The 56,453-nt window shown below is 66.6% G+C and carries 55 protein-coding genes (2 of these 55 cut by a window edge); 19 read left to right on the forward strand and 36 right to left on the reverse strand.

Features of this window, described 5'->3' with window-relative positions; genetic code table 11:
- Positions 1 to 287 carry the 3' portion of an ATP F0F1 synthase subunit B gene (locus QW868_RS21985; RefSeq protein WP_315735906.1) on the forward strand. 205 nt of this gene lie to the left of the window's left edge, so the window shows 287 of its 492 coding nt (coding positions 206–492); its start codon lies beyond the left edge, outside the window; the stop codon is at positions 285 to 287.
- Positions 288 to 409: 122 nt separating this feature from the next.
- Here the strand turns inward: QW868_RS21985 and QW868_RS21990 are convergent, their stop codons facing one another.
- The 15 genes from QW868_RS21990 to coxB all read right to left on the reverse strand — a co-directional run bounded on the left by QW868_RS21990 (position 410) and on the right by coxB (position 12,968).
- On the reverse strand, positions 410 to 1,027 hold the full coding sequence (locus QW868_RS21990) for a hypothetical protein (RefSeq protein WP_315778388.1): 618 nt from the start codon (positions 1,025 to 1,027) through the stop codon (positions 410 to 412).
- 142 nt (positions 1,028 to 1,169) lie between these two features.
- Positions 1,170 to 1,757 carry a GNAT family protein gene (locus QW868_RS21995; protein ID WP_315735904.1) on the reverse strand — a complete coding sequence of 196 codons (588 nt, stop codon included), beginning with the start codon at positions 1,755 to 1,757 and terminating at the stop codon, positions 1,170 to 1,172.
- A gap of 114 nt (positions 1,758 to 1,871) precedes the next feature.
- A complete protein-coding gene (locus QW868_RS22000) occupies positions 1,872 to 3,161 on the reverse strand; it encodes a pitrilysin family protein (protein ID WP_315735902.1) in 1,290 nt (429 codons plus the stop codon).
- Entirely contained in the window at positions 3,161 to 4,576 is a 1,416-nt protein-coding gene (gene thrC, locus QW868_RS22005; protein WP_316231499.1) for a threonine synthase, read from the reverse strand. The genes QW868_RS22000 and thrC overlap by 1 nt, the downstream gene beginning before the upstream one ends.
- A gap of 277 nt (positions 4,577 to 4,853) precedes the next feature.
- Positions 4,854 to 5,048, reverse strand: a complete 195-nt coding sequence (locus QW868_RS22010; protein WP_316231500.1) for a hypothetical protein — start codon at positions 5,046 to 5,048, stop codon at positions 4,854 to 4,856.
- Positions 5,049 to 5,112: 64 nt separating this feature from the next.
- Positions 5,113 to 5,544 carry a carboxymuconolactone decarboxylase family protein gene (locus QW868_RS22015; protein ID WP_316231501.1) on the reverse strand — a complete coding sequence of 144 codons (432 nt, stop codon included), beginning with the start codon at positions 5,542 to 5,544 and terminating at the stop codon, positions 5,113 to 5,115.
- Entirely contained in the window at positions 5,471 to 5,950 is a 480-nt protein-coding gene (locus QW868_RS22020) for a MerR family transcriptional regulator (protein WP_316231502.1), read from the reverse strand. The genes QW868_RS22015 and QW868_RS22020 overlap by 74 nt, the downstream gene beginning before the upstream one ends.
- An 84-nt stretch (positions 5,951 to 6,034) precedes the next feature.
- The gene (locus QW868_RS22025; RefSeq protein ID WP_316231503.1) at positions 6,035 to 6,796 is read right to left on the reverse strand and encodes an SURF1 family protein; all 762 of its coding nucleotides are present in this window, start codon (positions 6,794 to 6,796) and stop codon (positions 6,035 to 6,037) included.
- A gap of 187 nt (positions 6,797 to 6,983) precedes the next feature.
- Positions 6,984 to 7,373 (reverse strand): DUF983 domain-containing protein, encoded by a 390-nt coding sequence (locus QW868_RS22030; protein WP_315735883.1) that lies wholly within the window; start codon positions 7,371 to 7,373, stop codon positions 6,984 to 6,986.
- A gap of 166 nt (positions 7,374 to 7,539) precedes the next feature.
- A complete protein-coding gene (locus tag QW868_RS22035; protein WP_315757594.1) occupies positions 7,540 to 8,397 on the reverse strand; it encodes a cytochrome c oxidase subunit 3 in 858 nt (285 codons plus the stop codon).
- A gap of 87 nt (positions 8,398 to 8,484) precedes the next feature.
- The gene (locus QW868_RS22040; protein WP_315735879.1) at positions 8,485 to 9,120 is read right to left on the reverse strand and encodes a cytochrome c oxidase assembly protein; all 636 of its coding nucleotides are present in this window, start codon (positions 9,118 to 9,120) and stop codon (positions 8,485 to 8,487) included.
- A 34-nt stretch (positions 9,121 to 9,154) separates the two neighbouring features.
- On the reverse strand, positions 9,155 to 9,331 hold the full coding sequence (locus QW868_RS22045; RefSeq protein WP_315735877.1) for a CoxF protein: 177 nt from the start codon (positions 9,329 to 9,331) through the stop codon (positions 9,155 to 9,157).
- Positions 9,332 to 9,351: 20 nt separating this feature from the next.
- Positions 9,352 to 10,290, reverse strand: a complete 939-nt coding sequence (locus QW868_RS22050) for a heme o synthase (RefSeq protein ID WP_315778353.1) — start codon at positions 10,288 to 10,290, stop codon at positions 9,352 to 9,354.
- Positions 10,291 to 10,448: 158 nt separating this feature from the next.
- On the reverse strand, positions 10,449 to 12,062 hold the full coding sequence (gene ctaD, locus QW868_RS22055; protein WP_315735873.1) for a cytochrome c oxidase subunit I: 1,614 nt from the start codon (positions 12,060 to 12,062) through the stop codon (positions 10,449 to 10,451).
- Between the two features lie 69 nt (positions 12,063 to 12,131).
- On the reverse strand, positions 12,132 to 12,968 hold the full coding sequence (gene coxB, locus QW868_RS22060; RefSeq protein WP_315784764.1) for a cytochrome c oxidase subunit II: 837 nt from the start codon (positions 12,966 to 12,968) through the stop codon (positions 12,132 to 12,134).
- Positions 12,969 to 13,448: 480 nt separating this feature from the next.
- On the opposite strand from coxB, the gene QW868_RS22065 reads away from it, so the two are divergent.
- A complete protein-coding gene (locus QW868_RS22065; protein ID WP_315735869.1) occupies positions 13,449 to 14,078 on the forward strand; it encodes an invasion associated locus B family protein in 630 nt (209 codons plus the stop codon).
- A gap of 86 nt (positions 14,079 to 14,164) precedes the next feature.
- Here QW868_RS22065 and QW868_RS22070 read toward each other — a convergent pair whose 3' ends face one another.
- On the reverse strand, positions 14,165 to 14,665 hold the full coding sequence (locus tag QW868_RS22070; RefSeq protein ID WP_315735867.1) for a GNAT family N-acetyltransferase: 501 nt from the start codon (positions 14,663 to 14,665) through the stop codon (positions 14,165 to 14,167).
- An 84-nt stretch (positions 14,666 to 14,749) separates the two neighbouring features.
- Between QW868_RS22070 and tldD the strand changes: the two genes are divergently transcribed.
- The 4 genes from tldD (at position 14,750) to QW868_RS22090 (ending at position 17,960) form a co-directional block, all read left to right on the forward strand.
- The gene (gene tldD, locus QW868_RS22075) at positions 14,750 to 16,174 is read left to right on the forward strand and encodes a metalloprotease TldD (protein ID WP_315735865.1); all 1,425 of its coding nucleotides are present in this window, start codon (positions 14,750 to 14,752) and stop codon (positions 16,172 to 16,174) included.
- Positions 16,171 to 16,962, forward strand: coding sequence for a signal peptidase I (gene lepB / locus QW868_RS22080; RefSeq protein ID WP_315757600.1), 792 nt, complete (start codon positions 16,171 to 16,173; stop codon positions 16,960 to 16,962). Before tldD ends, lepB begins: the two co-directional genes overlap by 4 nt.
- A gap of 13 nt (positions 16,963 to 16,975) precedes the next feature.
- Positions 16,976 to 17,314: an MmcQ/YjbR family DNA-binding protein gene (locus QW868_RS22085; RefSeq protein WP_315778356.1), complete on the forward strand. Its 339-nt coding sequence runs from the start codon at positions 16,976 to 16,978 to the stop codon at positions 17,312 to 17,314.
- Between the two features lie 76 nt (positions 17,315 to 17,390).
- On the forward strand, positions 17,391 to 17,960 hold the full coding sequence (locus QW868_RS22090; protein WP_315735859.1) for a nucleotidyltransferase family protein: 570 nt from the start codon (positions 17,391 to 17,393) through the stop codon (positions 17,958 to 17,960).
- 96 nt (positions 17,961 to 18,056) lie between these two features.
- Here the strand turns inward: QW868_RS22090 and QW868_RS22095 are convergent, their stop codons facing one another.
- From QW868_RS22095 to QW868_RS22105, 3 genes are all read right to left on the reverse strand, one after another.
- Entirely contained in the window at positions 18,057 to 18,719 is a 663-nt protein-coding gene (locus tag QW868_RS22095; protein WP_315784842.1) for a PAN domain-containing protein, read from the reverse strand.
- A 250-nt stretch (positions 18,720 to 18,969) separates the two neighbouring features.
- Positions 18,970 to 20,340 carry a glutamate--cysteine ligase gene (locus QW868_RS22100; protein WP_315778358.1) on the reverse strand — a complete coding sequence of 457 codons (1,371 nt, stop codon included), beginning with the start codon at positions 20,338 to 20,340 and terminating at the stop codon, positions 18,970 to 18,972.
- 96 nt (positions 20,341 to 20,436) lie between these two features.
- Positions 20,437 to 20,925, reverse strand: coding sequence for a helix-turn-helix domain-containing protein (locus QW868_RS22105; protein WP_315735855.1), 489 nt, complete (start codon positions 20,923 to 20,925; stop codon positions 20,437 to 20,439).
- A gap of 148 nt (positions 20,926 to 21,073) precedes the next feature.
- On the opposite strand from QW868_RS22105, the gene gstA reads away from it, so the two are divergent.
- Positions 21,074 to 21,688 (forward strand): glutathione transferase GstA, encoded by a 615-nt coding sequence (gene gstA / locus QW868_RS22110; protein ID WP_316231504.1) that lies wholly within the window; start codon positions 21,074 to 21,076, stop codon positions 21,686 to 21,688.
- 188 nt (positions 21,689 to 21,876) lie between these two features.
- Here the strand turns inward: gstA and QW868_RS22115 are convergent, their stop codons facing one another.
- The 4 genes from QW868_RS22115 to QW868_RS22130 form a co-directional block, all read right to left on the reverse strand.
- A complete protein-coding gene (locus QW868_RS22115; protein ID WP_316231505.1) occupies positions 21,877 to 24,090 on the reverse strand; it encodes a 3-hydroxyacyl-CoA dehydrogenase NAD-binding domain-containing protein in 2,214 nt (737 codons plus the stop codon).
- Between the two features lie 153 nt (positions 24,091 to 24,243).
- A complete protein-coding gene (locus QW868_RS22120) occupies positions 24,244 to 25,452 on the reverse strand; it encodes an acetyl-CoA C-acetyltransferase (protein WP_315757606.1) in 1,209 nt (402 codons plus the stop codon).
- A gap of 87 nt (positions 25,453 to 25,539) precedes the next feature.
- Entirely contained in the window at positions 25,540 to 27,330 is a 1,791-nt protein-coding gene (locus QW868_RS22125; protein WP_316231506.1) for an acyl-CoA dehydrogenase C-terminal domain-containing protein, read from the reverse strand.
- A 128-nt stretch (positions 27,331 to 27,458) separates the two neighbouring features.
- A complete protein-coding gene (locus QW868_RS22130) occupies positions 27,459 to 27,857 on the reverse strand; it encodes a nuclear transport factor 2 family protein (protein ID WP_316231507.1) in 399 nt (132 codons plus the stop codon).
- Between the two features lie 137 nt (positions 27,858 to 27,994).
- Between QW868_RS22130 and QW868_RS22135 the strand changes: the two genes are divergently transcribed.
- From QW868_RS22135 to QW868_RS22155, 5 genes are all read left to right on the forward strand, one after another.
- The gene (locus QW868_RS22135) at positions 27,995 to 28,582 is read left to right on the forward strand and encodes a PadR family transcriptional regulator (RefSeq protein ID WP_315757610.1); all 588 of its coding nucleotides are present in this window, start codon (positions 27,995 to 27,997) and stop codon (positions 28,580 to 28,582) included.
- A gap of 188 nt (positions 28,583 to 28,770) precedes the next feature.
- A complete protein-coding gene (locus tag QW868_RS22140) occupies positions 28,771 to 32,292 on the forward strand; it encodes a hypothetical protein (protein ID WP_316231508.1) in 3,522 nt (1,173 codons plus the stop codon).
- Positions 32,293 to 32,443: 151 nt separating this feature from the next.
- A complete protein-coding gene (locus QW868_RS22145; RefSeq protein WP_316231509.1) occupies positions 32,444 to 33,277 on the forward strand; it encodes a hypothetical protein in 834 nt (277 codons plus the stop codon).
- 153 nt (positions 33,278 to 33,430) lie between these two features.
- Positions 33,431 to 34,357: a sulfite exporter TauE/SafE family protein gene (locus QW868_RS22150; RefSeq protein WP_315773984.1), complete on the forward strand. Its 927-nt coding sequence runs from the start codon at positions 33,431 to 33,433 to the stop codon at positions 34,355 to 34,357.
- Complete coding sequence (locus QW868_RS22155; protein ID WP_315735834.1) at positions 34,354 to 35,133, forward strand: TIGR02186 family protein; 780 nt, start codon at positions 34,354 to 34,356, stop codon at positions 35,131 to 35,133. The genes QW868_RS22150 and QW868_RS22155 overlap by 4 nt, the downstream gene beginning before the upstream one ends.
- Positions 35,134 to 35,144: 11 nt before the next feature.
- On the opposite strand, the gene QW868_RS22160 is transcribed toward QW868_RS22155, so the two are convergent.
- The gene (locus QW868_RS22160) at positions 35,145 to 35,924 is read right to left on the reverse strand and encodes an MBL fold metallo-hydrolase (RefSeq protein ID WP_316231510.1); all 780 of its coding nucleotides are present in this window, start codon (positions 35,922 to 35,924) and stop codon (positions 35,145 to 35,147) included.
- Positions 35,921 to 36,841 (reverse strand): DMT family transporter, encoded by a 921-nt coding sequence (locus QW868_RS22165; RefSeq protein WP_316231511.1) that lies wholly within the window; start codon positions 36,839 to 36,841, stop codon positions 35,921 to 35,923. The genes QW868_RS22160 and QW868_RS22165 overlap by 4 nt, the downstream gene beginning before the upstream one ends.
- Positions 36,842 to 36,938: 97 nt before the next feature.
- On the opposite strand from QW868_RS22165, the gene QW868_RS22170 reads away from it, so the two are divergent.
- Positions 36,939 to 37,805: a LysR family transcriptional regulator gene (locus tag QW868_RS22170; RefSeq protein ID WP_316231512.1), complete on the forward strand. Its 867-nt coding sequence runs from the start codon at positions 36,939 to 36,941 to the stop codon at positions 37,803 to 37,805.
- A 247-nt stretch (positions 37,806 to 38,052) separates the two neighbouring features.
- On the opposite strand, the gene pdeM is transcribed toward QW868_RS22170, so the two are convergent.
- The 4 genes from pdeM to QW868_RS22190 form a co-directional block, all read right to left on the reverse strand.
- The gene (pdeM, locus tag QW868_RS22175) at positions 38,053 to 38,706 is read right to left on the reverse strand and encodes a ligase-associated DNA damage response endonuclease PdeM (protein ID WP_316231542.1); all 654 of its coding nucleotides are present in this window, start codon (positions 38,704 to 38,706) and stop codon (positions 38,053 to 38,055) included.
- Positions 38,707 to 38,755: 49 nt separating this feature from the next.
- A complete protein-coding gene (locus QW868_RS22180) occupies positions 38,756 to 41,461 on the reverse strand; it encodes a ligase-associated DNA damage response DEXH box helicase (protein ID WP_316231513.1) in 2,706 nt (901 codons plus the stop codon).
- A 389-nt stretch (positions 41,462 to 41,850) separates the two neighbouring features.
- Positions 41,851 to 43,080 carry an ABC transporter substrate-binding protein gene (locus QW868_RS22185; protein ID WP_315757618.1) on the reverse strand — a complete coding sequence of 410 codons (1,230 nt, stop codon included), beginning with the start codon at positions 43,078 to 43,080 and terminating at the stop codon, positions 41,851 to 41,853.
- Between the two features lie 108 nt (positions 43,081 to 43,188).
- Positions 43,189 to 44,115, reverse strand: coding sequence for a methyltransferase domain-containing protein (locus QW868_RS22190; RefSeq protein ID WP_316231514.1), 927 nt, complete (start codon positions 44,113 to 44,115; stop codon positions 43,189 to 43,191).
- A gap of 115 nt (positions 44,116 to 44,230) precedes the next feature.
- Between QW868_RS22190 and QW868_RS22195 the strand changes: the two genes are divergently transcribed.
- The 5 genes from QW868_RS22195 (at position 44,231) to QW868_RS22215 (ending at position 49,732) form a co-directional block, all read left to right on the forward strand.
- Positions 44,231 to 45,277, forward strand: a complete 1,047-nt coding sequence (locus tag QW868_RS22195) for a ligase-associated DNA damage response exonuclease (RefSeq protein WP_315757682.1) — start codon at positions 44,231 to 44,233, stop codon at positions 45,275 to 45,277.
- Positions 45,274 to 47,160 (forward strand): ATP-dependent DNA ligase, encoded by a 1,887-nt coding sequence (locus QW868_RS22200; protein ID WP_316231515.1) that lies wholly within the window; start codon positions 45,274 to 45,276, stop codon positions 47,158 to 47,160. Before QW868_RS22195 ends, QW868_RS22200 begins: the two co-directional genes overlap by 4 nt.
- A gap of 103 nt (positions 47,161 to 47,263) precedes the next feature.
- The gene (locus QW868_RS22205; protein ID WP_315735819.1) at positions 47,264 to 47,572 is read left to right on the forward strand and encodes a DUF6460 domain-containing protein; all 309 of its coding nucleotides are present in this window, start codon (positions 47,264 to 47,266) and stop codon (positions 47,570 to 47,572) included.
- A 13-nt stretch (positions 47,573 to 47,585) separates the two neighbouring features.
- Complete coding sequence (locus tag QW868_RS22210) at positions 47,586 to 48,320, forward strand: MBL fold metallo-hydrolase (protein WP_316231516.1); 735 nt, start codon at positions 47,586 to 47,588, stop codon at positions 48,318 to 48,320.
- A gap of 107 nt (positions 48,321 to 48,427) precedes the next feature.
- On the forward strand, positions 48,428 to 49,732 hold the full coding sequence (locus tag QW868_RS22215; RefSeq protein ID WP_316231543.1) for an MATE family efflux transporter: 1,305 nt from the start codon (positions 48,428 to 48,430) through the stop codon (positions 49,730 to 49,732).
- Positions 49,733 to 49,796: 64 nt separating this feature from the next.
- Here QW868_RS22215 and QW868_RS22220 read toward each other — a convergent pair whose 3' ends face one another.
- Together QW868_RS22220 and QW868_RS22225 are read right to left on the reverse strand one after the other, a co-directional pair.
- Positions 49,797 to 50,891 carry a quinone-dependent dihydroorotate dehydrogenase gene (locus QW868_RS22220; protein ID WP_315735815.1) on the reverse strand — a complete coding sequence of 365 codons (1,095 nt, stop codon included), beginning with the start codon at positions 50,889 to 50,891 and terminating at the stop codon, positions 49,797 to 49,799.
- Entirely contained in the window at positions 50,888 to 51,232 is a 345-nt protein-coding gene (locus tag QW868_RS22225; RefSeq protein ID WP_315735813.1) for a DUF952 domain-containing protein, read from the reverse strand. Before QW868_RS22225 ends, QW868_RS22220 begins: the two co-directional genes overlap by 4 nt.
- 254 nt (positions 51,233 to 51,486) lie before the next feature.
- On the opposite strand from QW868_RS22225, the gene QW868_RS22230 reads away from it, so the two are divergent.
- Complete coding sequence (locus QW868_RS22230) at positions 51,487 to 52,248, forward strand: carbonic anhydrase family protein (RefSeq protein ID WP_315784809.1); 762 nt, start codon at positions 51,487 to 51,489, stop codon at positions 52,246 to 52,248.
- A gap of 193 nt (positions 52,249 to 52,441) precedes the next feature.
- Here QW868_RS22230 and QW868_RS22235 read toward each other — a convergent pair whose 3' ends face one another.
- From QW868_RS22235 to QW868_RS22255, 5 genes are all read right to left on the reverse strand, one after another.
- Positions 52,442 to 54,088: a lysine--tRNA ligase gene (locus QW868_RS22235; protein WP_316231517.1), complete on the reverse strand. Its 1,647-nt coding sequence runs from the start codon at positions 54,086 to 54,088 to the stop codon at positions 52,442 to 52,444.
- 140 nt (positions 54,089 to 54,228) lie between these two features.
- Positions 54,229 to 55,137, reverse strand: a complete 909-nt coding sequence (locus QW868_RS22240) for a transporter substrate-binding domain-containing protein (RefSeq protein WP_315813339.1) — start codon at positions 55,135 to 55,137, stop codon at positions 54,229 to 54,231.
- A gap of 98 nt (positions 55,138 to 55,235) precedes the next feature.
- Positions 55,236 to 55,829, reverse strand: coding sequence for an SCO family protein (locus QW868_RS22245; protein WP_316231518.1), 594 nt, complete (start codon positions 55,827 to 55,829; stop codon positions 55,236 to 55,238).
- Positions 55,830 to 55,848: 19 nt separating this feature from the next.
- The gene (locus QW868_RS22250; protein WP_315735804.1) at positions 55,849 to 56,037 is read right to left on the reverse strand and encodes a hypothetical protein; all 189 of its coding nucleotides are present in this window, start codon (positions 56,035 to 56,037) and stop codon (positions 55,849 to 55,851) included.
- A 132-nt stretch (positions 56,038 to 56,169) separates the two neighbouring features.
- Positions 56,170 to 56,453, reverse strand: the 3' portion of a protein-coding gene (locus QW868_RS22255; RefSeq protein ID WP_315778377.1) for a hypothetical protein. The gene runs 241 nt beyond the window's last position; the window shows 284 of its 525 coding nt (coding positions 242–525); its start codon lies beyond the right edge, outside the window — the gene reads right to left on this strand; the stop codon is at positions 56,170 to 56,172.

A 56,453-nucleotide genomic window follows, 5' to 3' on the forward strand; every position in this document is an offset into this window, starting at 1 on the left:
GTGCCGAACGTGAGGCCGAGGAGATCATCACCAGCGCCAAGGCGGAAGCCGAGCGCATCGCGGCGGAGGCCAAGGCCAAGATGGAAGACTTCGTCGCCCGTCGCACCAAGGCCGCCGAGAGCAAGATCGCCCTCGCCGAGGCCCAGGCTCTCGCCGACGTCAGGTCCGCTGCGGCGGATGCCGCCGTCCAGGCCGCCGCGACCGTGCTGTCGCAGTCGGTCAAGGGCGCTCTTGGCGAAGACCTCGTGGCCAAAGGCATCGCGGAAGTCGGCCGCAAGCTGAACTGAGCGGCAGTCCATCTGATCCAGTATCTTCAAAAGGCCGGGGCGATTTCATCGCGCCGGCCTTTTGCGTTGAAGGCCATCAGCCCCGAACATGCCGAGCGCGGCCTCGCCGTCGTTCACCCGCCTCATCTCCGCTTCTTGCCGTGCGGCCGCTCCGGGGTCAGGGCCTGCGGGTCGAAGCCGATGTAGAAGACGTAATTGTCGGCATTGGCGCCGGGCGGCGGCACCGGATAGACCATGTCCTCGGCGACGATCGTGAACGGCACGCTGCCGTCCTCGGTCATCTGCACCGTGGTGCGATACGACTTGGTCGCGATCACCTTCTCGCCGATGCCGCCCTGGACCACGGCGATGCGCATGGGAATGTCGACGCTCGCCGGCGCGCCCGCCGGTCCGGCAACGATGCGCCCCTGGATGCCGATCTTGGCGATGATTTCGGCCCCGTTGAGATTGCATTCGCGCGCGGTCTTCGTGATCGACGCCTGGAACCGGACGTCATTGCCGACCGCCTGCTTGCCGGGCGCGGCCACGGCGTAGGTCGAGGCGCCGGCGCGAATGCTGACCGGCGGACAGGTCAGGCCCTCGGTCGGATCGGCCGGCGGTCCGCCGCCGGCCGGCAAGTTCTCCTGTCCCTTGTTGTCGGAGCCGCCGCCGAACAGGCTCTTGAAGCGGTCAGTCAGCGATTGGGCGGCCGCCGGCGGCGCCGCGCCCGCGGCTCCCAAGGCCAGCAGCACGGCTGCCAACGTCCCAACCCTGATCACGCTCGTCTCTCGCATCGTCTGATATCCCCGGCAACTCGGTCGCCCAGCCCAGGCGTCTATACCCAATTCAGAGGCCGGAACCAGCCCCGATCGGCCTCTCCCGCGGCCATCCCGATCACGATTGCTACCCCCGGAAATCCTCGTGCAACAGGCCATAGAGGTAATGGTCCTGCCAGACCCCGTTGATGCACAGGTAGCGACGCGCCAGGCCCTCGCGGGTGAAGCCGCATTTCTCCAGCACGCGAATCGACGGCGTATTGGTCGGGATGCAGGCCGCCTCGACCCGGTGCAGATTGAGCTCGCCGAACAAGGTCGGCAGCAGCAGCCGCAGCGCCGCCGTCATGTAGCCATGATGCGCGAACGGCTGCCCCATCCAGTAGCCGATGGTGCCGGCCTGGACGATGCCGCGGCGGACATTGGCGAGCGTGATGCCGCCGAGCATGGCGCCGTCCTGCTCACGGAAGAGGATGAACGGATAGGAGCGGTCGGCCGAGATATCCTCGGCATAGCGGCGCAGCCGGCGGCGGAAGCCGGAGCGCGTCAGGTCGTCGGACGGCCAGATCGGCTCCCAGGGCGTGAGATAGTCGCGGCTGATCTCGCGCAGCCGCGCCCATTGCGCGTAATCGGCCATCTGCGGCGCGCGCAGCAGCAGGCCCTGGCCGCGCGGAGCCAGCGCAGCCGGTCCGTTGGATGGCAAGCGAAACAGGGCCATCTGTGATGCTCCCCCTGCTCTTTCCGGGTCGAAGCCTGCTCCGACCCACCCCAGATCTCCGGCGCCGAGTCCTGGCGGAATTCAATGCGAAGACCGCACCGAGCCGCACCACGTTCAGTGCAGTTGGGCCTTCGATCTCGAACCGGTCAGACCTTCGGCGAAAGTTACCGCTGTGTCCAGACCCCTGCCGGTGCCGAGCGCGACGACGGCCGGCTTGCTGCGTGCGAGCAGCGCCCGCGCCGCATCGCGCGTGCTCTCGACGCTGACCGCCTCGATCTTGGCGACCATCTCCTGCAAGGTCTGCGGCCGTCCATAGGCCAGGATATGCCGCGCCAATTGCTCGGCACGGGCACTGCAGCTCTCCAGCGCCATCAGCAGCCCGGCCTTCATCTGCGCCTTGGCGCGGGCGACCTCGGCCTCGCTCAAGGTCTCCACCGCATTGCCGATGATGTCGACCACGACCTCCATCATCTCGGGCGCGTCAGCCGGATCTGTCCCGGTGTAGAGGCCGAAGAAGCCGGTGTCGCTATAGGGCGCGTGGAACGTGTAGACGGAGTAGCAGAGCCCCCGGTTCTCGCGCACCTCCTGGAAGAGCCGGGACGACATGCCGCCGCCCAGGATGTTGGTGAACACCTGCAGCGAGAACAGCGACGGATCGGCCTGCGGCACGCCCTCGAGCGCGAGCGTCAGATGCGCCTGCTCGAGATCGCGGTGCACGACGCGTGAGCCGCCCTTGCCGAATGTCGCCGGCAGCGGCTTCGGCGCCGGGCCGCCATTGAAGCTGGCAAATCGCTTCGTCACATCCTCGACCACCCGCTGATGATCGACGGCGCCGGCGGCCGCGACCACCATGTCGGGTCCGCGATAATGCGTCGACAGATAGCCGTGCAGCTTGTCGCGATCGAACGCCTCCAGCGTCTTGGCGGTGCCGAGCAGCGAGCGGCCCATCGGCTGGTCCGGAAAGCACAGCTCGTTGAGATGCTCGAACACGACGTCATCGGGCGTGTCCTGTGCCGCGCCGATCTCCTGCACGATCACGTTCTTCTCGCGCTCCAGCTCCTCCGGCACGAATGACGGATTGGCCAGAATGTCCGAGAGCACATCGAGCGCCATCGGCACGTCCGCCTTCAGCACGCGGGCGTAATAGGCCGTGGTCTCGGTCGAGGTGCCGGCATTGAGATCGCCGCCGACCGCCTCGACCGTCTCGACGATCTCGCGGGCGCTGCGCGTCGTCGTGCCCTTGAACGCCATGTGCTCGAGCAGATGCGAGATGCCGTGCTCGTCCGGCTTCTCGTCGCGACCGCCGACGCCGGCCCAGACCCCGAGCGCCGCCGTCTCCAGATGCGGCATCGTGTCGGTGACGACCGTCAACCCCGTCGGCAGCTTGGTGACTTCCACACCCATCATGCAATTCCCTGCTTGGCGGCCCGGCTGACCGAGCGGATGAACTTCTCCACCTCGGCCTGGTCGTTCCGCATGATCCTGATGTCCTCGCGCTTGCTCATCAGCCCTTCGAGCCACACCGGCAGGTGCGGCCGCATCCCGCAGGCGGCCTCGACCGCATCGGGGAATTTGGCGGGATGGGCGGTCGACAGAACGATATTCGGCACCGACAGATCCGTACCGTCGCGATCGGCTACGGCCAGCGCCACGGCGGTGTGCGGATCGACGAGATCGCCGGCCTCGCGGAAGGCGGCACGGATCGCCGCCGCGGTCTCGGTTTCGTCGGCGCGGCCGGCATCGAAATCGGCGCGGATCGCCGCCAGCATGGCATCCGGCAGCACGAAGCGGCCGGACTGCTTGAGGCTGTCCATCAGCCGCCGCACGGTGCCGGCATCGCGGCCGCCGGCTTCGAACAGCAGCCGCTCGAAATTCGACGACACCTGGATGTCCATCGAGGGCGAAGCCGTCGCATGCACCTCGCGCACCTCGTAGATGCCGGTCGTCAGCGTCCGGGCGAGGATGTCGTTGACGTTGGTCGCGACGCGCAACGTGCGCACCGGCAGGCCCATGCGCTTGGCGACATAGCCGGCGAAGACGTCGCCGAAATTGCCGGTGGGCACGGTGAAGTCGACGGCGCGGTGGGGCGCGCCGATCGCGACCGCCGAGGTGAAGTAGTAGACCACCTGGGCGACGACGCGCGCCCAGTTGATCGAGTTGACGCCCGACAGCCTGACCGAATCGCGGAAGCCGTGATGGTTGAACAGGCCCTTCACGATCGCCTGGCAGTCGTCGAAATGACCTTCGATCGCCAGCGCATGCACGTTGGCTGCACCCGACGTCGTCATCATCCGCCGCTGCACCTCGGAGATGCGGCCATGCGGGAACAGCACGATCAGATCGGCATAGTCGCGGCCGGCGAAAGCCTCGACCGCCGCGCCACCGGTATCGCCTGATGTCGCCACGACAATGGTCGTGCGCTCGCCACGCTTGGCCAGCACGTGGTCCATCAGCCGCGAAATCAGCTGCATCGCCACGTCCTTGAACGCCAGCGTCGGGCCGTGGAACAGCTCCAGCACGAACTGATGCGGTGCGCTCTGGTCGAGCGGCACGACGGCGGGGTGGCGGAAGGTCGCATAGGCCTCGTTGGCCATGCGGCCGAGCTCGGCATCCGAGATCTCGCCGGCCACGAACGGCTTGATGACCTCGACCGCGACCTCCCAATAGGGCCGGCCGAAGAACGAAGCGATCGTCTCGGGCGTCAGCTGCGGCCAGGTCTCGGGCACGTACAGGCCGCCGTCGCGGGCGAGCCCGGTCAGCATCACATCGCAGAAAGTGAGCGCGGGGGCTTCCCCGCGGGTCGAAACATAGCGCGTCAAACCGCTCTCCTGACCTGCGTCACCAGGCCATAACCCGTTGATTGAATTCGAAATCGGAACCGCCTGGCGGCAACATGGTCCGGCACCATAATGGTTTTGGCCCGTGCGCGAAACCGGTTGTTGGCACAGCAATGGTCGCGGCTCCGGGTTACGGCGGCGTTACGGACGCCGGCGCGGGAGCGCAGCGCATGGTGGCGCTCTGAACCGGCCTCCCGCTCCGCCGTCATCGCGCGGTTCAATGCGTTCGGTAGAAATGTTGACGATCGTCGTCTGCCGGCTATCTGCGCGAGCTCGCCTGGGCGGCCGAGGGGCAGATCGTGATCCGCCAGGGCGAGGACATGGGCGTGCCCTGCTGCCTGCAGGTCGATCTCGACGGATCGGCCGGCGCGCCGGTGAAGGTCTCGGGGAGCGTGCGGTCGATCGAGGCCAAGCCGAAGCCCGCAACCGTAGCCCGCATGAGCGACAGCGACATGCGGGTCGGCACCGGTCCCGCATGTCGCGTTGCTCATTCCGGCTACGCGTTACAAGGAGACCGCTCAGACCCGTGCGGCCTCCGCGCCTTTCGCGTCCGCCTCGGCGAACACGGCCTTGGCCGCGAACAGGCCGTTGAGCGCGGCGGGAAAGCCGGCATAGACCGCCATCTGCATGATCACCTCGGTGATCTCGTCGCGGCTGAGGCCGACATTGAGGCCCGCATGGATATGAACCTTGAGCTGCGGGCTGGCATTGCCGAGCGCGGTCAAGGACGCGATGGTCGCGATCTCGCGGCTGCGCAGATCGAGGCCGGGGCGTGAATAGATGTCGCCGAACGGAAACTCGATCACGTAGGTCGCAAAATCCGGCGCGATGTCGGCGAGCGCCGCGATCACGTTGTGGCCGGCCTCGCCGTCGATGCTATCGAGCGCGCGCCGGCCTCGCGCCAGCCGATCCTGATCGTTGTCGGGGCCCGATTGCGTGCCGCCCGGCATCGGGCTCGTCGTCGTGGATTGGCTGGGCGTTGATTGCGTCATCATCGTTCGTCCTTTCGCTGTGGCCGGCATAGCCGGCGATCTTGGCGTCGAGAACGAGAAGACAATCCTGCAAGCTGGCGACGCGCGCCCGGACTGCGTCGCGATGGCGCTCCAGGAGCCGGCGTCGGCCCGGCTCCGTGGCAGCGCCGCCCGCGCGCAGCTCGGCATAGCGCAGCATGTCCCGGATCGGCATTCCCGTGGCCTTGAGACGGCCGAGGAATTCGATCCAGGTCAGGATCGATGCGTCGTAGTCCCGCTGGCGGGCATGATCGCGATCGGCCCTGGGCAGCAGCCCGATCCGCTCATAGTAGCGGATGGTATGGGGCGTGAGCCCCGACTGCCTCGCCAGCTCGCCGATCTTCATGCGCGCTCATCTCCATTCACGACGCCCGGCAGGCTACGGGTTCGAGCGCGCTCTAAGTCAAGCGCCGTTTCGCGGGCTACGGGCTCATCGGTTCGCTGCGCGCCGGCCGCGCGCCCACACCGCGAACGCGACGATCAACGCGGCGGCCAGAGAGAACCAGGTGATCGCGTATTGCATGTGCTCGTCGCGCAGATGCGGCGACAGCGGGCCGGGCTTGGGAATGCCATTGTCGGGCACCGGCGATTCCAGATCGATGTAGAACGGCGCGACCTCACCCCAGCCGAGGGCGTTTGCCATGGCCTGATGATCCCTGGTGAACCACAGGCGCTTGTCGTGATTTTCCGCCGCGGTGAGCAGGCCGGCGGCTTCCGGGAAACGCAGATAGCCGGTCAGGGTCACGGGGACGCCGGTGACGAGCTTGCCCACCTGTCGATCCTGGACGCTGCGTTCCTGCATCGTGTTGGCGACGAAGCCGGCGTCGATCACGACGGTCTCGCCAGACGGCAGGCGCGCGGGGAGGAACGCCCAGGTGCCCGGCCCGGAGACGTCCTCGCGCACGGCCGAGCCGGCGCTGTAGACCATCGCGTCCGGCAGTCTGGTGTAGGTGGCGGTGAAGCTGACGCGGCGAAATTCGTCGCGCTCCGGCGTCAGCGTGCGCCATTCCGTCTGTGGCGGCAGCGGCTCGGGCGCAGCGGCGACGCGATCGGTGAGCGCGGCGATCAGCGCATGCTTCGCTGCCCGGCGCTGCAACTGCCAGACGCCGAGGCCGATGAACAGTACGACCATGACGAGGGTGAAGGCGGCAAAGGCGCGAGATGAGGTCTTGCGACCGGGCGACGTCGTCATTGCGGAGTTGTCCGCGAATTGGTGAACGCGCGGCCGGCACGGACGGTGCGCTCCCCTCCCCCTTGCGGGGAGGGGTCGGGGGTGGGGGTGCCCCACGGAAGACTGCCGCTGGGGCTACCCCCCTCCCCAACCCTCCCCCACAAGGGGGGAGGGAGCGCACCACGCCGGCGGCGATCCGTTAAGTCCCTCATCGCGGCGTTTTGTCCACCAAACGGCCGGGCGCGGCCTTGTGGTGGAATTGCAGGGCGATCAGCAGCGACTTCATCGCGCGCAGCGGCAGCAGCGTCGTCACCAGGATCAGCGGTCCCCATAGTGCGGCATGGACCCAGAACGGCGGCTGATACTTCACCTCGACGATCAGGGCGGCGCCGACCACGATGGCGCCGGCGAGCATCATGATGAAGATCGCCGGACCGTCGCCGGTGTCGATGAAGGCGTAGTCGAGATCGCAGGCTTCGCAACGCTTGCGCAGGTTGAGGAAGCCGTCGAACAGCTTGCCCCGGCCGCAGCGCGGGCAGCGGCAGGCGAGCCCGCGCAGGACGGTCTGGGCCAAAGTGACGGGCGGATGGGTGGTCATGGTGTCTTGCCCCCTGGGCGGCCGGGCGACGCCTCATGGTGATACAACCGGAGGCGACGAGAGCGGATCACATTTCGATCAACCGCCGGGCGCCGCCGCAACGAGAAAGGGCGGCCCGAGGGCCGCCCCTTCTTAGCACGTTCGGCGGAAGCGGTGCGCGCCAGCTTCAGTGCGCGCCGTGGGCCATCGCCTCGGCGCCGTGGCCCCAGACGTAGATGCAGATGAACAGGAACAGCCAGACCACGTCGACGAAGTGCCAGTACCAGGCGGCGAACTCGAAGCCGAGATGCTGCTTGGGCGTGAAGTGGCCGGCATAGGCGCGCGCCAGGCAGACGATCAGGAAGATCGTGCCGACCAGGACGTGGAAGCCGTGGAAGCCGGTCGCCATGAAGAAGGTCGAGCCGTAGATGTGGCCGGCGAACGAGAACGTCGCGTGGCTGTACTCATAGGCCTGCACGCAGGTGAAGGTGGCGCCCAGGAGGATGGTGAGGATCAGGCCGTATTTCAGGCCCTTGCGGTCGCCCTCGAGCAGCGCGTGGTGTGCCCAGGTCACCGTGGTGCCCGAGGTCAGCAGGATCAGCGTATTGAGCAGCGGCAGATGCCAGGGATCGAAGGTCTCGATGCCCTTTGGCGGCCAGACGCCGCCGAACAGGGCGTCGCGGGTGGCCTGCACCTCGAAGTTCGGATACAGCGCGGCATTGAAATAAGCCCAGAACCAGGCGACGAAGAACATCACCTCGGAGGCGATGAACAGGATCATGCCGTAGCGGTGATGGAGCTGCACCACGCGGGTGTGATCGCCCTTGTACTGCGCTTCCTTGATGACGTCGCCCCACCAGCTCGCCATGGTGTAGAGCACGCCGATGGTGCCGATGCCGAACACGACCGGCGCGGCGCCGAACATCTTGTGCATCCAGCCGATCGCGCCGAACGCCATGATGAAGGCCGAGACCGAGCCGACGAACGGCCAGGGGCTCGGGTCGACGAGATGGTAGTCGTGATGCTTGGCGTGCGCCTCAGCCATGTCAGGTCTCTCCCCAGATCGCTGCCGGTCGCGCCGGCACGGTGTCGTTCAACAGCAATGGTCCCCGGATATCGGACGTCCGCGCGGTCACAGGTTGCCCCGCGGTTTGTCCGGCTCGCCCGCGGCGATCGGCTTGGGCTCGGCGTCGCGAACGGGATAGAAGGTGTAGGACAGCGTGATCGTCTTCAGCCCGTCATTCTCGTGATCGGCCGTGATCGCCGGATCGACGTAGAACACGACAGGCATCTCACGGGTCTCGCCCGGGGCCATGGTCTGTTCGGTGAAGCAGAAGCAGTTGATCTTCTGGAAATAGGCGCCCGACGTCAGCGGCGTCACGTTGTAGGCCGCTTGCGCCATGGTGGTGCGCGCCGCCTGGTTGGTGACCTTGTAGTAGACCGTGACCACCTCGCCGATCGCGACCTCGATCTCGGTCTTCTCCGGCTCGAACTTCCACGGCAGCCCGCCGGCGACATTGGCATCGAAACGGATGCCGATCCGGCGCGCCAGCGGCGCCGACGACGGCGCCGCGGTCGCGACCTGCGTGGTGCCGTTGAAGCCGGTGGCGCGGCAGAACCAGTTGTAGAACGGCACGGCGGCATAGGACGCGCCGACCATCAGCACCACGACGGCGCCGCAGATGCCGCCGACCAGCGCATCGCGGCCGAGGCCGCGGCGCGGCGCGGCCGGCGCTGTCGCCGGAACGATCTGGTCGGTTGTCTCCATTGCGGTCTGCTTCGCCCTGTCCTGCATCGCGTCTCTACATCGGCCGATTCAGCACCGCGGGACCCTTCACCATGGTCACCGCGAAGAACAGCACCACCAGCACGCCGAGCGCGAGCGCAATCGCGATCGAGCGGCGACGGCGGCTGCGCAGCTGCGCCTCGGTGAGGACGATGCCCTCTTGCTCGTTCGGATCTGCCATCGTGATCGCCATGTTTTCCAGTCTCGCGCCTCTTACCAGATCAGCGGCGCGATCATGCGCGCGACCGCTTCGAGCCCGAGCGTCGCGAACAGCGCGAACAGGTAAAGGATCGAGAAGGCGAACAGCCTGCGGTTGGCGCGCAGCGAGGTGCTGCGCTCGCGCTTGCGGAACACCTCGATCGCGAGCCATAGCATGCCGGCGCCGAGCGCCAGCGAGACGACGCCGTAGACGGCATCGAAATAGCCGAGCGGCCAGGGCGCCAGCGCGACCGCCACCAGCACGATCGTGTAGAGCAGGATCTGCAGCCGGGTCGCATCGGGGCCGGCGACCACCGGCAGCATCGGCACGCCGGCGCGGGCGTAATCGTCGCTGCGGAACAGCGCCAGCGCCCAGAAATGCGGCGGGGTCCAGAAGAAGATGATCAGGAACAGCCAGAGCGGCTCCGGCGCGATCGATCCGGTGGCCGAAACCCAGGCGACCACCGGCGGCAGGGCGCCGGCGGCGCCGCCAATGACGATGTTCTGCGCGGTCCAGCGCTTCAGCCACAGCGTGTAGATCACGACGTAGAAGAAGATGGTGAAGGCGAGCAGCGCGCCGGCGAACCAGTTGACGAGGATGCCCAGCGTCAGCACCGAGAAGAACGACAGCGTGATGCCGAAGGCGAGGGCCTCCTGGCGGGTGACGCGGCCGCGCGGGATCGGGCGGTTGGCGGTGCGCGACATCAGCGAGTCGATGTCGCCTTCCAGCGCCATGTTCAGCGCCCCGGAGGCCCCGGCCCCGACCGCGATGCACAGCAGCGAGGTGATGGCGAGCACCGGGTGGAAATGGCCCGGAGCGATCAGCAGGCCGATCAACGCCGTAAAGATCACGAGCGACATCACCCTCGGCTTCAGGAGCGCGAGATAATCGCCGACATCGGCCTCGGAAATCCGCGGGCCGACGGCAATGGCGTTCTGATCGATGACCGACACGACGAATCCAGACTTCAATTCACAGGCTTCAATTCAAACGGCTCTGACGCAGGGCGCGCCAGAACCTCGATTCAAGTCTCCATCCGGCAAACCATCGGGCGCACCACCGGCGGATATCGACGCGGCGCCGGATGGGCGCCGCGTCGGAGAGATCGGGCTCACTGCACCTTCGGCAGCACCTCGAACTGGTGGAACGGCGGCGGCGAGGACAGGGTCCATTCCAAGGTCGTCGCGCCCGGTCCCCACGGATTGTTCGCCGCCTGCTGCTTGCGCATGAAGGCGTCGACGACCCCGTAGATGAAGATCAGCACGCCAAAGGCCGAGATGTAGGAGCCGATCGACGACACCAGATTCCAGCCGGCATAGGCATCGGGATAGTCGATGTAGCGGCGCGGCATGCCCGACAGGCCGAGGAAGTGCTGCGGGAAGAACACCAGGTTCACGCCGACGAAGGTGACCCAGAAGTGCGCCTTGGCGATGGTCTCGTTGTACATGTAGCCGAACATCTTCGGGAACCAGTAGTACCAGCCCGCGAAGATGGCGAACACGGCGCCGAGCGACAGCACGTAGTGGAAGTGCGCGACGACGTAATAGGTGTCCTGCAGCACGCGGTCGACGCCGGCATTCGCCAGCACGACGCCGGTGACGCCGCCGACCGTGAACAGGAAGATGAAGCCCACCGCCCACAGCATCGGCGCGCGGAATTCGATCGAGCCGCCCCACATCGTGGCGATCCAGGAGAAGATCTTCACGCCGGTGGGCACCGCGATCACCATGGTGGCGGCGACGAAATAGGCCTGCGTCGCCGAGGACATGCCGACCGTGTACATGTGGTGCGCCCACACCACGAAGCCGATGCCGCCGATCGCGACCATGGCGTAGGCCATGCCGAGATAGCCGAACACGGGCTTGCGCGAGAAGGTCGACACGATCTGGCTGATCATGCCGAAGCCGGGCAGGATCAGGATGTACACTTCCGGATGGCCGAAGAACCAGAACAGATGCTGGAACAGCAGCGGGTCGCCGCCGCCGGCCGGATCGAAGAAGGTGGTGCCGAAATTGCGGTCGGTCAGCATCATGGTGATGGCGCCGGCGAGCACCGGCAGCGACAGCAGCAACAGGAACACCGTCACCAGGATCGACCACACGAACAGCGGCATCTTGTGCAGGGTCATGCCCGGCGCACGCATGTTGAAGATGGTGGTGATGAAGTTGATCGAGCCGAGGATCGACGACGCACCGGCGAGATGCAGCGACAGGATCGCGAAATCCACCGCTGGTCCCGGATGACCTGAGGTCGACAGCGGCACATACATCGTCCAGCCGGCGCCGACGCCGTTGGCGCCGGGCTCGCCCTCGACGAAGGTCGAGGTCAGCAGCAGCGCGAACGAGGCCGGCAGCAGCCAGAACGAGATGTTGTTCATGCGCGGGAACGCCATGTCCGGCGCGCCGATCATCAGCGGCACCATCCAGTTGCCGAAGCCGCCGATCATCGCCGGCATGACCATGAAGAAGATCATGATCAGGCCGTGCGAGGTCACGAACACGTTGTAGGTGTGGTTCTCGTGAAAGAACTGCACGCCCGGATACATCAGCTCGATGCGGATCGCGACCGACATGACGAGGCCGATGATGCCGGCGCACACCGCGAAGATCAGATACATCGTGCCGATGTCTTTGTGGTTGGTCGAATAGATCCAGCGGCGCCATCCGGTCGGATGGTCGTGCGCGTGATCGTCATGGCCGGTCAGGGTCGTCGCGTTCGTCGCCATTGTCCAATCCTCAGTGTCCCCGTAGGCCGCGCGAGGCGGCCCTCAATCCTAAGCGCTCGTCCCCGCGCGCTACTGCGATATGCCCGCAGCCGACGCGTAGGTGCTCGCGGGCGCGCTGGCGTACTTCTTCTTGGCGTCCTCGACCCAGGCGGTGAATTCCTGGTCGCTCACGACGCGCACCGCGATCGGCATGTAGGCGTGGTCCTTGCCGCACAGCTCGGAGCACTGGCCGTAATACATGCCGACCTTGGTCGCCTTGAACCAGGTCTCGTTGAGGCGGCCGGGAATGGCGTCGATCTTGATGCCGAAGGACGGCACGGCGAAGGAGTGGATGACGTCGGCGCCGGTGGTCTGGACGCGAATCACCTTGTTGACCGGCACGACCATCTCATTGTCGACCGCCAGCAGGCGCGGCTTCTTGTCCTGCGCCATCAGCGAGTCGAACTCGAACTTGCCGTTGTCGGGATAGGCGTAGCTCCAGTACCACTGCTTGCCGGTCGCCTTGATCGTGAGGTCCGCCTTCGGCACGTCGAGCTCGAGGAACAAGAGGCGGAACGACGGCACCGCAATGGTGACGAGGATCAGCACCGGGATCAGCGTCCACGCCACTTCGAGCAGCGTGTTGTGCGTGGTCCGCGACGGCACCGGATTGGCGCGCGCGTTGAACTTGACCACCACGGCGATCAGCAGCGCCAGCACGAACAGCGTGATGATGGTGATGATCGTCAGCAGCAGGCCGTGGAACCAGGTGATGTTCTCCATCACCGGTGTCGCAGCCTCCTGCAGCTTGACTTCCCATGGCGCCGGCTGCCCCGTTTCAGCAAACGCCGCTCCACCCGACACGAGCGTCATGCCCGTTACAGCCAACCCCAGCAAGGCGCTCAATTGGCCTTTCGACATCTTCATGCCGTCGCGCTCCCTTCAGAACTTTCCCCCTCAGCGCACCGCCCGCTTCACGCGGCGGCGCGCCGTTCGATCCGCTCTCCTGACAAATGGCCTTCGGGCGGATGCATAGAAAAGCACCTGGGCCAGTTCACTGGAATGACGAAATCTTTCTTCTCAAACCATAATTCTTGATCTATCGCAATGCAGTCTTGCGCCGGATATCGCGCGCCGCGATGTTCGTCGCGACAAGCGTATTTTCCGGGAGATTGCCGCATGCCGTGATTTCGCGGGCAACGGGCGCTTGACAGGCGTGCGGCGCGATGTAGGCAAACGGGACACGGCCGTTTGCGAGGCTGATTCGGCGAGGCGCTGCGGCAGCGCCCACCGGGGTGCGGCCATATTTGGTATCGTTTCGTGCCGTACGCCGGTGACGCTGTCCTCAAGACGCCATCATTGCCGTATCATGGCGTCGGACGCGCAGATCACCCACAGGAAATTGTCATGGCACCGACCCGGATCAGGGTTTCAACGGACAGGACAGCTGACATGCCGACCCCAGCTGCGAATGACTCGCGCCGTTTGTACCGATTCAGCGCGGTGCGTGCGCGACTCACGCATGTCGCCGCAATGACCTCCGCCGCAGCAACGGCGATCGCGCTGATGGCCGCGACGGTGGTCGGCGTGCCGCACGCGGCGTTGGCACAGGGCGCGGTGCGCTCGGTGCATGGCGACTGGCAGATCCGCTGCGACACGCCGCCGGGCGCGCAGAGCGAGCAGTGCGCGCTGATCCAGAGCGTCGTGGCCGAGGACCGCTCCAATGCCGGCCTCACCGTGATCATGCTCAAGACCGCCGACCAGAAGAGCCGGCTGATGCGCGTGGTGGCGCCGCTCGGCGTGCTGCTGCCCTCCGGCCTTGGCCTGAAGCTCGACAACCAGGACGTCGGCCGCGCCGGCTTCGTGCGCTGCCTGCCCAATGGCTGCGTCGCCGAGGTGGTGCTGGAGGACAAGCTGCTCGGCCAGCTCAAGACGGCCAAGACCGCGACCTTCATCATCTTCGAGACGCCGGAGGAAGGGATCGGCTTCCCGCTAAGCCTCAACGGACTCGCCGAAGGCTTCGACAAGCTGCCCTGACGTTGGCCACGATTGACAGGCCCCTCCCGCGCACGATGCCGTGATCGAGCCGTGAGTTCGCGCGTCTGAATGCGCGCGCCGCGCCCTCAGCGCGGGCCGTCGAGCGCCAGCGCCATCACCAGCAGGGTCTTGTCGAACCCGTCATCGCCAGGCTCCCGCGGCTGCACCGCCTTGAGCAGGAATCCGGCCTTCTGGTACAGCCGGATAGCGTTGGTGTTGCTGCGGTAAACCGTGAGCTCGACACGCGAGAAGCCGGCCGCCCGCGCGGCCTCGAGCGCCGCCGCCATCAGTCGCCTGCCGAGGCCCTGGTGCCGGAACTGCGGCATTAGGCCCATGCCGAGCACCCCGATCCGGGCATCGATTGGCCCCGATTTGGGCGTCACATCGCACCAGCCGACGACCTCCCCGGCCGAGAGAGCGACGAATTGCGGATATCCCTCGTGGATGTTGTTCAGAATGAAGGCGCGCGTGGACTCCAGCGGCGGCGCCTGCACGAACGACAAATAGCGCCGCTCGCGCGCGACATGATCGAGCGTGCGGTGGAAGCTCTCGATGTGAGCGGACGTGATGGGAACGATCTCAACCATGTCAGTTCGGTAATCATCCAGCCCCTCGCGCCCCGGCGTCAAAACAACTATCTTGGAATGAACGCTCCGACAACGGATTGAAACATGACTGCTCCCACCACTTCCCTGCTCGAGCGCGCCAATCTGGATCGCGATGCGGTCCGGAGCGAGGTCGCGCGCGGCCTGGCCGGCGCCGATGACGGCGAATTGTTCTTCGAATACAGCCAGACCGAGGCGCTGACCTTCGACAATGGCCGGCTGAAGCAGGCGACCTACGACACCAGCCAGGGCTTCGGCCTGCGCGCGGTGAAGGACGACGCGGTCGGCTATGCCCATTCCTCCGACGTGTCGCTGCCGGCCCTGATGCGCGCCGCCGATGCGGTGAGCGCGGTCAGGGGCGGCTATTCCGGCACGTTCGCGAGCGCACCGCCGCACACCAACGTCCGGCTCTATGGCGACGACAATCCGCTGGACGCCCCGGGCTTCGAAACCAAGGTCAAGCTGCTCGGCGAGATCGACGCGTATCTGCGCGACAAGGATCCGCGCGTGCGCCAGGTGACGGTGAGCCTGGGCGCGACCTGGCAGGTCGTGGAGATCCTGCGGCCCGACGGCGAGAGCTATCGCGACATCCGCCCGCTGGTGCGCGTGAACATCTCCGTCGTCGCCGGCCAGGGTGATCGCCAGGAGAGCGGCGGCAAGGGCTATGGCGGCCGCGAGGCCTATGCGCGCTTCATCGAGACCAAAGCCTGGCGCGAGGCCGCCGACGGCGCGCTACGCGAGGCGCTGGTCAACCTGGAGTCTGTCCCCGCCCCCGCCGGCGAGATGGACGTCGTGTTAGGGGCCGGCTGGCCCGGCGTGATGCTGCACGAGGCCGTCGGCCACGGCCTCGAGGGCGACTTCAACCGCAAGAAGACCTCGGCCTTTGCCGGACTGCTGGGCAAGCCGGTCGCCGCCAAGGGCGTCACCGTGGTCGATGACGGCACCATGGCCTCGCGCCGCGGCTCGCTGTCGATCGACGACGAGGGCACGCCGACCAGCCGTACCTTGCTGATCGAGGACGGCATTCTCGTCGGCTACATGCAGGACCGCCAGAACGCGCGGCTGATGAACATGGCGCCGACCGGCAACGGCCGCCGCCAGGGCTACGCACATGTGCCGATGCCGCGCATGACCAACACCTACATGCTGGCCGGCGAGCACGACCCGGCCGAGATCATCGCCTCGGTCAAGAACGGCATCTATGCCGTCAATTTCGGCGGCGGCCAGGTCGACATCACCTCGGGCAAATACGTCTTCCAGTGCACCGAGGCCTACAGGATCGAGAACGGCAAGGTCGGTGCGCCGGTGAAGGGCGCGATGCTGATCGGCAACGGCCCGACGGATTTGAACCGCATCAGCATGATCGGCAACGATCTGTCGCTCGATACCGGCATCGGCACCTGCGGCAAGAACGGCCAGGGCGTGCCGGTCGGCGTCGGTCAGCCGACGCTTCGCATGGATCGCATCACCGTTGGAGGCACGGGCCGATGAGCCTCGACAAGATGTCCACGAGCAAGATCGGAACCAAGGCCGTGCGTAAGGAAACCACTTGGGGCGGTCAGCTTGCGCAACTCGCCGCCGTGGTGATGGTGGTGTTCGTCGCCAAGGGCGCGATCGCCGAGCCGTTCTACGTGCCGTCCGGCTCGATGGAGCCGACCCTGATGATCGGCGACGCCCTGCTGGCGTCGAAATTCCCCTATGGGTACGGCACCTCGTCGCTGCCGATGCAGATCACGCTGCCCGAGACCGGCCGCCTGTTCGGCGAAACGCCGAAGCGGGGCGACGTCGTCGTGTTCCGCTGGCCCGGCGACACCTCACAGGCCTGGGTCAAGCGCGTCGTCGGCCTGCCCGGCGACCGCATCCAGATGCGCCAGGGCCAGCTCTACATCAACGGCCAGGCAGCCGCGCTGAAGCCGGACGGCATCGGCGATGCCGAGGACGACACCGGCCGCAACGAGCCGGCCTATCGTTACGTCGAGACGCTGCCGAACGGCGTGTCGCATTTGATCTTCAAGATGCGCGACAACGGCCGGCTCGACAACACCCCGGAGGTGACCGTTCCGCCCGGCAAGCTGTTCGTGCTCGGCGATAACCGCGACAACTCCGCCGACAGCCGCGTTGCCTTGCGCGACGGCGGCGTTGGCCTGCTGCCGATCGACAACCTCGTGGGCCGCGCCGATGCCGTGGTCGGCTCCTGGGACCTCGGCTTCAAGAACCAGCCGGTCTGGGCCTGGCTGTCGGGCTTCCGGCTGGATCGCTTCTTCACCGCGGTGCGCTGAGCGGATCGCGGCCGTGACCTTCGACGATGTCAGGGCGCTTGCGCTGACATGGCCGGAGGTCGAGGACGGCACGTCCTACGGGACGCCCGCGCTGAAGGTGCGCAAGAAGATGCTGGCGCGGCTGAAGGAGGACGGGGACAGCCTCGTCCTGCCCGGCGTACTGCTGGATGAACGCGCGATGCTGGTCGAGACGCGCCCAAAGCTGTTCTATTTCACCGATCACTACCGCGACTATCCGATCGTGTTGCTGCGCCTGTCGAAGGCGAAGCGCGCCGACGCAGAGCCGCTGTTGCGCCGGCAGTGGCGGGCCCTGGCGTCAAGGAGAGCCGTAGCCGTGTTCGATCGCGGCTGAAACGGGCTGCACGCCGTTCTCCATCTCGTGTATTGAACGTGCCGACGGCACCCATGTTCTGATGCCTTCGACCATCATGACCAAAGACGATTTCATCGCAGCCGCGCTGCGCAACCCCGTCAACACCGCGATCATGCGCGTGCTGCGTGAAACGGCCGTGCCCGATGCCTGGGTCGTCGCCGGCTGCCTGACTCAGAGCGTCTGGAACGTGCGGACCGGCCGTCCGATCGATCACGGCATCAACGACTACGACATCTTCTATTTCGATCCGGATACGTCGTGGGATGCTGAGGACGCCGTCATCCGGCGCATCACATCCTGCCTCCATGACATCGAAGCCAAGGTGGAGGTGCGCAACCAGGCCCGCGTCCATCTCTGGTATCCCGCCAAGCACGGTCGTCCCTACTCCGCCGTGTCGCGATCAACCGATGGAATCGACCGGTTTCTCACCGTCAACACGCAGGTCGGGCTCCGCCCCGTCGCCGATGGATATGAGCTCTATGCGCCCAAGGGCCTCGGTGACATCGCGCAGATGATCGTGCGGCCGAACCACACGGCCAATTTCTCGGCGACGAACTACATCGCCAAGGCGGAACGTTGGAAGGCACTGTGGCCTGAGATCACCGTGATCGTCGCGGAAGACTAACATTGTTGGACCAACACGTGAAACGACAGGGACGCAGGCATCTTCGTTTGCCGTCCCATAGCCGGCCCGCAAAATAGCGGCCCTCGTCGCCCCGCGCTATCGCACCACGCCTGACGTGAACCCCGCGCGGCGCCGCGGCGGCTTGATCTCCTTCTTCAGGAAGCAATGCGCCTCCTTGCCGGCATAGCCGGGCCGCGAGAAGGTCCAGGCCCGGCATTTGTTGTCGCCGGTGCAGGCGGCCTTGCAGATCTCCTCGGCGTCGGCGGCCTTCTCTTCCTTCTTGTCCGCCGCCTTGTCACCGCTGCTCTTGTCGCCCTTGTCGGCGGCCTTCTCGGCCTTGTCGCCGCCCTTCAGATCGGTGGTCTTGATGTCGAAGCTGCGGTAGTCGCCGCCGGGACGGTCGATCGACGTCTCGACCGCATCGTTGCGGATCTCGACGACGCCCGCGCCACGCACGCCGGAAACGCAGCAATTGTCCGGCACGCGCGCCGGCACGCTGTTCTTGAGCCAGCACACCGCACCCGCTTCCATCACGGTCGGATAGTTGAAGCTCCAGGCGCGGCACCGCCGGTCGTGCTCGCACAGCAGCGCGCAATCGGCCGGGTCGCCGGAGGTGATCGGCGCGCTCATATAGTCGCCGCCGGGGCGATCGGAATAGGTCTGGGCTGAAGCCGGCGTCAGGCACACAGCCGCGAACAGGCACGCCAGTGCCCTCAGCCATGCCCCGATGAAGCGCCCCACGCGCCGCCGCTGAACCATCCGACCCATTGTTAATGTTCGAGTTTTCTTGCGAGTTTTTAGGCAGTCATTTGATCGCCACGAACCTGTATGGCGGATGAACGGCTCGGACCGGTGGGAGCAGCGGAAGGCAACGCAGCGGCGCCCAGGCGCTGAATCGAACCTGGGACACAAATCGCAACAAAAAACAGCGGACCCAAGCCGCCAGCCGCCTCAACGTGGAGCAGGCGGCGCAGCGAACCTGCGACGGTCGCAGGCTCAGCCGTTCCGATCAGAACGCATATTCGTCGTAGGCCGGCTCGACCGAGCCACCCCACGGGCCGTCGAACTTCTCCAGCATCTCCTCGGCCGGCGAGCGGCCAGAATCGATGATCTGGTCGAGCGGCTCGAGATAGCGGCTCTCGTCGCGGCCGAGGTGGTCGATGCGGCCGCGCCGGCGCAGGCCGAGATGCGCCAGGGTGAGGCATTCCTTGGCGATCTCGAACACGTAGCGATTGCGAATACGCGCCTTGAAGCCGAGGCGCGGCACGTCGTCGCGCAGGTTCTGGCGCTCGAACGCGGTCCAGGTCTTGACCAGGTCCCAGGCCGCGTCGAGGCTGACGTCGTCGTAGAGCAGGCCGACCCAGAACGCCGGCAGCGCCGGCAGCCGGCCCCACGGCACACCGTCGGCACCGCGCATTTCCAGATAGCGCTTCAGGCGCACCTCCGGGAAGATCGTCGAGAGGTGATTGGCCCAATCCGACAGCGTCGGACGCTCGCCCGGCATCGCCGGGTTCTTGCCTTCGAAGAAGTCGCGGAACGAGGTGCCGGAGACGTCGATATAGGTCTCCTCGCGTTTCACGAAATACATGGGAACATCGAGCGCGTAGTCGACCCAGCGCTCGAAGCCCATGCCATCCTCGAACGCCCACGGGATCATGCCCGAGCGCTGATTGTCAGTGTCGCGCCAGATCTCGGAGCGGAACGACAGGAAGCCGTTCGGCTTGCCTTCGGTGAATGGCGAATTGGCGAACAGCGCGGTCGCGATCGGCTGCAGCGCCACCGAGACCCTGAGCTTCTTGACCATGTCGGCTTCGGAGGAGAAGTCGAGATTGGTCTGAACGGTGCAGGTCCGGTACATCATGTCGAGGCCGTAACGGCCGACCTTCGGCATGTAGCTGGTCATGATCTTGTAGCGGCCCTTGGGCATCACCGGAATTTCGGCGCGCGACCAGGACGGCGTCATGCCCAAGCCGAGAAAGCCGATGCCGAGCGGAGTTGCGATCTCGCGTACCTGCGCCAGATGCGCCATCAGCTCCGCATGCGTCTGGTGCACGGTCTCGACCGGCGCGCCCGACAGCTCGAACTGGCCGCCGGGCTCCAGCGAGATGGCGCCCCCGCCGGTGACATCATAGAGCCCGATGATGTTGCCGCGCTCCATGATCGGCTCCCAGCCGAGCAGGAGCTTCATGCCTTCGAGCAGCGCGCCGATGCCGCGCGCACCCTCGTAAGGGACCGGGCGGTGACCGTCGAGCGTGAACGGCGTCTTCTCGTGCTCGGTCCCGATGCGGAAGGCGGACGGCGGCTTCACGCCGGCCGCGAGCCACGCCACCAGCTCGTCGCGCGACTGCAGCGGGGTCATATCGATCTGGTCACGCGCCATGGGAGTCTCGGTTCAGAAGCGCTTCGAGGGTCGCGCGTGGTGACAGGAAAGGCCGCGGCCCCCAGGGGGCCGCGGATGTGAATGGGAACGGATGCTTCATCGGGTCGCCGCGCCCTCTCCAGCCGCCAACGGAGCGGCCTGACCACAGGAGCAGCCAAGCCGATCCAGCAGCATGCAAAGCTTGGCGGCGTCGGTATCCGACAGCTTGGAGCCGACATGCTTCTCGATCGCGGCGGAATAGGCCGACCACATCCGCTTCTGCAGTTCGCGTCCGGCCTCGGTGATCTCGACGAACTGGCCGCGCTTGTCCATCTTGCATTCGCGCCGGACGACCAGACCTTCTTCGACCAGCCGGTCGATCAGCCGGGAAGTGGAATATTGCGGGATCAGCATCTGCCGCTCGAGCTCGACCGGACGCAGCTCGCCCGCGGGCGCCCGGGACAGCTCCAGCAGCGCATCATACCAGGCGAGCGGCGGAAAACCGGCCTTCTTCAGCTCCTGCTCGACGCAGTCCAGCACCCGGCTCTGGACCCGCATCAGGCGGATCCAGGCGGCGGTCGCCTCGGTCGATGGTTTGCGTTTCATGGGCCGGCTCGTATCCTTCAGGTCCTCGTTCTAGCGCATTCGATGCACCTGCATCAATCTTGACTATTCCATGCAAGTGCATGTAAGGGCGGGTGTGACGCCGCGATCGGTTCCAACCACGACGATGGTCTCACGGAGGGAATACCCAATGAAGCTTTATTATTCACCCGGCGCCTGCTCGCTCTCGCCCCACATCGCCCTGCTCGAGGCCGGCCTGCCCTACGATCTCGTCAAGGTCGATCTGCGCGCCAAGACCCTGGAAAATGGCGACGATTACCTCAAGGTCAATCCGAAGGGCCAGGTGCCGGCGCTCGGGTTGCCGAGCGGCGAGATCGTGACCGAAGGCCCGGTCATCGTCCAGATGATCGCCGACCGGGCGGCGACCAAGAACCTCGCCCCGGCGCGCGACAGCGGCGAGCGCTACAAGCTCTTGGAGTGGCTGAACTTCATCACCTCGGAGCTGCACAAGAATTTCGGCCCGATGTTCTCGCCGGTGCTCGCCGACGACGCCAAGGCGTTCTTCAAGGACCGCGTGATGGGCAAGTTCAAATATATCGACGGCCAGCTTGCCGGCCACGACTATCTGATGGGCCAGCAGTTCACGGTCGCCGACGGCTATCTGTTCACCATCCTGACCTGGGCGGACCGGATGAAGTTCGACCTGTCGGCGATGCCGAATCTGGTGGCCTACAAGAACCGCGTCGCCGCGCGGCCGAAGGTGCAGGAGGCGCTGACCAAGGAAGGGCTGATGAAGGCGGGGTGAGCGAGATCTTGAAAGAACTCGCCGTTGCTTCTCGGGCGGTCTGTTCTCTCCCCCCTTGTGGGGGAGAGATAGAGAGGGGGGTAGCCACAAGCGCTGGTGGCTGCGGCTACCCCCCTCCCTAACCCTCCCCCACAAGGGGGGAGGGAATGGACAGCAAACGCGGCTCGCTTCCGCCTAGCATTCCGGTCTCAAGCCGCCGCCTTCTTCGGCGGGAAGCGGCCGTAGAAGGTTTCGCCCTTGGCGGCCATCTCTTCCAGCAGCTTCGGCGGGGCGAAGCGCGAGCCGTACTTCGCCGTGAACTTGTGGCACAGCTCGACGAACTTCTTCGTCCCCATGAAGTCGATGTAGGACAGCGTGCCGCCGGTGAACGGCGCGAAGCCGAAACCGAGGATGGAGCCGACATCGGCCTCGCGCACGTCGGTGATGACGTGGTCCTCGACGGTGCGCGCAGCCTCCACCGCCTGCACCACCAGGAAGCGCTGCTTCAGCTCCTCGACGTCTAGCGTGTCGGGATCGAGATGCTTGGGCTGCAGCTTGGCGAGATCCGGCCACAGGCTCTTCTGACCCTTGCCCTTCTCGGGATAGTCGTAAAAGCCTTTGGCGTTCTTGCGGCCGAAGCGACCCTGCTTCTCGACCAGCTCGACCATCAGCTTCTTGTGGTCCTGGTTGATCGCGTTGGGCCCGAGATCATGCTCGGTCGCCTTCATGATCTTGAGGCCGAGATCGAGCGCGACCTCGTCCGACAGCGACAGCGGGCCAACCGGCATGCCGGCCATCTTGGCCGCGTTCTCGATCATCGCCGGCGGCACGCCTTCGAGGAACATCTCGTTGCCCTCGGCGATGTAGCGCATCACGCAGCGGTTGGCGAAGAAGCCGCGGGAGTCGTTGACCACGATGGGCGTCTTGCCGATGGTGCGGACATAGTCGAGCGCGGTCGCCAGCGCGACGTCGCCGGTGGCCTTGCCCATGATGATCTCGACCAGCATCATCTTCTCGACCGGCGAGAAGAAGTGAATGCCGATGAAGCGGCCCTGGTCCTTGAACTCCTCGGCCAGCGAGGTGATCGGCAAGGTCGAGGTGTTGGAGGCGAAGATCGCGCCGTCCTTCAGATGCTGCTGCGCCTTGGCGTAGGTCTCGGCCTTGACCTTGCGGTCCTCGAAAACGGCCTCGATGACCAGGTCACAATCCTTCAGCGCGGCGTAGTCCGCGGTCGCGGTGATGCGGCCCATGATCGCCTCGGCCTCGCCCGGCTTGGCACGGCCCTTCTTGACCAGGCCATCGACCACGCTCTGCGCATGCGCCTTGCCCTTGTCGGCGCTCTCCTGGTCGCGGTCGATCAGCACGACCTCGAGCCCGCCGCGCGCCGAGACGTAGCCGACGGATGCGCCCATGAAGCCGGCGCCGATCACGGCGATCTTCTTCAGCTTGCTTGGCGGCACGTCGACCGGGCGGCGCGCGCCCTTGTTCAATTCCTGCATCGAAAGGAACAGGCTGCGGATCATCGCCGCGGCTTCCTTGGAGCGCAGGATGTGGGCGAAGTAGCGCGACTCGACGCGCAGCGCGGCGTCGATCGGCAACTGCAGGCCCTCATAGACGCAGCTCATGATGGCACGCGCGGCCGGATAGTTGTCGTAGGTCTCGCGGCGGTAGATGGCGTTGCCGGCCGGGAACATCATCATGCCGTTCTTCGAGAACACCGGGCCGCCGGGCAGCTTGAAGCCCTTCTCGTCCCACGGTGCGACGGCCTTGCCGCCGGCCTTGATCCAGTCCTTGGCGGCCTTGATCAGATCCGCCGCCGGAACGATGGCGTCGACCAGCTTCAAGGCCTTGGCCTTGTCGAGCGTCAGCGCCTCGCCCTTCAACAGCAGGTTCATCGCGTCCTGCGGCTGCACGATGCGCGGCACGCGCTGGGTGCCGCCGGCGCCGGGGAACAGGCCGACCTTGATCTCGGGCAGGCCGAGACGGGTCTTCGGGTTCTCGGCCGCGACGCGGTGATGGCAGGCCAAGGTCAGCTCGAAGCCGCCGCCGAGCGCGAGGCCGTTGATCGCGGCGACCCACGGCTTGCCGGAGGTCTCCATCGCCCGGTAGATCTGCGAGAAGCGCCGGCTGTTGTCGAACAGCATCTGGTTGGCGGCTTCCTCGCCCTTGCCCTTCAGCACCTCGACATAGGAGCGGTTCATGCCCTCGAGCATGGACAGGTCGGCGCCGGCGCAGAACGCCTCCTTGGCCGAGGTGATGACGACGCCCTTGATGGCGGCGTCAGCAGTGGTCTCCTTGACGATGGTCTCGAGTTCGATCGCCGAGGTCTCGTCCAGCACGTTCATCGAACGTCCCGGGATGTCCCAGGTGATCAGCGCAATGCCGTCGGCATCGGTTTCGAGCTTGAAGTTCTTGAAGGCCATGTGGTGCTCCCTCGTGCCTGCAGCCGGTCGGCGCGGCGTTGTCCTGAAATCGTAGGGTGGGCAAAGGCGCCCTTGCGCCGTGCCCACCGACGGTGTCGATGACGAAAGACGGTGGGCACGCTTCGCTTTGCCCACCCTACGTCTTGAGATCGATCACACCCGCTCGATGATGGTCGCGGTGCCCATGCCGCCACCGATGCACAGCGTGACCAGGGCGGTGGCCTTGCCGGTACGCTCGAGCTCGTCGAGCACGGTGCCCAGGATCATCGCGCCAGTGGCGCCGAGCGGATGGCCGAGCGCGATGGCGCCGCCATTGACGTTGATCCTGTCCTTGTCGATCTCGAACGCCTGCATGTAGCGCAGCACGACCGAGGCGAACGCCTCGTTGAGCTCGAACAGGTCGATGTCCGAGGTCTTCATGCCGGAGCGCTCGAACAGCTTCTCGGTGACGTCGACCGGGCCGGTCAGCATCATCGCCGGCTCCGAGCCGATATTGGCGAAGGCGCGGATTTTCGCGCGCGGCTTCATGCCATACTTCGCCCCGGCCTCCTTGCTGCCGAGCAGCACCGCACCGGCGCCGTCGACGATGCCCGAGGAGTTGCCGGCGTGATGCACGTAGTTGACGCGCTCGATCTCCGGATGCGACTGGATCGCCACCGCATCGAAGCCGCCCATCTGCGCCATCGCCGCGAATGACGGCTGCAGCTGCGCCAGCGACTGCATCGTCGTCGACGGGCGCATGTGCTCGTCCTTGGCGAGGATGGTCAGGCCGTTGATGTCCTTGACCGGAACGACAGACTTGTCGAAGCGGCCTTCCTCCCAGGACTTCGCCGCGCGCTGCTGGCTCTGCACCGCGTAGGCGTCGACATCGTCGCGCGAGAAGCCGTACTTGGTCGCGATCAGATCGGCGGAGACACCCTGAGGCATGAAGTAGGCCGGCACCGCCATCGACGGGTCCATCGGCCAGGCGCCGCCGGAGGCGCCGATGCCGACGCGGCTCATCGACTCCGCGCCGCCGCCGATGACCAGCTCATGCTGGCCGCTCATGATCTGCGCGGCGGCGAAATTCACGGCGTCGAGGCCGGAGGCGCAGAAGCGGCTGATCTGAATGCCCGGGACGGCGTCGCCGAGACCCGCATTCAGCGCGGCGAAACGCGCGATGTCCGAGCCGGCCTCGCCGACCGGATCGACCACGCCGAGCACGACGTCATCGACCGCGTCCTCGGGAATGTTGTTGCGGTCCTTGAGCGCCTTCAAAGGCACCGTGGCGAGCGCGAGCGCGGTCACCTCATGCAGGCTGCCATCGGATTTGCCGCGGCCGCGGGGGGTACGCACGTGGTCGTAGATAAAGGCCTCAGGCATCACGCCCTCCTCATCTGATCGGATTCGTTGTTGTTGGTGTTCGACGGTAGCCGGCGCGCGAGCGGCGCACCGGCCCCCGCCGCAGCATCAGAAGGCTTCCGCCGGCAGCTCCATCACGGTCGCACAGCCGGCCTGCAGGCGGGCGAGATGCGCGGCCGTCTCAGGGATCACGCGCTCCATGAAGAAGCGGCCCGTGACCAGCTTCGTGGTCAGATAGGGCGAACTGTCGCCGGCCGCAATCTTGTCCTGCGCGACCTTGGCCATCTTCGCCCACATGTAGCCGAAGGTGACCAGCGCGAAGAGATGCATGTAGTCCGTCGCGGCGGCGCCGGCATTGTCCGGCTTGGTCATCGCGTTCTGCATCAGCCAGGTCGTGGCCTGCTGCAGATGGCCGAGCGCGGTCGACAACGGAGCGACGAACGGCTTCATCGCATCATTGCCGCCCTGCTCCTTGGCGAACGAGCCGACCTCGGCGAAGAACGCCATCACGGCGCGGCCGCCGTCGCGCGGCAGCTTGCGGCCGACGAGATCCAGCGCCTGGATGCCGTTGGCGCCTTCGTAGATCATCGCGATGCGGGCATCGCGCACGAACTGCTCCATGCCGTGCTCGGCGATGTAGCCGTGACCGCCATACATCTGCTGCGCCTGAACGGCGTTGGCGAAGCCCATGTCGGTCATGTAGCCCTTCATGACCGGGGTCATCAGGCCCATGTGATCGTCGGCCGCCTGACGGTCCTTCGGGTCAGCTGAGCGGTGCGCGACGTCGCTCTTCAGCGAGGTCCACACCACCATGGCGCGCGCGGCCTCGTTGAAGGCGCGGATCGACAGCAGGGTGCGGCGCACGTCGGGATGCACGATGATCGGATCGGCCGCCTTGTCCGGCGCCTTGGCACCGGTCAGCGAACGTCCCTGGATGCGCTCGCGCGCATAGGCGACCGCGTTCTGATAGGCGACCTCGGACTGCGCGAGCCCCTGCACGGCAACGCCGAGCCGGGCCTCGTTCATCATCACGAACATGCCCTGCATGCCCTTGTTCTCTTCGCCGATCAGCCAGCCGGTGGCGTTGTCGTAGTTCATCACACAGGTCGAGTTGCCGTGGATGCCCATCTTGTGCTCAATCGAGCCGCAGGTGACGCCGTTGCGCGCGCCTACTGTGCCGTCCGGGTTGACCATGAATTTCGGCACCACGAACAGCGACACGCCCTTGATGCCGGCCGGTGCACCTTCGATGCGGGCAAGCACGAGGTGGATGATGTTGTCCGCGAGGTCATGCTCGCCGGCCGAGATGAAGATCTTGGTACCGGAAATCTTGAAGCTGCCGTCGGGCTGACGCACCGCCTTGGTGCGCAAGAGACCGAGATCGGTGCCGCAATGCGGCTCGGTGAGGTTCATGGTGCCGGTCCACTCGCCCGCCACCATCTTCGGCACGTAGGTCTTCTTCTGCTCCTCATTGCCATGCACGATCAGCGCGGCGGTGGCGCCCATGGTGAGGCCGCCATACATCGAGAACGCCATGTTGGCAGAGCACTGGAATTCGTTGACGGTCTGGCTCAATGTCACCGGCAGACCCTGCCCGCCATATTCGGTCGGCGCCGACAGGCCGAGCCAGCCGCCCTCGACGATCTGCTTGTAGGCCTCCTTGAAGCCCTTCGGCGTGGTCACGCTGCCGTCGTCATGGCGCTTGCAGCCTTCGAGATCGCCCACGCGATTCAGGGGGTGCAGCACCTCTTCGGCGAGCTTGGCGGCCTCGCCGAGGATCGCCTCGCGGACGTCGGCCGAGGCATCGGAGAAGCCCGGCAGATTGTCGTAGCGGTCGATCTGGAACACGTCGTTGAGCAGGAAGGTGACATCTTCCACGGGGGCTTTGTAGATCGGCATCGGCGTCTCCGGCAGGAAGGCTGAAGTTTCAGACTGAAATTGTGCGGACGCGGCAGGCAATGCTGGCCGCGGACTGTAGCGACTTCTAAGAGCTTGCGGCAGCCATTCGTTTGCGGCTGTCGGTCACATCACGACGGCTTGCTCATCGCGGCCAGCTGTTCGCCCATCAGGCGGTGCAGCAGGTTGATGGCCTTGAGCGGGCGCACCATCACCTTGAAGTGAGTAATCCGACCGGCGTCATCGAAAGTGATGATGTCGACGCCGTTGAGCCTGATCCCTTCGATCTCGTTCTCGAATTCGAGCACGGCGCCCGTGGCGTTACGCCACTCCCCGACATATTTGAATCCGGGACCGCCTAAGACTTTCTCAGCACTCGCGAGATATTTGAAGGTGATGTCGCGGCCGCGCTGCGGCGTATGCACGACGGGACTCTCGAACACGGCGTCGGGGTGCAGCAGCTCCCGCAGCGCGCCGAGATCGTGAGACCTCATATAGCCGTACCATCCATCGAGGCCGGTCATTGTCATTGGGCGTCTCCTCGGGGCGGAACAGGCCAGCACCACAACCACCCCATATGCACATTGACGCATATGCGCCAGTGTGCATAATGTCAAGCGTGGAGCGGGGCAGAACACGATCAGAAAAACGGGAGCAGTTTCCGGCCATGGCCCTCGGCGACGCCATCCTCGCCTGCCTCACCGAACATCCGATGACGGGCTACGAGCTCGCCAAGACGTTCGATTCCTCGATCGGCTTCTTCTGGAAGACGGACCACCAGCAGATCTACCGCGAGCTGTCGCGGCTGCGCGACCGCGGCTACATCCAGGGTCGCGAGGTGGTGCAGACCGGCAAGCCCAACAAGCTGGTCTACACATTGACCGCGGAGGGCCGCGCGGCGTTTCGCAGCTGGGCGGCGCGGCCGAGCACGCCGGCCTCGACGAAGGACGATCTTCTCGTCCGGCTCTATGCACTGGGCGCCGCCGACATCGGGCCGATCCGGGCCGACCTGATGGCGCGGCTCGAGCATCATCGCGACCGCGCCGAGCGCTACGATCGCATCCTCAAGAAGCATTATGCGGACGGCAACGTGGCCCCGGCCGATATGGGCAAGCTCCTCAACCTGCGTCTCGGCCTGCGCCACGAACGCATGGTGGCCGAATGGTGCGAGGAAGCGATCACCGCGCTCTCGACGATATCCGGCGCCAGCAGCGCACGATCGCTCGATCCATCATCGCGTGAAAATGCCGGCTGATACCCGCCGTTCGATAGGGCAAAACTTCTGACCGCGCCGGCGGTAAACTTAACGCGTTATTTACCGTAAAAGTCAAAAGTCGGGACCTGGAGCAGACGATCTGCGCGGACCCGTTCATGTTCATGTCCGGGACGCGTGGAGAGGCTGGAGGCGCTTGGTGGAGCGCTGGAAGCGGAACCGGACGAGACATGAATTCGCGCGTACCGTGGAGTAATGAAGGCATCGACCCGTCCGTCCGTGAAAGGGCCGAGGCCGCGGCGCAACGCGCCGGCATGACGCTGAACGACTGGATCAACTCCACGCTCGGCGCATCTACCCCGCCCGACTTCCGTGGCAGCCACGCGCCGCGCAGCACGCCGACCGCCAGCCGCGATGCCCGCGAGGTGACCGACATCCACCAGCGGCTCGACTCCATCGCACGGCAGATCGAGCAGATGTCGCGCCCCGTCGCGCGCAAGGATGCGCCACGCGACGAGCAGGGCGTCGCGCGTCAGCTGAACGATGCGATCTCGCGGCTCGACGCCCGCCTGTCACAGATCTCGACGCCGCTGCGCAAGCCGGACACCGAAGACCGCTATCGTGGTCCTGACGGCGTCGAGCGCGCCGCCGCACAGCTCTACCGGCCCGCCCAGCCGCTCAGCGCGGGTTCGTTCGACGTGGCCGTCGCCGAGATCAGCGCCCGCCAGAGCGAGCTCGACAATGCGCGCCCGCTGCCGCCGCACCAGGCGCCGCCGACCGCGCCTGCCATGGCATCCGCAGCAGCGCCGCTGATGACCCCGATCAGCGCGCCGCTGACGCCGCCGCAACCGGCAGCCCCCACGCCCGATTTCTCGCTGCTCGAACGCCATCTGCTGAAGATCACGAGCCAGATCGAGGCGCTGCATCGCCCCGAGGACGGCATCGAGCAGTCGATCGCCGGATTCCGCAACGAGCTCTCCGAGATCCGTCACGCCATCACCGAGGCGATGCCGCGCCGGGCGATCGAGTCGATCGAGAACGAGATCCGCTCGCTGTCGCGCCGCATCGACGAGAACCGCAACACCGGCGTCGACGGCCAGGCACTGGCCGGGATCGAGCGCGCGCTGACCGACATCCGCGAGGTCGTCGGCTCGCTGAAGCCTGCCGAGCAGCTCGCCGTCTATGACGAGGCGATCCGCAATCTCGGCGCCAAGCTCGACCTGATCCTGCGCGCCAATGACGACCCCGGCACCGTGCAGCAGCTCGAAAGCGCCATCGCGGCGCTGCGTGCGATCGTCGCCAATGTCGCCTCCAACGACGCCCTGGAACGGCTGTCGGACGATCTTCGGCAGCTGTCGTCGAAGGTCGACCAAGTCACGCAGGCGCGCGACAATCACGAGTCGTTCCATGATTCCTTTGCGGCGCTCGAACAGCGCATCGCCGCGCTGACCTCGACGCTGGAGAGCCGCGAGCCGCCGCCGGCAGCGCGCGACAACACCGCCCAGATCGAGGACGCGCTGCGCGGCCTGTCCGACCGCATCGACCGCCTGCAGGTCGGCAACGACGGCTCATCGGCGATCACCCATCTCGAACAGCGGATCAGCTATCTGCTGGAGCGGCTCGAGGCCGCCAACGACCCGCGCGGCGGCAACATGACCCGCGTCGAGGACGGCCTGCAGGACATCCTGCGCTATCTCGAACGGCAGCAGGCGACATTCGCAGCGCTGGCGGAGAGCCGGTCGCAGCGCGAAACGTCGCAGGACGGCGGCCTGATCGACATGGTCAAGCGCGAGCTGTCCGACATCCGCTTCAGCCAGACCGAGACCGACCGCAACACCCAGGACTCGCTCGAGGCCGTCCACAACACGCTGGGGCACGTCGTCGACCGCCTCGCCATGATCGAAGGCGACCTGCGCAATGTGCGCGCCACCGCGGGCCCGCCGGCCGCGCTGCCGCCGCTGGCACCGCCAATCGAGTCGCCGATGCCGGCTGCACGCGCGCCGGCGCCCCAGGCCCATGCCGAGCCGGCCAGGCCAGAGCCTGCCTACCGGCCGGAGCTGCCCAATCCGGCGGCCGAGCAGCCAGCGGGACAGATTGTCGCTCCGGCCGCGGGTCAACAGGCGTTCGCGGCCGCCTCGCGCGACTTCCACGCCGCTCAGGCGCCGGCGGCTGCCATGCCGCCGCCGATTCCGCCGAAAGCGATCGCCGACATCCTGGAGCCGCACGCGGCACAGGCGCCCCGCGCGACCGTCATCGTCCCCGAGCTGCCACCGGATCATCCGCTCGAACCGGGCACCCGTCCCCCTGGCCGGACCGCATCGCCCGCGGAGCGGATCGCCGCGTCCGAGGATGCCCTGAGTGAGCTTCCCGCCGGCAAGCGGGAGCCGGTGTCGACGTCGAGCTTTATCGCGGCTGCGCGCCGCGCGGCGCAGGCCGCGGCGGCCGCACAGCCCGCTGACGCCAAGAAGGCGAAGAAGGACAAGCCGAAGGAGAAGGCCAAGGAGCCGCCCAAGGACGTCGTCAAGGAAGTCGCCAGCGACGTCGCCAAGCCCAAGGCCAAACCCAAGGACAAGCCGACGTTCGCTCTCACAGCTGAGGGTGACGAGGAGGTCTCGACCATCGGGTCGAAGATCCGTTCGCTGCTGGTCGGTGCCAGCGTCGTGGTGATCGTGCTCGGCACCTTCAAATTTGCGATGTCGCTGCTCGACAGCGGCAGCACGCCGCCGCCGATCTCGCCGATGGAAACCCAGGGCGAGGCGCCGCGGGCGCAAATGCCGTCGGCCTCGCCGGGCCTGTCGCCGCGGCCGACGACGCCCGACCAGAGCGTGCCGTCGTTGACGTCGCCGACGCCGATCGACCGTCAGTCCTACAACCGGGCCATGCCGAGCGAAGCGGAGACGATCGCGATGCTCGCGATCCCGCAGGACGTCGAAAAGCCGGCCACGGTACCCGCCGCCGTCCCCACTGATGTCACCGGCACGATCCCAACCGCCGCCAACGGCCAGAAGCTCGGTCTGGTGCAGGTGCCCGCCTCCGAGAAGCTGCCTGATGCCATCGGCGGACTGGCGCTGCGCAACGCCGCTCTGAAGGGCGATCCGACCGCCGCCTACGAGGTCGGCGTGCGCTTTGCCGAGGGCAAGGGTGTCGCGGCGAACTATGAGGAAGCCGCGAAGTGGTATGACCGCGCGGCGCAGGCGGGGCTGATCCCGGCGGTCTTCCGTCTCGGCACCTTCTACGAGAAGGGTCTCGGCGTGAAGAAGGACGCCGACATCGCCCGCCGCTACTACGTCGTCGCCGCCGAGCGCGGCAGCGCCAAGGCGATGCACAATCTCGCCGTGCTGGATGCCGACGGCGGCGGCAAGGGCGCGAACTACAAGAGCGCCTCGCAATGGTTCCGCAAGGCCGCCGAGCGCGGCGTCGCCGACAGCCAGTTCAACCTCGGCATTCTCTATGCCCGTGGCATCGGCGTCGAACAGAACCTCGCCGAGTCCTACAAATGGTTCACCCTGGCCGCAGCGCAGGGTGACGTCGATGCCGGGCGCAAGCGCGACGATGTCGCCAAGCGGCTCGATGTCCAGTCGCTCGCCGCGGCCAAGCTCGCGATCCAGACCTTCACGGTCGAACCGCAGCCCGACGACGCCGTGAATGTGCCGGCACCCGCCGGCGGCTGGGATGGCACGCAGGCGATCGCCAAGGCAGCCGCGGCCAAGGCGGCGCTGGCGAAGCGCGCGGCTGCGACGGCGCTGCGCTGACGAGGGCATTTCTCTGGGCAGGCTGACGAGCGCTCGCGCGCGGCCTGCAAAATCCTCCCGGCTTGCGATCGCGCCGCCATAGTGTCGCGCGGTCGATCGATATAGGTTGTCGCGGCGGATCATCACGAACGCCGCGAGGGAGCATCGACGCGTGTCAGCGGGGAACGAACAAGACGACGGCGCGCGCTTCCTGCAGTCGCCGACGGGCCCCCGCGTGCCGCCGCGGACCACGGCGAACGTCGCCCCCGCTCCGCCTCCTCGCCAACCAATCCAGCAAGTGACCGACGGCTATCCTGCGGCGTTCAGATGGCGTCGGCTGGCTTCCGTCATTTTCTTCGTTGCAATCCTACTCGGCGGGGGCATTCGCGCCTACCGCGACCTGTCGCGACCCGACGCCTGGTCGTTCTGGAAGGATCAGTACATCTCGCCGAGTCTGTCGGCGGCGCTGGTCGCCGACCCCGTGCTTGCCGGGCTGGGCGACAGGCGCGCCGTGCTCGCCGTCAGCGGCCACATCGGACCCGCGGCGGCCGGCTGGCTGCGCGAGCGGATCAGCGAGGCCCATCTCAAGCCGGGCGACGTGATCCTGCTGTCCTCGCCCGGCGGCAACCTCGACCAGGGAGTGCTGATGGGCGAGATCATCCGCGCTCACGGACTCGCCACCGCCGTCGGCGCGGCCGACAATTCCGGCCGCATCCGTCCGGGCTTCTGCGCCAGCGCCTGCGTGTTCGCCTTTGCCGGCGGGCAGACCCGCTATGGCCTCGATGGCTCGGCGCTCGGCGTGCACCGCTTCACGTCGGAGGCCCGTGGCGCCGACGCGGTCGCCGACACCCAGCGCGTGACCGGCGCCATCCTCGGCTATATGACACGCATGGGCGTATCGTCGCAGGTCATCGAGGCGATGTCGCAGACCCGCGAGATCCGCTGGCTCGATCCGAGCGATGCCGAGGCCATGAGGCTGGTGACCGCGCCGCTCAAGGCCCTTTGACGGAGCGCCCAGACCCCCACGCTCGGCGCCGGTGGATGACACTTTGGGCGGGATTGACTGATCCCTTCGCTCCCATTTTCGGTTATGCAGGAGCCCGGCGTCCTGCTTCGCATGCGCGGGATGCTCGCTCGAAGGTTCGCAGAGGCCGCGCCGATGCAGATTTATCTTCCGATCGCCGACATCCCGGTCAACATCTTCCTGTTGCTGGCGATGGGCGCGGCCGTCGGCTTCGTCTCCGGCATGTTCGGCATCGGCGGCGGGTTCCTGATGACGCCGCTCCTGATCTTCGTCGGCATCACGCCCGCGGTCGCGGTCGCCTCGGTCTCCAGCCACATCGCCGCCTCCTCGTTCTCCGGCGCGCTGTCCTATTGGCGGCGGCGCGCGATCGATCCCTCGCTGGCCTCGGTGTTGATGATCGGCGGCGCGCTCGGCACCGGGCTCGGCGTCGCCACCTTCACCCTGTTGCGTTCGCTCGGCCAGCTCGATCTGATGATCGCGCTGTCCTATGTCGCCCTGCTGACGAGCGTCGGCGGCACCATGTTCTGGGAAGGCCTGCGCGCGATGATGCGCGCGCGCCAGGGCGCGGTCGCGACCGTGCGGCGTCCGGGCAGCCATGTCTGGATCCACGGCCTGCCGCTGAAGATGCGCTTCAAGCGCTCGAAGATCTACGTTTCGGTCATTCCGGTGGTCGCCATCGGCCTCATCATCGGCTTCCTCGGCGCCGTGATGGGCATCGGCGGCGGCTTCATTCTGGTGCCCCTGCTGATCTATCTGCTGCGCGTGCCGACCTCGACCGTCATCGGCACCTCGATGGTCCTGACGCTCGCGACCATGATGATCGCGACCATGCTGCACGCGATGAGCAATCATCTGGTCGACGCCGTGCTGGCGCTGATCCTGATGGTCGGCGGCGTCACCGGCGCGCAGTTCGGAGCCCGCGCCGGCCAGATGATCCGGGGCGAGCAGCTGCGGCTGCTGCTCGGCCTGCTGATCCTCGCCGTCGGCATCCGGTTCGCGATCGAGCTCGTGATCAAGCCCGACGACCTGTTCACGATCCGCGAGACCGAGATCAGCCGATGACGCCGCTCCGCCTCGCCAGCCTCACCTTCATGCTGCTGCTTGCCGGCGCCGCATCGGCGCGCGCCGAGCGGCTGATCGTCTCGGTCTCCAACCATCGCGTGACGGTGACGCCGAACTATTCCGGCGAGGAGCTGGTGCTGTTCGGCTCGGTCGAGAAGGACGTCCAGACCCCACCGGGCCGCACCGCCTATGACCTCGTCGTCACCGTCCGCGGGCCGCGCGCGGACATGGTGACGCGGCGCAAGGAGCGCAAGTTCGGCATCTGGATCAACACCGACTCGCGCCAGTTCCTCAAAGTGCCCGGCTATCTGGCGCTGTTCGCCAACCGCCCGTTCGACACGATGGCCGCGCCCGAGGTGCTGCGCCGGCAGCAGCTCGGACTCAACAACGTATTGTTGACCCAGCGCGTCGGTCCCGACTATGCCGACGTGGTCCCGAACGACGCGTTCCGCAGCGCCTTCGTGCGACTGCAGTCGCAGCACGGCCTGTATCGCGAGGACACGTCCGCGGTGACCCTCCTGACGCCGACCCTGTTCCGTACCGGCATCCCTCTGCCCGCTGCGGTGCCGATCGGCACCTATGAGGTCGAGATCAAGCTGCTCGCCGACGGCGCGCTGGTCACCAAGACCGAGACCGCGTTCGAGATCGTCAAGGTCGGCTTCGAGCAGTTCGTCGCGAACTCAGCGCGGCAGAACGGCTTCGTCTATGGTCTCGTCACCGCCGCGATGGCACTGATGACGGGATGGATGGCCTCGATCGTGTTCCGTCGGGATTGATCTTTTCCGCCTCATTGCGAGGAGCTGGGCGACGAGGCGATCACCGTCCTCACACCGGGCTCCAGAAGCTTCAGCCGCGCACCGAACCCGAGCGCATCGAAGGTTTTGCGCAGATCCTGCGCGTCCTGGCGGAAATGGGCCCAGCCGTCCGTGTGAACCGGAACGATGGCGGCCTCGGCAAACACGCGCGCGGTCTCGACCGTGTCGTTGGTATCCATGGTGAGATGGAACGGCCCGCGTGTCTGCGCCGCTCCGGCAAAGGGCATCACGACGCTAGGCTTGAAACGCCGCGCCACCTCCGCCACGCCGTCATAGAACACCGTGTCGCCACTGACATAGACGGTCGCGCCCTGCTGCGGGATGAGGACGAAGCCGATCACATCGCCCGCCAGCGGCTCGATGCCGGCGGGACCATGGCGCGCCGGCGTCGCCGCGACCGTCAATGTCCTGCCGCCCTTGCCGAGCTGCGTCGTCTGCCACGGCGCCAGCCCTTCCGCCGGCGCACCGAGCCTGCTTGCGCCGACTTCCGTCGTGAGCACGCGCGGTGCACGTGTCAGGAAGGCGCGGCCGCCGTGGTCGAGATTGTCGGAATGCTGATCATGGCTCAGCAGCACCGCATCGACCTCGCCGATCGCCTCCGCGGTCATCGCCGGTCCAGTGAGCTTCTCCAGCACGACATGCGGCAATTCATAGCGGCCAGGAGCATCGAATGTGGGATCGGTCAGCAGGCGGAAGCCATCGATTTCGATCAGGGCGGTCGGGCCGCCGATCAGGGTGATCGCAACGCTCATGATGATGCTCCAACGGTACGGGCCGGCGCCCGCGTGACCAGATAGATCCCGAGCGCGACAGGAACGACGCCGAGTAGGTCCTGCAGCGCCACGTGCTCGCCGAGCACCAGGAAGGCGAAGATCATCGCCAGCGGCGGCATCACGAAATGATAGGCGCTGGCGGCGGTCGCGCCGCAGACTTTCAAGAGGTGGAACCAGAGCACGTAGGCCAGGATCGAGCCGCCGAGCACTAGGAAAGCAAACGCGCCGATCAGTTGCGCATTCGGCACGATCGCGCCCATGTTCGACACGCCGAGCGCGACCGGCCATAGCACCAACCCGGCCGAGAGGTTCTGGATGCCATTGCCGACCCACAGGCTGCCCTTCGGGGCGAGCTGCTTGAACAGGATGGTGCCGGTCACGATCGAGGCCAGCGCCGCCAGAGTATAGAGAATACCTTCGAGCTGGTCGGTCCCGACGGACATGCGGTGCCAGACGATCATGGCGACGCCGATGGTGCCGAGCGCGAGGCCTGAGATCTTGCGCAGGGTCAGCGGCTCGCGCAGCAGCAGCGCCGCGAACACCGCGGTGAATACGGGATTGGCCGAGACGATCAGGCCGCCGAGCCCCGCCGACACCGTCTGCAGCCCGGTGTAGCCGAGACTGAGATACAGCGCGTTGTTGGCGATGCCGATGATCGCGAACACGGCCGCATCGCGCCAGCTCATGCGCAGCTCGCCCCGGACCGCCGACACCACGAGAATGAGGACGCCGGCGAGCGAGAACCGCGCCGCGAGCAGCAGCAGCGGCGGACAATAGGTCACGCCGACCTTGCCGGCGACGAAGGCGAAGCTCCACAGCAAGCAGAACAGGCCGATTTCGAGCGGCAGCAGGTTCGACTTCATCGGGGTCACGGCAGCCGAGGAAACGGACGACATCGGAGCTCTCCTTCGTCGCCGGTGTAGGGCTGTTCTTTCCCATTTGGAAATTAAATGATAGACTGATACTCAGTGGTTTTCCGAATGGAGATCCCGCGTGCTCGATCTGGACCTGTTGCGCAGTTTCGTCTCGGTGGTCGAGGCCGGCGGCTTCACCCGCGCCGGCGAGCGCGTCCACCGCACGCAATCAACGATCAGCCAGCAGATCCGGCGGCTCGAGGAGGATCTGGGCCAGACGCTGCTCAACCGTGACGGCCGCGAGGTCACGCCGACCGAGGCCGGCGAGCGGCTGCTGTCCTATGCCCGCCGCCTGCTGGCACTCGCCGAGGAGGCCCGCGATGTCGTGGCGCGGCCGGGACCCGACGGCGCGGTGAAGCTCGGCATCCCCGAGGATTTCGCGGCCTACCGGCTCGCCAAGCTGCTCGCCGCGTTCGCACGCGCCCATCCCGATCTCAGGCTCGACGTCCGCGCCGACCAGAGCCTCAACCTGAAGCGCGACATCGAGCGCGGCGATCTCGATCTGGCGCTGCTCAAGCGCGGCATTGACGACACCAGGGCGGCGATCGCGGCGTGGCCGGAGCAGGTCTATTGGGTGACCAGCAAGGCCCATCCCGTCGACCTCGACGCCCGCTCGCTGCCGCTGATCGGCTTCCCGCTCGGCTGCCTCTATCGGACCCGGGCGATCCATGCGCTGGAGAGCAGAGGGCGCGCCTGGCACATGGCCTACACATCGTCGAGCCTCGCCGGCATCCAGGCCGCGGTCGCCGCCGGCATGGGGCTGAGCATCCTCTCCGAAATGTCGGTGCAGTCGGAGCACCGCGTGCTGACGGCCCGCGAGGGCTTTGCGCCGATCGACCGCACCGAGGTTGCGCTGCTGGCCTCGCCCGATGCCAGCCCGGCGACGTTGCGCCTGGCCGACCGGCTGGCCGAGTTCTGCGAGAAGGTGCAGGCGAAGGCGGCCTGACGGGCATTCGTCCGCGGCTCCTGCGACCATGGCGCCACGAGCAAAGTGCATTCCCTCCCCCGCTTGCGGGGGAGGGCTAGGGAGGGGGCCGCTCCGACGGCGGTGCGCTTGGCGCCCCCTCTCCAACTCTCCCCCGCAAGCGGGGGAGAGGGCGCAACGGTGCGCGCAGCGGGCATGATCAGTCCAGCGTCGAATGATCCGTTCGACCTCTGATCACTGATCCAACTAATGAATTTCCATCATCCGACTAATAGCACCGCGCCGCGGCGATGCTGTGCAGGCGCCTATCTCCCAGCACGTGCGCGATGAAGGCGCGCTTCGGAAACAGCTTGGCGAAGGCCGCGTCGCGCACGCTCAGGCCGCCGGCATAGGCGCCGAACGCCGGCATCACGGCGCGCTCGCCGTCGCAGACGAAGCAGCGCCGCTCCAAAGTGCGCGCCCGCGTCGCCACCCGCGCTTTGGGGTGCAGATGGCCGGCGATCTCTCCACGCGCGCCGGTCGGCTCGTGACGGAAGCTGATCGCGCCGACCGTGATCTCGTTGACCACCTCGCCGCCGATGCCGCGCGGGGCCGGATCGTGGTTGCCCGTGATCCAGATCCAGTCGCGGCCGACCTGGAGGTTGGCGATGCAGGCGCGATCATCACCGGTCAGGCGCGTATGCGCGTCGCGATCGTGAAAGCTGTCACCGAGCGCGATCACGGCGCGCGGATTGTAGTTCGCGACCACGGCGGCCAGCCGGTGCAAGGTCGCGGCGGTGTCGAACGGCGGCAGCAGCGTGCCGCGTGACGCGTAGCTCGAGCCTTTTTCCAGATGCAGGTCGGAAACGATGAGCAGGCGCTGCTCGTCCCACACCAGCGCGCCGGAGAGATCGGCGCGCAGCGCGATGCCGGCGACGTCCATCATTCCCGATGCGCAGACAGTCGCCCGCAAGTCCGCCTCGCTTCTCGATCTACCCCATCGCTTCCTTCACGAGTTCCTCGGCAGCTTCCGCCAGGAGCTCGTCAGCGGCCTCGCCATAGACGGATTCGCGGCCGATTTCCAGCATCACCGGCACCGCCAGCGGCGAGACGCGATCGAGCGGGCGATGGGTGATTCGTCCCTCGATGCGGGCCAGCATATCACCGAGCCGCTTCAGATCGAGCAGGCCGGTGGCGGCATCGGCACGCGCGGCGCGCAACAGCATGTGATCGGGCTGATGCCGGCGCAGCACGTCGTAGACCAGATCGGTCGAGAACAGCACCTGGCGGCGGGTCTTCTCTTCGGTCGTCGAACGCCGCGCGATCAGGCCGGAGATGATCGCACAGGACCGGAACGTGCGTTTCATCAGCGCCGATTCGGCCAGCCACGCCTCGAGGTCGTCGCCCAGCATGTCCGGATCGAACAGAGCGGCGAGATCGAGCCGGCCTTGGCTGACCATCAACGACATGTCGCCCAACCCCCACACCGCGAGCGCATATTCATTGGCGACGAAGCCGAGCGGCCGGACGCGCGCCCGCTCCAGCCTTCGCGTCAACAGCATGCCCAGCGTCTGATGCGCGAGCCGGCCCTCGAACGGATAGCAGACGAGATAATGCTTGTCGGAGCGCGGGAAGGTCTCGACCAGGAGCTCGCGGCGCGCCGGCACGCGCGACACGTCCTTCTGCAGCAACAGCCAGTCGCGCACCTGCTCCGGCAAGGCCGACCATGCGCGGCGATCATCCAGCAAGCCGCGGACGCGATCGGCGAGATAGGTCGACAACGGAAACTTGCCGCCCATGTAGGACGGCACCTTGGGATCGGCATCGTTGGCGCGCGACACATACACCTGGTCCTCGGCCAGCGCCTCATAGCGCACGATCTCGCCACTGAACACGAACGTGTCGCCGAGCGTGAGCCCTTCGATGAACGCCTCCTCGATCTCGCCCAGCAGCCTGCCGCCGCGCGCGATCGCGCCGGTCGAACCGGCGCCGCCGCCGCACGAGCGCACCAGCCGCACCTTCAGCATCGCCTCCTCGACGATGGTGCCGACGTTCAAGCGATAACTCTGCCGCACCTTGGGATTGGCGACGCGCCAGCGTCCTTTTGCATCCTGCTTGATGCGCGCGAAGCGCTCATAGGTCTTCAGCGCGTAGCCGCCGGTGGCGACGAAGTCGATGACATCGTCGAAATCGGCGCGCGACAGCGACGCATAGGGGGCCGCAGTGATGATCTCCACATAGAGCTCGTCGCTGAGGAACGGCTCGGCGCAGGCGCAGCCGAGCACGTGCTGCGCCAGCACGTCGAGCGCGCCGGTGCGCAAAGGCGGCGTGTCCTGCGCATTGTCGGCTATGGCATCGATCGCGACCGAGCATTCCAGCACCTCGAAGCGGTTGGCCGGCACCAGCACCGCCCGCGAAGCCTCGTCGAGCCGGTGATTGGCACGGCCGATGCGCTGCATCAGCCGCGAACAGCCCTTGGGCGCGCCGACATTGATGACGAGATCGACGTCGCCCCAGTCGACGCCGAGATCGAGCGAGGAGGTGCAGACGACGCCGCGCAGCCTGCCTGCCGACATCGCATCCTCGACCTTGCGGCGTTGCGCGACGTCGAGCGAGCCGTGATGCAGGGCGATGGCGAGATTGTCGTCGTTGATGCGCCAGAACTCCTGGAACAGCATCTCGGCCTGGCTGCGGGTGTTGACGAACACGAGCGTGGTCTTGTTTCGCTTGATCAGCTCGTACATCTCGGCCAGCGCATGGCGCGCGCTGTGGCCGGCCCACGGCAGCCGCTCCTGCGTGTCGAGCATCTCGACCACCGGCTGCGCGGCGCCTCCGGCGACCACGACATCCGCAGCAGCAATGCCGCCGCTCGGCTGCGGCACCAGGAAGCGCGCGAGCTGCTCGGGCTCGGCGACGGTCGCCGACAGGCCGATCATGCGCATGTCCGGCGCAAGCCGCCACAGCCGCGCCAGCGCGAGCGACAGCAGATCGCCGCGCTTGGAGGTGACCAGCGCATGCAGCTCGTCGAGCACCACGCGCTTCAGCGAGGAAAACAGGAACGGCGCATCGTCGGACGACAGCAGCAGCGCCATCTGCTCCGGTGTGGTCAGCAGGATGTCCGGCGGATAGCGGCGCTGCCGCTGCCGGCGGGACACCGGCGTGTCGCCGGTGCGGGTCTCGACCTTGATCGGCAGGCCCATCTCGGAGATCGGCGCCTCGAGATTGCGCGCGATGTCGACCGCGAGCGCCTTCAGCGGGGAGATATAGAGCGTGTGCAGGCCGGCGGGTCGCGGGATGCGGTTCGCCGTCTGCTTGCTCTTTTCCGTGTTCGCGAGTTCGACCAGTACATTCGGCTCGGTGCCGGGTGCCACCATCGACACCGCCGCCGGAGGCCCCCCTCCCCGCCCCTCCCCCACAAGGGGGGAGGGAGTGGAGAGAGCGGATCGCTTGGCAAGAACAGAACGATGCTTCGGCGCGACGGCGGAGCCGAGCTCCACCAAGGTCGGCAGGAACCCGGCGAGCGTCTTGCCGGCGCCGGTCGGGGCGATCAGCAGCGCCGAGCGTTGCGCGCGCGCCTTCTCCAGCAGCGCCAGCTGATGCGCGCGCGGCGCCCAGCCGCGCGCCGCGAACCATTCGGTGAAATGGTCGGGCAAGGCGGCGCTGTCGTCAGGCGGGACTGGTGAGACGCGGGGCGGCACCGGGGGAAGGTAGGCAGTCGCCCGCGGTTCGTCGAGGGGCGGATAGGCGCCTTAGCCTTCACGGCTGCCGTGCCAGCCTATCCTGAAGCGCACCAGCGCCTCGCCACGCTCCGCCGTCGTCCCCGCGAACACAGGGACCCATACCGCGGAATCCATCGGTGAGACGCTTACTGCCAGTCATCGTCCCAACAAAGCCGGTGGTTATGGATCCCTGCGCCGCGTGCGCAATTGCGCACTAGGCAGGGACGACAGCGGAGTTTGAGGCTGCATCCCTCGCCACATCGTCATTGCGAGGAGCGAAGCGACGAAGCGATCTAGACTGCGTCCGCGGAAGAACTCTGGATTGCGTCGCTTCGCTCGCAATGACGAACAAGACCGCAGCGCCACTCCTACTCCGTCATCGGCTTCTCGGAGATGCTCCAGTCCTTGCCGTCGAAGATCGAGATGTAGAGCGTCTTCATCGGCGTGTAGTCGTCCGGCGTGTAGGCGTAATTGACTCCATCGAGGAAGAACGGCGAGTGGAAGCCGGCCAAGGTCGTGGCGTGCTTCAGCACGTTCTCGCGTGTCAGCGTGTCGCCGCAGCGCCGCAGGATCTCACCCATCGACACCGCCTGACCGTAGCCGGCATAGGCGATGGTGTTGTCGGGATCGATGCTGGGCAGGTACTTGGCGCGCAGCGCCTCGAAGCCCTTCACGTCCGGATCGTCCTTCCACTGCGGCACGCCGGCGTCCTTGGAATAGCGGATCGCGACGATGCCCTTGGCATTCTCGAGGCCGGCGGCGGACAGGATCGAACGGCCGGTCGAGCCCGCCGACAGCAGCTGCAGCGGCTTCCAGCCGAGCTCGGCCACCTTGCGGATCGACTGCGACGAGGCCTTTCCCGTGCTGATGTTGTAAAACACGTCGGCGCCGGACTTCGACAAATTGATCAGCTGCGAGTCCACCGTCGGCTCGGTGAGATCATAGGTCTGCTCCATGATCACCTGCGCCTTGCCGCCGGCGTCGGCCAGCACCTTCTTGAACGGTCCCAGGAAGTCGCGGCCGAAATCGTCGTTCTGATAGAGGATGCCGATCTTGGCTTCCGGCTTCACGCTCAGCACGTGCTTGGCGAGAATGCGCGCCTCGGTCGGATAGAGCGGCAGCCCCGCCATGGTCCATTTGTAGTTCTTCGGATCATTCCACTTCGAGGCGCCGGTGTTGAGCAGCAGCTGCGGCACGCCCTTGGAATTGAGGTATTTGTGCACGGCGGTCTGCGGCGCAGTGCCGAGCGAGCCGTACAGCGCCAGCACTTCGTCCTGCTCGACCAGCCGCCGCGTCGCCTCGACGCATTTCGGTGCGCTATAGGCATCGTCCATGGTCAAGAACTTGACCTTGCGCCCGTTGATGCCGCCCTGCTCGTTGAGCATCTGGAAATAGGCTTCCCCCACCCGGCCGAGCACGCCGTACAGCGAACCGGGACCGGAATGCGGAATGGTCTGACCGATCTTGATCTCGGTGTCGCTGGCGCCGGCATCATATTTCTTCTCGGCAGCCCAGACATGGGGCGACGCGATGGATGAAGCGCCGATGGTCGCAAGCGCGGTGGCGCAGAAATCGCGCCGCGTCAGATGTTTTTTCATTTTTGTCTCTCCCTAGACTGCCGACATTTTTTGGCATCGGGAGAGCTGCGGCAAGAGCGAAGTTGCCGCATTGGACGCCGCGTGCAGCGCATTCAATAGCGTGTAGACTCAAGTCCCGACGGCGACCACGGCCAGCCCGCGCACCGGCAGCTGCTCCTCGGTGCGTGGCGACGCCGGCTCGAGATGGGCCAGCGTCAATCCCGCGGCCGCGATCACGCCACGGACATATTCCGCTCCATGGGCATAACGCAGCCCCTTCCCCATGATCACACCGTCGCCGTCATGGGTCTCAACGGTAAAGGTCAGCAGCCCGCCCGGCGCCAGCACACGTTGCGCCTCGCGCAGCACCGGGCCGAGGTCGCCGACATAGACCATCGCATCGGCTGCGAGAATGAGATCAGCAGACGCAACGTCCTGACGCTGCAGCCCTGCGGTCATGTCGTCGACCTCGAGCCCGGCATAGAGCCCGGTGGCGCGCGCCTCCGCGATCATGCCGGCCGACAGGTCGATGCCGATGAAGCTGTCGACGTTGCTGGCGAACGCCGCTGCACCCAGCCCGGTGCCGCAGCCGAGATCGATCGCGCGCTTGAAATAGGCCGGCTTGCGCTCGGCCGCGCGCACCGCGATCACCGCCTTGAACAGGATCGCGGGCGCGCGGTAGTGCAGCCGCTCGATCAGCTCGGTCTCGAAACGCGGCGCGTACTGGTCGAACAGCGACTGCACATAGGCCTTCGGCATGTCCGAGAGCGGCGCGGCGCCGAGCTGCATCAGACGCACAGCGGCACCGTGGCGGTCATCCGGATCGGCGACGCAGGCGTTCCGGAAGGCAGAGATTGCCTTGTCGGTTTCACCGAGCGCGATCCTGATCTTGCCGAGTTCGAACCAGGCCGAGGCGAAGCTGGGGGCGACCTCGATGGCCTGCTCCATCACCTCGGCGGCCGCGACCAGGTCGCCCTTCAATTGCAGGTCGCGGGCGAACTCGTAGCGGCGGTCGGCGATCAGATCGCCGGAGGACAGGAACAGGCGGTTGGGCATGGGAACCATCGTCGTCAATGCGGGCTTCTCATCGAGGAGATGGATGCGCGGGTCAAGCCCGCGCATGACGAGATGGAAACTGGCACGACCTGAAAACGCGTCTTGCGTGACCTATATGACCGGCATGCGCCCGCAAGACATCCTGCTGCCCGTTCCCTCCGGCCTGTGCTGCAAGGCCGGCGGCTTTCACATCGATCCCGTGCGCCCGGTCGAGCGGGCGCTGATCACCCACGGCCATTCCGATCATGCCCGTGCCGGCCACGGCGCCGTGCTGGCGACGCAGGAGACGCTCGACATCATGCGGCTGCGCTATGGCGACAATTTTGCGGGCTCGATCCAGGCGATCGGCTATGGCGAGGAGATCAGGCTCGGCGACGTCACCGCGAGCTTTCATCCCGCCGGTCACGTGCTCGGCTCGGCGCAGATCAAGGTGTCCTGTGGCGGGACCTGCATCGTCGCATCCGGCGACTACAAGGATGCGCGCGATCCGACCTGCGCGCCGTTCGAGCTGGTACAATGCGACGTCTTCATCACCGAGGCGACGTTCGGCCTACCCGTGTTCCGTCACGGCGACGCAGCGCTGGAAGTGAACAAGCTGCTGGCCTCGGTGGCGCTGTTTCCCGACCGCGCGCATCTGGTCGGCGCGTATTCCCTCGGCAAGGCGCAGCGCGTGATCGCGCTGATCCGCGAGGCCGGCTATGAGCAGCCGATCTACCTGCATGGCGCAATGGAGAGGATCACGCGCTACTATCGGGACAAGGGAATCGCGCTGGGCGAGCTGAGGCCTGTGAAGGGCGTCAAGAAGGCCGAGCTCGCCGGCACGATCACGCTGGCGCCGCCGAGCGCGACCTCCGACCTGTGGACGCGGCGCTTTCCCGATCCCGTCACGGCCTTCGCCTCGGGCTGGATGCGGGTGCGCGCCCGCGCCCGGCAGCGCGGCGTCGAGCTGCCGCTGGTGATCTCGGACCATGCCGACTGGGACGGGCTGACCGCCACCATCGCGGCGACCGGCGCAAGCGAGGTGTGGGTCACCCACGGCCAGGAGGACGCGCTGGTGCATTGGTGCCGGAGCAAGGGCCTGGCGGCCCGGCCGCTCGATCTGGTCGGCTATGGCGACGAGGAGGAGAGCGAGGTGGTGGCGACGGAGGACGCGGAGGCATGAACCGCTTCGCCGAGCTGCTCGACCGCCTCGCCTATGAGCCCGGCCGCAACAACAAGCTGCGCCTGCTGACGTCGTACTTCCGCGAGGTCGAGGATCCCGATCGCGGCTACGCGCTGGGCGCGCTGACGGGCGCGCTGTCGTTCAAGCACGCCAAGCCGGCGCTGATCCGCGATCTCATCGCCGCGCGCGCCGATCCGGTGCTGTTCGCGCTGTCGTATGATTATGTGGGGGATCTCTCGGAGACCGTCGCGCTGATGTGGCCGAAGGACAGGGCGCATCATCAGCAGCTCGTTCCTGGGTACCCCCCTCCCCACCCCTCCCCCACAAGGGGGGAGGGAGCCGAGTGGCACTCGGAGCTTGCATCTCGTTCGATAGCCAACAGGGGCTCAACAAGTGATCTTGCTCCTCCGAGCACTGCTCTCTCCGTTCCCTCCCCCCTTGTGGGGGAGGGTCAGGGAGGGGGGTGCCACACAGGTGGTCTTACGAGAGCATCCGGCCACAACAACCCGCCACCGCCGACGCTGACCGAGGTCGTCACCACCCTGCGCACCCTCGGCAAGACCGAGATGCCGCGGCAACTCGCGCAATGGCTGGATGAGCTCGACGAGACCGGGCGCTGGGCACTGCTGAAGCTGGTCACCGGGGCCTTGCGCATCGGCATCTCCGCGCGGCTTGCCAAGACCGCAGCGGCCGCGTTCGGCGACAAGGACCCACACGAGGTCGAGCTGATCTGGCCGGGCCTCGCGCCGCCCTATCTCGACCTGTTCGCGTGGCTGGAGGGCCGCGGCGACAAGCCGGTCAACCGCGATCCCGCGCCGTTCCGCCCTGTGATGCTGGCGCATGCGGTCGAGGACGACGACTTCGCCGGCATGAACGCGGCCGACTACATCGCGGAATGGAAATGGGACGGCATCCGCGTGCAGGCGGTGAGCGGCCGCGAGGCCGACGGCCGCGTCGTCACACGGCTGTATTCGCGCAGCGGCGAGGACATCACGGGAAGCTTTCCGGACCTGCTGCCATCGCTGCATCTGCCCGGCGCGCTCGACGGCGAGCTGCTCGTGGTGCGCGATCAGCGCGTACAGAGCTTCAACGTGCTGCAGCAGCGGCTGAATCGCAAGACGGTGTCGCCGAAGCTGATGAAGGAGTACCCGATCCACCTGCGGGCCTACGACCTGCTCGGCGATGAGGACAATGACCTGCGCGAGCTGCCGTTCGCCGAGCGCCGCGCGAAGCTGGAGGCGTTCATCAAGCGCCTGGACGATCCGCGCGTCGACCTGTCACCGACCATTGCGTTCGCGACCTGGAATGCGTTGAAGGCCGCGCGTGCCAATCCCGCCTCGGCCGGGGCCGGCGACGATGCCGAGGCCGTGGAAGGCGTGATGCTGAAGCGGCGCGACGCGCTGTATCTGCCGGGGCGTCCCAAGGGGCAGTGGTGGAAGTGGAAGCACGATCCGCACATCATCGACGCCGTGCTGATGTATGCGCAGCGCGGCCACGGCAAGCGCTCGTCCTATTATTCCGACTACACGTTCGGCGTCTGGACGGCGGGAGACGGCGGCGATCAGCTGGTGCCCGTCGGCAAGGCCTATTTCGGCTTCACCGACGAGGAGCTGCTGCAGATCGACCGCTTCGTCCGCCGCAACACCACGGAGAAGTTCGGTCCCGTCCGCCACGTCGTGCACGAGCCCGGGCAGGGGCTCGTGCTCGAAGTGGCGTTCGAGGGCCTGCAGCGCTCGCCGCGGCACAAATCCGGCATCGCGATGCGCTTTCCGCGCATCAACCGGTTGCGCTGGGACAAGCCACCGCGCGACGCCGACCGGCTGGAGACGCTGGAGCGCATGCTGAAGAGCGAGAACCCCGGCGTGACAGCGCGGGAACATTAAATGGCAGTAACCAGCTTGCGGCGGCGAGCCGGGTTCCCCACCTGCCCTGCCGTGCTTTATAATCGGGCTCGCGAATCCGACGAACCCGCCTGGAGACGATGACATGTCGAACGACATCAGGGACTATCCGGCCCGCGCCCGCAGCTCGGATGGTCTGTATCGCTTTCTCGGCGGCTCGCCGCTGTCGGTGGCGTTCCGGCTGGTCCTGCTGTCGATCCTGGTCGGCGTGGTGCTGTCGGCGATCGGCTTCGATCCCTTGAACATTCTGCACAGCATCCGGCTGCTGTTCATCCGGCTGTACGAGCTCGGCTTCGACGCCTTCAACTGGCTGTGGCGCTACTTCCTGCTCGGCGCCGTGATCGTGATCCCGATCTGGTTCCTGTCGCGGCTGTTCGCCCCGCGCGGCCGGTAGAGAGACGCAGCCGATGCAGCTCCGCTTCGTCGGCTGCGGTGACGCGTTCGGCTCGGGCGGCAGGTCCAACACCTGCTTCCATCTGACCGGCTCGCGCACGAATCTCCTGATCGATTGCGGCGCCTCGTCGCTGCCGGCGCTGAAGCGGCTCGGCATCGCCTGCAACGATATCGAACTGATCCTGATCACGCATTTCCATGGCGATCATTTCGCCGGCCTGCCGTTCCTGCTGCTCGATGCGCAGTTTTCGCGCCGGACGCAGCCGCTGGTGATCGTCGGCCCGGCCGGCATCGAGGCGCGGCTGACGCAGGTGATGGAAGCGCTGTTCGAGCATTCGTCGCGCACGCCGCGGAAATTCGAACTGTCGGTGATCGAGCTCGCGCCTGAGCAGCCAACGCGCTTCGGCGCGGTCTGCGTGACGCCGTTTCCAGTCGTCCACGGCAATTCGGGCGGACCGTTTCTCGGCTACCGGATCGAGGCCGAGGGAAAGATCGTCGCCTACACCGCCGATACCGAGTGGACCGACAGCCTGATCCCGCTCGGCCGCGACGCCGACCTGTTGATCGCCGAGGCCTACACCTACGACAAGGCGGTGAAGAACCATCTCAGCCTCGCGGCGCTGGAGGCGCATCTCGGCGAGATCGGGCCGAAGCGGCTGGTGCTCACCCATATGAGCGACGACATGCTGGGCCGGCTGGACAGCATCGGCCATGTGGCCGCGCATGACGGCATGAGCATCGACCTCTAGCTGAGAGACGCGAAAGGCCGCTAAGACCAGGAGAGACGCGCGTGCCGCGCGCTTTGTCAACCAGCGAGACGTTCTTGACGGCTTCAGCCAAAATCACGACTGCGCAGGTGTTCGACATCGCGGGTCCCGCGATGATCGCCAACCTGACCACGCCGCTGATCGGCATCGTCTCGACCACGGCGATCGGCCGGCTCGGCGAAGCGGCCATGCTGGGCGGCGTCGCCATGGCCTCGGTGATCTTCGATTGCCTGTTCTGGCTGTTCGCCTTCCTCCGCGCCAGCACACTCGCCTTCACCGCGCAATCGCTCGGCGCCGGCGAGAGTGACGAGATCCTGATGGTCCTGATCCGCGGCCTGGCGCTGGCCGCCCTGATCGGCGTCACCCTGATCGCGCTGCAACTGCCGCTGGGCGCGACCATCTTCGACATCATGGGCGGCAGCGACGCCGTGTTGAGCGCGGCCCGCAGCTATTTCATCGTCCGGATATGGTCGGCGCCGCTGGCGCTCGCCAACTACGTGCTGCTCGGCTGGCTCGTCGGACTGGCCCGCGCACGGCTGGCGCTGGCCGTTCAGGTCGCGATCAACCTGATCAACATGGCCGCGACCATCCTGTTCGTCCAGATGCTGCAGGCCGGTATCGCCGGCGCGGCGATTGCCGCCGTGATCGCTGAGACGGTCGGTGTCGCGATCGGCCTAGTGCTGGCGCGCCGCTTGGTCAAAGCCGACGCCCGGATATCGCGCGCTGCGCTGCTCGACCGCGCCAAGCTGATGCACATGATGGCGGTGAACCGCGACATCATGATCCGCACCGCGGCGATGATCGTCGCCTTCCTGTTCTTCACCTCACAAGGCGCGCGTGCCGGCGACACGACGCTGGCGGCCAACGCGGTGCTGAACAATTTCCTGCTGGTGGCCGCGTTTTTCCTCGACGGGCTCGCCAACGCCGCCGAGCAGCTCTGCGGCTATGCGTTCGGCGCGCGCAACCGCGACGCCTTTTCCGGCGCCACAAGGCTGGTGCTCGCCTGGGGCTTCGGCTTCGCGCTCGCCGTCGCCGTGATCTTCGCGCTGTTCGGTCCGGTGCTGATCGACGTGATGACGGCAAACGATGCGGTGCACCGCGCGGCGCGCGACTATCTGCCGTTCGTGGTGGCGTCGCCGCTGCTGTCGGTGTTCGCCTTCGCGTTCGATGGCGTCTATATCGGTGCCACCTGGGCGCGCGACATGCGCAATCTCATGGTGGCGGCGCTGATCGTCTTCCTCAGCATCTGGCTGGCGCTGCGCGGCTTCGGCAATACGGGCCTGTGGATCGCGATGCTCGGCTTCTACGCCGCCCGCGGCGGCTTCCAGGCCGCGCGCTATCCGGCGCTGCTGCGGGCGTCGTTCGGGAAGAGCCCGACTCGACCGACAATGTGAGCTGTCATCGTCCGCGAAGGCGGGGATGAAGCCGTGCGTGAATGATGCGACAGCTCGGCTGCAACTAAACCGGCCAATCCTCGGCCGTGATCGTCGCGGCATCGGCGCCGACGATCTCCGCCAGGGAGTCACGTCCCGTGCGCAGCAGCGTCGAGGTCAGGTCGGCTTTGATGCTCTCGACCAGGCCGAGGCCCTTGTAGACCAGCGAGGAATACAACTGGATCAGGCTGGCCCCGGCGCGGATCTTGGTGAGCGCGGCGCCGCCCGTGTCGATGCCGCCGACGCCGATCAACGGGAACGCGCCTTCGACGCGCACGAAGGTCTCGGCCACCATCCGGGTCGACAGCCGGAACAGCGGCCGCCCGGACAGGCCGCCCTGCTCCTTGGCGCGCAACTGCTCGCGCAGCGAGCTGGGCCGAGCGAGCGTCGTGTTCGACACGATCATGCCGTCGACGCCGCGCGAGCGCGCGACATGGACGACGTCATCGAGTTCGGCGAGACTGAGATCCGGCGCGATCTTGAGCAGCACCGGGGTGTCGCCGGCCTTGCGGCGGATACGGTCGCGCGCCTCCAGCACCTTGGATAGCAGCTCGTCGAGCTGAGAAGCCTGCTGCAGGTTGCGCAGGCCCGGCGTGTTGGGCGAGGAGATGTTGACGGTGAAGTAGCTCGCCACCGGCGCGAAGGTCTCGATCAGCCGGACGTAGTCGGCGACGCGGTCGGCCGAATCCTTGTTGGCCCCGACATTGACGCCGACGATGCCGCCCTGATGGGCGCGGCCGGCAAGCCGCCGCAACACGATCTCGGCGCCGTCATTGTTGAAGCCCATGCGGTTGATCACCGCCTCGTCGCGCTCCAGCCGAAACAGCCGCGGGCGCGGATTTCCGCTCTGCGGCCGCGGCGTGACCGAACCGATCTCGACGAAGCCGAAGCCGAGCCGCAGCAGCGCGTCCGGCACCTCGGCGTTCTTGTCGAAGCCGGCGGCCATGCCGACCGGATTCGGGAAGTTGAGCCCGAAGGCGCGCACCGCGAGCTTCGCATCGTCCGGTCGCGGCTTGATCGCCGGCAAGAGCTTCAGGCCCTGGATGGCGAGCCGGTGCGCATCCTCGGCGTCGAGCCAGCGGAGCAGCGGCAGCGAGAGCTGGTCGAAAGCGCGGATCACGGCTTCAGGTCCGGAATGTCATGGCCGCCATCGGCACGGCTGTGCAACTGGTGAACGGCGGTCACGGCGCCGAGATCGAGCTCGCCATACAGATGCGGGAACAGCTCGTCGTTGCGCGAGCGCTCCCAGCGCAAGCCTGCACCCAGTGCATCCGCCTCGACCTCGACCAGGAACAGCGCGCTCTGCCCGAAAAAGTGCTTCCGGGCCGTCTCCGGCACCTGGGGGGCGGTCGAAAAATGGATGAACCCGTCGCGCAGATCGTCGGCGCTACCGCGGTACACGCCCAGCCGCTCCGCCTCGCGCCAGGCCGAAGCTGAGCAGATTTTGTAGATTTTGGGCACCTTCGCGCGGTCCTGGCTCGAGCTTGAGTTTGCTGATGTTTTCGGAGCGGTCGACCGTATCGGCAGGGGGCGGCGAACTCAAGCATCGTTTGCCCGGGACAGCCCGGCGGCCGCCCCGCTCAGGCTGCACCCGAGTGACTGCGAGTTCGCGAGGACGCAGCCGGTTCCTCAGCAAGGGTTAACCTGATTCGGTTTTCCTGTTGCGCGCGATTCGCAACCGATCATGCCCACGCTTGAACCTTTTGGAGATTGCCATGGACCGCCGCCACGTCTTGAAGGCTCTTGCGGGGCTCGCCCTCTGCCCCGCCTGCGCGACCCCGGGCTTCGCCGCCGAGGGCGCCCCGCATTGGAGCTATGAGGGCGCGACCGGACCGGCCAATTGGGGGGATCTCGATGCGGCCAACAAGGTCTGCGGCGTCGGCACCCAGCAATCGCCCATCGACATCGAGCACTCGACCCGGGCCCAACTGCCCAACTTCAAGCTGAGCTGGGCCAGGACCGCCGACACCATCGTCAACAATGGTCACACCATCCAGCTCAACTTTGCCGACGGCAGCAGCACCCTGAAGCTCGACGGCACCACCTACAAGCTGCTGCAGGTGCATTTCCATCGCCCGAGCGAGCATCAGATCGGTGGCAAGAACTATCCGATGGAGGCGCATTTCGTCCACCGCGCCGCGTCGGGCGGGCTCGCCGTGGTCGGCGTTCTCATGACCACCGGCCGGCCCAATCCCGCCTTCGCGCAGATCGTGGCGACGATGCCGGACAAGGAGGGTCCCGCGGTCAAGGCCGATCCGCGCATCAACCCCAACATGATGCTGCCGGCACGCCGCTCCTATTATCGCTATGCCGGCTCGCTGACGACGCCGCCCTGCTCAGAGGTGGTCGAATGGCTGCTGCTGAGCGAGCCGGTCTCGGTCGCGGAAGCGGACGTCGCGAAATTCGCCAAGCTGTATCCGATGAACGCGCGCCCGGTGCAGAAGCTCGACCGCCGCTTCGTGCTGCACGGGGTGTAGTACGAATGGCCGCTTCGGACTGACGCGGCCGCCGAGTTCTCCGCTGTCGTCCCGGCGAACGCCGGGACCCATACCGCGGAATCTCAGTTGTCTTGCGAGGTGGCGGATATCCGTCACCTCACCTCGGCTCGTGGCTATGGATCCCGGCTCAGGGCCGGGACGACACCTTTTTGTGTGACGACGAGCGAGCCCCTCACGCGCTCCGCGCCAGCGCGCCGTCGATCATCGCCACCGCATTGTTCACGCCGTAGACCGCGACGAAGGAGCCGAAACGGGGGCCCTTCTCCTGGCCGAGCAGCACCTGGTAGAGCATGTTGAACCAGTCCAGCGACACGCCGGGGCGGCCGTCCTTGCCCTTCTTGGCGTGGTCGAGGAACGGCTCGCGGCGGCCGATCTCGTAGACCACGTTCTGGATGTCCTCGGCCGTGGCCTCCGCCGGAAGATTGGACAGCGCATCGCGCAGATCCTGCAGCGCCACGCGCTCGCCCTCGGTCGGCTCGCGGAAGGTCTTGGTCGGCGCGACGAAGTCGCGATAGTAGTTGATGGCGTAGCCGACCATCGCGTCGAGCTTGGGATGGGTCTGCGGCGTCACGCCCGGCCGGTAGCGGCCGATGAAGCCCCACAGCGTCTCGGCATTCTCCGCGTTCGACGACGACACCAGGGTCAGCAGCAGCTGGAAGGTGACGGGCATGTCCGCCTTCGGCGGCTTTCCGGAATGGATGTGCCAGACCGGATTGCCGAGCTGTTGCTTGGCATCCTGCTTCCGAAAACCATCGAGGAACTGCTGATAGTCGTCGACGTTGCGCGGGATGACGTCGAAATACAGCCGCTTCGCCGCCTTCGGCTCGCGATACATGAATAGCGACAGCGATTCCGGCGAGGCGTAGCGCAGCCATTCGTCGATGGTCAGCCCGTTGCCCTTCGACTTCGAGATCTTCTGGCCCTTCTCGTCGAGGAACAGCTCGTAATTGAAGCCCTCAGGCGGGGTGCCGCCGAGCGCCGCGCAGATCTTGCCCGACAGCTTCACCGAATCGATCAGGTCCTTGCCGGCCATTTCATAGTCGACGCCCAGCGCATGCCAGCGCATCGCCCAGTCCGGCTTCCATTGCAGCTTGCAATGGCCGCCGGTCACCGGAACGGTCATGCGCTCCTTGGTCTCCGGATCGTCGTAGGAGATGGTGCCGGCCTTGGCGTCGTGCTCGACGATCGGCACATACAGCACGAGGCCGGTGCGCGGGCAGATCGGCAGGAACGGCGAGTAGCTCGCCGCGCGCTCCTCGCGCAAGCTCGGCAGCATGATCGCCATCACCTTCTCGAGCCGCTCCAGCATGCGCAGCAGAGCCGCGTCGAACTTGCCGGAGGTGTAGTAGTCGGTCGCGGAGGCGAACTCGTAGTCGAAGCCGAACCGGTCGAGGAAGGCGCGCAGCCGCGCATTGTTGTGAGCGGCGAACGACGGATATTCGTTGGAGAACGGATCCGGGATGCGCGACAGCGGCTTGCCCAGATGCGTGGCCAGCATGTCCTTGTTCGGCACGTTGTCCGGCACCTTGCGCAGGCCGTCCATGTCGTCCGAGAACGCGATCAGGCGGGTCTTGATCTTGTCCTCGGTGAGCACGCGGAAGGCGTGGCGGACCATGGTGGTGCGCGCTACCTCGCCGAAGGTGCCGATATGCGGCAGGCCGGACGGACCGTAGCCGGTCTCGAACAGCACCTCGTCCTTGGGGGTCTTCTTCAGCCGGTTGACGATCGCCTTCGCCTGCTCGAACGGCCAGGCGTTGGAGTTTTCGGCAAGCGCGCGCAGGTCGCTCGGGCTGGTTGGGACGAGATCGATCGTGGACATCGTGAAAAAGACTTCTCCGAAGACGTCAGTGCAAAACAGCGGTCATGATACCCGTCATTCCGGGGCGATGCGAAGCATCGAACCCGGAATCTCGAGGTTCCGGGTTCGCGTCTTCGACGCGCCCGGAACGACGGCAAGCGCTAGAACGGGCTGATCGAGAAGTAGCGCAGCCACAGGTCGGTGTAGCGGCCTTTTTCCCAGACCCGGAACAGCGCCCAGTTCAGCGCCTGGCGCAAGAGGTCGTTGCCCTTGCGCACGGCGATGCCGACGCCCTCGCCGAAATAGCGGCTTTCGACGAAAGGTCCACCGGAAAAGGCGCAGCAATCGCCGGAATCGGTGCCATTGACCCAGAACGCCAGCGAGATGCCGTCGCCGAAGATCAGGTCGACCTCGGCCCGGCGCAGCGCCTGCCGCAGCGCCTCGTCGTTCGGATAGGTCTTGATCTCGGCGTCGGTGAACATCGCCTTGAGGTAGGCCTCGTGCGCGGTGCCGGCGACGGCGCCGATCTTCTTGCCCTCGAGAAATTCGGGGCGGATCTCGGTCATGACGGCATCGCGGCGGGACACGAAGCGAGCGGGCGCCCGGTAATATGGATCGGAGAAGTCGGCCCGCGCCCGCATCTGCGGCGTCACCGCGATCGAGGCGATGATCGCATCGCCCCGGTTCGAGGACAGCGCATCGAGCAGGGTTTCGAACCGGCGCATCTGGACGGTGCAGGTGACCTTGATCTCGTCGCAGATCGCCCGTGCCAGATCGACGTTGAAGCCGGCCGGATTGCCGTCCGGACCGGTGAAGTTGAACGGCGGATAGTCGGTCTCGGTCAGGAAACGAATCACGGTGAGGCGCGACAAATCGGGCCGGTCGGGCCGGCGTCGCGGGTCCCAGAAGCCGGGGACGGCCTGCGGCGCCGCCTCGACGGCGGGCCGCACGGGCGCCTGGGCGCGCGCCTCCGAGCCGGCTGCGGCGAGACCGAAGCAGAGCAGCGCGCTGACGATGGCGGCGCGGGCCGCAGGCGCGGATTTCACGGGCTTTGATAAGACGGTCTGCATCAGCGGTCCCGATGGTCAGCGCCTTATAGACCATCCCGGCGCAAATTCGAGGCTGGATTCGGCCCGGAGGCGGCCGCCCGGCTGGAGCGTCAACGCGCTCAGAGGTATTTCTTGAGATCCGCCGCCGCTTCCTCGGGCGTCCGCTTCAGGTTGAACGGCGCGACGAACCGGCCGTTGCGGTCCATCAGATACACCAAAGCGGTGTGGTCCATGGTGTAATCACCGTCCTTCAGCGGGACCTTCTTGGCATAGACCCGGTACTCGGTAAGAACCTTCGCAAGCACCTCCGGATCGCCGGTCAGACCCTTCAGATGCGGGTCGAAGCTGGAGAGGTAGTCCTTCATCGCGGCCGGATTGTCGCGCTCGGGGTCGACCGAGACGAAATAGGCGTTGACGCCGTCGGCGTCCTTGCCCATCGCGCGCAGCACCTCGGAGATCTCGAACAGCGAGGTCGGACAGACGTCCGGGCAATGGGTGAAGCCGAAGAAGATCAGGGTCGGACGGCCTTCGAGGCTCTTCTCGGTGACGACGGCCCCGCTCTGGTCGGTCAGCTGGAACGGTCCGCCGATCGCGGCCGGCGCCGCGATGTTTCGGCCGCCGCCCATGATGAGGAGCATCAGCGACAGCCCGACCACGAGGCTGGCGGCAAAGGCTCCGACGATCACCAGGGGGCGGGTGGCATTGGATGGCATTGCGCGCTCCTTCACTGTCTCAGAAGCAGGCTTGCCAGCCGGCCGCGATCGTCTCGAAGAACACCGCGGTCCCGTACTGCACCCACATCGTCACGGCGCCGGCGACGAGCCCGATCGCCGCAACCCCAGCCACGATGGCCGAAGCGGAGGCCGAACGCCGGTCACCCGACGCGGACGGTATCTCTTGCGGCGCTGAAAGAGGCTGCATGATGACGTACTCATCGGGCGAGTGCTGGCCCGAGCGGCCCGCCCCTCGCGCTTCAGATAAGCCCCGCGGCCGGTCCAGGCAAGCGCCGCGGACGGGCAGCCGCTCACCCGAAACGGCCGGTGGCCGGCGTCATCAATGGGAGGCGGAGGCCTTGGCCGCGGCCGGCGAGATGGCCGGCGCATTGGGCGCGACATGCGAGGAGGCCGGAGAGGATGCCTGGGCATCCATATAGCAGGGCTTGTACATTGCCTGCAGCTCCTTGCCCTTCAGGAAGATCATCCGGGGCGTCAGGCCGCCGCGCTGGGTGATCCAGCGGCGGATCGGCGACGGGTACATCGAGTACAGCATCTGGGTCGCCTCGGGGTTGGTGACGGCGCGGCCGTTGGCGCCGAAATCCCAGGCGGCGTGGAATCCGA

Origin of the sequence: Bradyrhizobium sp. SZCCHNR1051, assembly GCF_032489615.1 — a bacterium.
Classification (GTDB): domain Bacteria; phylum Pseudomonadota; class Alphaproteobacteria; order Rhizobiales; family Xanthobacteraceae; genus Bradyrhizobium.

Excerpts from the sequence above, each read along its gene's own strand:
- QW868_RS22245 (WP_316231518.1), bottom strand. The coding sequence starts at position 55,829 with ATGCCATCCAATGCCACCCGCCCCCTGGTGATCGTCGGAGCCTTTGCC.
- QW868_RS22015 (WP_316231501.1), bottom strand. The coding sequence starts at position 5,544 with ATGCCGGGCGGCACGCAATCGGGCCCCGACAACGATCAGGATCGGCTG.
- QW868_RS22150 (WP_315773984.1), top strand. The coding sequence starts at position 33,431 with ATGCAGATTTATCTTCCGATCGCCGACATCCCGGTCAACATCTTCCTG.
- QW868_RS22155 (WP_315735834.1), top strand. The coding sequence starts at position 34,354 with ATGACGCCGCTCCGCCTCGCCAGCCTCACCTTCATGCTGCTGCTTGCC.
- QW868_RS22000 (WP_315735902.1), bottom strand. The coding sequence starts at position 3,161 with ATGGGTGTGGAAGTCACCAAGCTGCCGACGGGGTTGACGGTCGTCACC.
- QW868_RS22115 (WP_316231505.1), bottom strand. The coding sequence starts at position 24,090 with ATGGCCTTCAAGAACTTCAAGCTCGAAACCGATGCCGACGGCATTGCG.
- QW868_RS22205 (WP_315735819.1), top strand. The coding sequence starts at position 47,264 with ATGTCGAACGACATCAGGGACTATCCGGCCCGCGCCCGCAGCTCGGAT.
- QW868_RS22140 (WP_316231508.1), top strand. The coding sequence starts at position 28,771 with ATGAATTCGCGCGTACCGTGGAGTAATGAAGGCATCGACCCGTCCGTC.
- QW868_RS22040 (WP_315735879.1), bottom strand. The coding sequence starts at position 9,120 with ATGGAGACAACCGACCAGATCGTTCCGGCGACAGCGCCGGCCGCGCCG.
- QW868_RS22030 (WP_315735883.1), bottom strand. The coding sequence starts at position 7,373 with ATGACCACCCATCCGCCCGTCACTTTGGCCCAGACCGTCCTGCGCGGG.
- QW868_RS22105 (WP_315735855.1), bottom strand. The coding sequence starts at position 20,925 with ATGAAACGCAAACCATCGACCGAGGCGACCGCCGCCTGGATCCGCCTG.
- QW868_RS22160 (WP_316231510.1), bottom strand. The coding sequence starts at position 35,924 with ATGAGCGTTGCGATCACCCTGATCGGCGGCCCGACCGCCCTGATCGAA.
- QW868_RS22045 (WP_315735877.1), bottom strand. The coding sequence starts at position 9,331 with ATGGCGATCACGATGGCAGATCCGAACGAGCAAGAGGGCATCGTCCTC.
- QW868_RS22130 (WP_316231507.1), bottom strand. The coding sequence starts at position 27,857 with ATGACAATGACCGGCCTCGATGGATGGTACGGCTATATGAGGTCTCAC.
- QW868_RS22250 (WP_315735804.1), bottom strand. The coding sequence starts at position 56,037 with ATGCAGCCTCTTTCAGCGCCGCAAGAGATACCGTCCGCGTCGGGTGAC.
- tldD (WP_315735865.1), top strand. The coding sequence starts at position 14,750 with ATGACTGCTCCCACCACTTCCCTGCTCGAGCGCGCCAATCTGGATCGC.
- QW868_RS22235 (WP_316231517.1), bottom strand. The coding sequence starts at position 54,088 with ATGTCCACGATCGATCTCGTCCCAACCAGCCCGAGCGACCTGCGCGCG.
- gstA (WP_316231504.1), top strand. The coding sequence starts at position 21,074 with ATGAAGCTTTATTATTCACCCGGCGCCTGCTCGCTCTCGCCCCACATC.
- lepB (WP_315757600.1), top strand. The coding sequence starts at position 16,171 with ATGAGCCTCGACAAGATGTCCACGAGCAAGATCGGAACCAAGGCCGTG.
- coxB (WP_315784764.1), bottom strand. The coding sequence starts at position 12,968 with ATGAAGATGTCGAAAGGCCAATTGAGCGCCTTGCTGGGGTTGGCTGTA.
- QW868_RS22185 (WP_315757618.1), bottom strand. The coding sequence starts at position 43,080 with ATGAAAAAACATCTGACGCGGCGCGATTTCTGCGCCACCGCGCTTGCG.
- QW868_RS22035 (WP_315757594.1), bottom strand. The coding sequence starts at position 8,397 with ATGGCTGAGGCGCACGCCAAGCATCACGACTACCATCTCGTCGACCCG.
- QW868_RS22135 (WP_315757610.1), top strand. The coding sequence starts at position 27,995 with ATGGCCCTCGGCGACGCCATCCTCGCCTGCCTCACCGAACATCCGATG.
- QW868_RS21995 (WP_315735904.1), bottom strand. The coding sequence starts at position 1,757 with ATGGCCCTGTTTCGCTTGCCATCCAACGGACCGGCTGCGCTGGCTCCG.
- QW868_RS22210 (WP_316231516.1), top strand. The coding sequence starts at position 47,586 with ATGCAGCTCCGCTTCGTCGGCTGCGGTGACGCGTTCGGCTCGGGCGGC.
- QW868_RS22120 (WP_315757606.1), bottom strand. The coding sequence starts at position 25,452 with ATGCCTGAGGCCTTTATCTACGACCACGTGCGTACCCCCCGCGGCCGC.
- QW868_RS22200 (WP_316231515.1), top strand. The coding sequence starts at position 45,274 with ATGAACCGCTTCGCCGAGCTGCTCGACCGCCTCGCCTATGAGCCCGGC.
- QW868_RS22025 (WP_316231503.1), bottom strand. The coding sequence starts at position 6,796 with ATGACGACGTCGCCCGGTCGCAAGACCTCATCTCGCGCCTTTGCCGCC.
- QW868_RS22095 (WP_315784842.1), bottom strand. The coding sequence starts at position 18,719 with ATGGTTCAGCGGCGGCGCGTGGGGCGCTTCATCGGGGCATGGCTGAGG.
- QW868_RS22065 (WP_315735869.1), top strand. The coding sequence starts at position 13,449 with ATGGCACCGACCCGGATCAGGGTTTCAACGGACAGGACAGCTGACATG.
- QW868_RS22125 (WP_316231506.1), bottom strand. The coding sequence starts at position 27,330 with ATGCCGATCTACAAAGCCCCCGTGGAAGATGTCACCTTCCTGCTCAAC.
- QW868_RS22165 (WP_316231511.1), bottom strand. The coding sequence starts at position 36,841 with ATGTCGTCCGTTTCCTCGGCTGCCGTGACCCCGATGAAGTCGAACCTG.
- QW868_RS22100 (WP_315778358.1), bottom strand. The coding sequence starts at position 20,340 with ATGGCGCGTGACCAGATCGATATGACCCCGCTGCAGTCGCGCGACGAG.
- QW868_RS22240 (WP_315813339.1), bottom strand. The coding sequence starts at position 55,137 with ATGCAGACCGTCTTATCAAAGCCCGTGAAATCCGCGCCTGCGGCCCGC.
- QW868_RS22195 (WP_315757682.1), top strand. The coding sequence starts at position 44,231 with ATGACCGGCATGCGCCCGCAAGACATCCTGCTGCCCGTTCCCTCCGGC.
- QW868_RS22020 (WP_316231502.1), bottom strand. The coding sequence starts at position 5,950 with ATGAAGATCGGCGAGCTGGCGAGGCAGTCGGGGCTCACGCCCCATACC.
- QW868_RS22230 (WP_315784809.1), top strand. The coding sequence starts at position 51,487 with ATGGACCGCCGCCACGTCTTGAAGGCTCTTGCGGGGCTCGCCCTCTGC.
- QW868_RS22070 (WP_315735867.1), bottom strand. The coding sequence starts at position 14,665 with ATGGTTGAGATCGTTCCCATCACGTCCGCTCACATCGAGAGCTTCCAC.
- QW868_RS22010 (WP_316231500.1), bottom strand. The coding sequence starts at position 5,048 with ATGTCGCTGTCGCTCATGCGGGCTACGGTTGCGGGCTTCGGCTTGGCC.
- QW868_RS22190 (WP_316231514.1), bottom strand. The coding sequence starts at position 44,115 with ATGCCCAACCGCCTGTTCCTGTCCTCCGGCGATCTGATCGCCGACCGC.
- pdeM (WP_316231542.1), bottom strand. The coding sequence starts at position 38,706 with ATGGACGTCGCCGGCATCGCGCTGCGCGCCGATCTCTCCGGCGCGCTG.
- QW868_RS22090 (WP_315735859.1), top strand. The coding sequence starts at position 17,391 with ATGACCAAAGACGATTTCATCGCAGCCGCGCTGCGCAACCCCGTCAAC.
- ctaD (WP_315735873.1), bottom strand. The coding sequence starts at position 12,062 with ATGGCGACGAACGCGACGACCCTGACCGGCCATGACGATCACGCGCAC.